This is a genomic window from Accumulibacter sp. (genome assembly GCF_023806625.1).
In the GTDB taxonomy this organism is placed as follows: Bacteria; Pseudomonadota; Gammaproteobacteria; order Burkholderiales; family Rhodocyclaceae; genus Accumulibacter.
Genome location: NZ_JAMTDX010000062.1, coordinates 1 through 56,625, shown reverse-complemented (window position 1 = coordinate 56,625; position 56,625 = coordinate 1). Strand labels below are relative to the sequence as shown.

Sequence of the window (56,625 nt, the reverse complement as noted above, 5' to 3'; positions counted from 1 at the left end):
CTGCCCAAGGACGACCAGGAAGACGTCGAGAGCCTTCTTCGCTACCCGCCCGACACGGCGGGCGGAATCATGACCACCGACGTCTTTTCGCTGCCCCTCGACACCCCCGTTGAAGAGGCAATCAAGGCGATCCGCACGCGCGACGAACAGGACACGGTCTTCTACCTCTACGTAACCGGTCTCGGAGGCCGCCTGGTTGGCGTCATCTCGCTTCGGCAATTGCTGCTCGCCCCCCCCGAGGCGAGGCTCGAGGAGCTGATGAACCCGCAGACGATCATGGTGACCACTGACACGAAACAGGAGACCGTCGCCCGTCTCGTCGACAAGCACAACCTGTTGGCACTTCCGGTCGTCGACGGCGAAAACGTCCTGGTCGGAGCGGTCACCGTCGATAACGTCCTCGACGTGATCCAGAGCGAAACGACCAAGGAAATGTTGCGCATGGCCGGCACGAGCGAATCCGAGATCCTCGCGCATTCGCCGTTCAGGATCGCTCGCATCCGGCTGCCGTGGCTGCTCGCAGCGTTTGGCGGAGGGCTTGCGGCAACCGGCGTGATCGAACACTTCGAAGGTATCCTCGCCAGGGTGCTCGCGCTGAGCGCCTTCCTGCCGGTGATCATGGGCATGGCCGGCAACGTCGGTGTCCAGTCTGCGACGGTGGCGGTGCGTGGTCTGGCCACCGGGGCTATCGACCTTCGCCATACCGGACGTTTCCTGTTCAAGGAGTTCAGGGTCGGGCTGATCCTCGGCGCGCTTTATGGAACGAGCCTCGGCCTGTTCGGCTATTTCGTCCACCACAGCCTCGCGCTGGGGCAGGTCGTCGGCTTCACGATTCTCGGCAACATGACTGGAGCGGCGATCCTCGCCGTCGTGCTGCCGATGATGTTCCACCGGATGAAGATCGACCCCGCGATCGCCACTGGACCCTTCGTGACGACGGCGATCGACGTGCTCGGAGTGCTCAACTATTTCGCCATCGCCACAGCGATTTACGGACTGGGCTGACGAGCGGCAGGCAGCCACGAGATCGACGCCGGCTCCTGCCGACCCGAGGATGCTGGGTGATCCGTGAAGTTTTGCAGATGTCTCAGGAGAGATGCATGGCCATGACCAGATTGGTTGCCCTCGCGCTGCTCGTCGGCTTGGCGGCCGACGCGGCCCTGGCGCAGTTCGGATCGACGACACGAACCGTCAGGCTCGTTTCGGCAGATTTTTCGCCTGTCGAAGGGAACAGCTACGACTTGAGTTGGCCCGGCCCGCCGCGGCGAGCATCGAGCGAAGCCGACAGGAGACATTTCACGCTCACGGCGAAGTTGTCGGAACCAGCTCCGGAAGAAATCTCCGTGGCCTTCCTCGTCCGGGAGAACAAGACCTGGGACTTCGATCCGATCATCAGTGCCGTCGTGGTCACCTTCGGCAAGGGCGAAACGGCAGCCCAGGCGCGCTTCTGGCTCGTGTGCAACAGGGAGGGCCGCATCCAGGGCAATCTGGGTCATGACTTCGATGGCTATGGAAACGTCTACCTGAAGGTGAACGCCTCGCTCACCGACCCCGCCGCGGAGATGTGGAAGTTCTCCGATTCGACCTCCAGAGTGCAGCACGCGCTGCAGTGCAAGTAGGCGATCCTTTCTGCGCTATAATTCAAACATGATCGACCGGTATCCCGTGCGTCGGGTGCCGCGCGCGGCGAGGCTGGAGGCACCTGCCGCCTGACGGCGGTGACCGGTGGAGCCAGCCGCATCGGGAGGCAATCCGTTTCCGGCTGGTGGTCTGATGACCGAAATGCTATCTGGCACTGCGGGCAAAGAGAAGAGCGCCCTACCTCATTCCGGGATCAGGAGCATCCTTCAGTGGCTGGAACTGCCTGCGGCGCCTCACCCGGCAGAGGAAGTCCCATCGCTCCGCTCGCACCTCAAGGCCCTGCACGACGTCGAGGCAAGCCCGCCGCAACGGGCGGACGCCTTCGGACGACTGTACGCGCGGAGCATGACGGTGATCTCCGACCTGGTCTCGGCGCTGGGCAATGACCTTGTCTTGCCAGTCCCCAGGAAGGAGCGGCGGCTCGTGCGCAGCGTCATCGACCTGCTGCAGATGCTTGCCGATGACACACGCACCCTGTCCGAGCTTCCTGAACAGCGATTCGGCACGTCTGCGTCGTCTGCTCTGGCACTCTGGCGGAGTGTCGATGCACTCACCCAGCAGCTGCTCATCGGCCACCTGATCGCTTCCCCTGCCCGGCCGGGAACGTGGCAACAGCTTCACCAGACCTACGCTGCCGCGCGTGGCCTGCAGCTCCAGAATGCGCTTCCTGTGGGCGCGAAACACAGTCTGCAGAACGTGTATCATTCGGCGGTTCTGCTCGGCTGTGCGCAGCCCGCATCGCTGACGCCGCGCGAGATTGTCTTCCTTTCCGAGTGTTTCGCGAGGCACGCCGACCAGATCGAAGCCCTCAGCAGAGTGACTGCCGCCGAGCCGGACACCTTCCTGATCGATCCGCAGCGCGACGTCCCGGCCATCCCGTCGCTGCGCAAGGGTATCGTGCCACTGGCTGCGCTCGACGGTTTCTCGTGTTACCGCCTGTGCATGCTGCTCAGGAGCCACATCGCCCAGCTCGAAGCAGGCGCCCTTCCGGCGGCGATCGATCTGCCCGATTTCGCCGGAACTCCCGGCGGGCTCGGAGTCCTGCGGCGTCTGGTCAGGCGCTGGGGGGAACCAGCCAAGCGCCGCTTTCAGCGCCGGAGGCAGGACCACCGGACGCTCCTGGCAACGGGAATCGAAGGGCTCTGGCAATTGAGCCGGAAAGGTGAGTCGACGAGCGTAGACCTGTCGACCTGGATGATCACCAACGCCAGCCCCGACGGTTATGCGGTGATGCATGTATCCGGCAACACCGGAGCGATCTCCGTGGGTGATGTCGTCACCATTCGTCCAGGGTCCAGCCCGGACTGGCAGATCTGCATGGTTCGCTGGGCAGCCTCGGAAAACCCCGAGCACCTCGAACTCGGACTGCAGCTGCTCGCGCCGAGAGCCGAGCCGGCGATTCTCGCACGCCGGGCAACAAACCAAGGAGCCGAGTATCTGCAGGTGCTGATCCTTCCAGCCATCCCCAAGCTGCGCGACCGCCAGTCGCTGGTCGTCGCCTCCGGGGCATTGCCAAGAGAAGAACGCCGGAAGCTGCTCCTGCTCACCGAGGGCCAGAACGTCGTCGTCCGCGAGGTCGACGCCAGCCAGGTAGACGAACAGACTGGCAGCGTCGAGATCCTCTCGATCGAGACGAGTGACGATCCGTTCTAGCCGAACCCGGAGCCGCCGGGCGAATCCCTGAACTCGGGCAGAGTCGCCGCAATCAGGGCCCCGATGAGCACGACGGCCCAGGACAGATAAAGCCACAACAGAAAGACCGGCAGCGTCGCGAGTGTGCCGTACACCGCCGCATAAGACGGAAACCTTGCCAGGTACAGCTCGAAACCCCATTGCAGGACGAGAAAACCGAGCGCCGCACACAGTCCCGCCACGCCGGCATCACGAGGCGCAACCCGGGTGTTCGGGAGAGCATGGTACAGGCCGCCGAGGAATGCGCCGGCAACCATCAGAGCGAGCGCCTTGAGCAACATTCGCCTGACCCAGGGCGGCTCGTCGAGCAGACCGAGCGAGGTGGTCACGGCATAGGAGCTGGCCAGGGCCACCCCGCCAATGACCAGTGGCCAGATGACGACCATCGCCGCGTAGAGGCGCAGGCGCCGCCACCATTTCCGCGGCTCGGTTACTCGCCAGACGTGGTTGAAGGCTCGCTCGATGGTCAACAGGAGCAGCACGACGGTGGCCACGAGGGCCACCGAACCGACCGCGGTGACTTTCACCGCCTGCCTGGAAAAGCGCAGCACGTGCTGGATGATCAGACCGGCATTGCGTTCGGGCAGGAAGCTTCGCGCCAGGAATATTTCGAGCTGCTCGACGAGGTTGGGAAAGAACGGCACGACGGCGACGATGCTCAACACCACCGCGACCAGCGGGACCAGCGAGAGCAGCGTCGTGAAGGCGAGACTGGCGCTGATCTGATCGAAGTTCTCCTCGACGAAGCGGCGTCCCAGACGTGCGACGAAACGACGAAACGGAAGGGACACGCCAGACATGATGTTCCTATAATAGACCGATGCCAGACATTCTCGTTCTCTACTACAGCCATCGGGGCTCGGTGCGCGCACTGGCCCAGCAACTCGCTCGCGGCGTCGAGTCCACCGGGAACGTCGCCGCACGTCTGCGCACGGTCCCCAGGGTTTCGTCAGTCTGCAGCGCGGTCGAACCGGACATCCCGGCCTCCGGCGCACCATACGTCGAGCCCGCTGACCTCACCGAATGCATCGGTCTGGCGCTCGGCAGTCCGACGCGCTTCGGCAACATGGCCGCGCCAATGAAGTACTTCTGGGACGGCACCGCTGCCCTCTGGTCGGCCGGAACGCTGGCCGGAAAGCCTGCCTGCGTCTTCACGTCCACCGCGAGTGCCCACGGCGGACAGGAAAGCACGCTCCTGTCGATGATGCTCCCGCTGATGCACCACGGCATGCTGCTGGTCGGTCTGCCCTACTCCGAAGCGGCGCTGGCAGCGACGCGCACCGGTGGTACGCCTTACGGCGCGAGCCACGTGGCCGGAGCGGAAGGCAACCCGACACTCAGTGACGACGAGCGACAACTCGCTTTTGCGCAGGGACGACGGCTGGCGACGATCGCCTTGAGACTCGCCGGGAACTAATCCACGCCGGAAAATGATTCGCGCACTCCATCTCACCGCCTGTGTCTCGCTGATCGCGCTGATCTTCCTCGGCCTGGCCTGGGAGCTGAGTGTGGCGCCGATCAGCCCCGGGGGATCCTGGCTGGCGATCAAGAGCCTGCCGCTTCTCGCCCCGCTGTTCGGCATCCTGCATGGCCGCCGCTATACCTGCCAGTGGGCTTCGATGCTGATTCTGGCCTATTTCTGTGAGGGCGTCGTGCGTGCGACGACCGATCAGGGGATGGCCCAGGCGCTCGCCGTCGTCGAGATCGCGCTATCACTGATCTTCTTCGCGGCCTGCCTGGCCTACGTCAGGCTGACGCGCCCGACGCAGCGCGCAGGTCCCCTCCCCCGCAGCTGAGGCCCTCGCCCCGGCGGCGTTCACACGTCGCCCTGAGGATCGAGCCGATCGGGGAACTGCAGCTTGTTCAGGGCATTGAGATAGGCCTTGGCGGAGGCGATGACGATGTCGGTATCTGCCCCGTTGCCGTTCACAATTCGCCCACCTCTGGCCAGGCGAACAGTCACCTCGCCCTGGGCATCGGTGCCCGTGGTGATCGCGTTGACCGAATAGAGCATGAGTTTGGCACCGCTGCCAGCAACCGACTCGATCGCCTTGAACGTCGCGTCCACCGGCCCGCTGCCGATTCCCGAAGCTTTGCGTTCGCAGCCCTCGACGATCAGCGTCACGTCGGCGGCCGGAAGTTCTCCCGTTTCGGAGCAGACACGCGAATAGGCCAGCTTGTAGTACTCGCCATCGGGCGTCTGGACCTCGTCGGACACCAGCGCCTGCAGATCCTCGTCGAAAATTTCGTGCTTCTTGTCAGCCAGTTCCTTGAAGCGCGCAAACGCGACGTTGAGCGCTTCCTCGCTGTCGAAGACGATCCCCAGGGCCGACAGCCTGGACTTGAACGCGTTTCGTCCGGAGTGCTTGCCGAGAACCAGCTTGTTCTGCGCCCAGCCGACGTCTTCGGCACGCATGATCTCGTAGGTTTCACGATGCTTGAGCACGCCATCCTGGTGGATTCCCGATTCGTGGGCGAAGGCGTTTGCCCCGACGACGGCCTTGTTCGGCTGAACCGGATAACCGGTAATCTGCGAGACGAGTTTGGACGCCGGGACGATCTGCGTCGTGTCGATCCGCGTGTCGACCGGAAACAGGTCGCTGCGCGTGCGCACGGCCATCACCACTTCCTCGAGCGAGGCATTGCCGGCACGCTCGCCGAGGCCGTTGATCGTGCATTCGACCTGGCGTGCACCGGCCAGGACCGCCGACAAGGAGTTTGCCACGGCCATCCCGAGATCGTTGTGACAATGGGTAGACCACACCACCCGATCAGCGCCGGGAACACGCTCGATCAGCGTGTGGATCAGCCCACCCCAGACGTGCGGAACGCTGTAGCCGACCGTATCCGGCACATTGATCGTCGTCGCTCCGGCGTCGATCACCGCCCCGAAAACCCGACACAGAAAGTCCACATCCGAGCGTACCGCGTCTTCCGCGGAAAACTCGACTTCATCGGTGTACTCGCGCGCCCAGAGCACGGCCCGCACGGCCGCATCGACGACCTGATCAGGCGTCATGCGCAGCTTCTTTTCCATGTGGATCGGGCTGGTCGCGATGAACGTATGGATTCGACCGCGCGCGGCCGGAGCGATCGCCTCTCCCGCCCGGCGGATGTCGTTTTCGTTGGAGCGGGCGAGCGAGCAGACGGTCGAGCCCCTGATCACCCGGGCAATCGACCTGATCGCCTCGAAGTCCCCGGGCGACGCCGCGGCGAAGCCCGCCTCGATCACGTCGACCTGCATCCGCTCGAGTTGACGGGCAACGCGCAGCTTTTCTTCCCGGGTCATCGATGCGCCCGGGCTCTGCTCGCCGTCGCGCAGGGTGGTGTCGAAAATGACCAGATGCTCTTTCATGTTCCGAATCTCCGGAAGTGAGGATGATCATGGGTGGCGCTCGCCCCTCCGCACAAGCCCTGCGGAGCTCAGCCGATCCGCTCCGATCGACCAACCCCATTGCCGGACCACGGGCGGCCGGCGACGCGAAGCGCTCAGACCGGCGGCGGCTGAGACGACGGAGGCTTGCGGCGAAAGCGGCTGACGAGAGCGAGAACGTAACCCGAAAAGCCGTACGCGACGAAGAGACCGAAGAGCGCGACCGGCGTATCGTAGGAAACGACGGCAAAGGCCAGCGCGATCGCCACGATTGAGATGAAAGGCACGCTGCGCCGCAGGTTGACGTCCTTGAAGCTGTAGAAGCGAATGGTCGACACCATCGAGATGCCGGCAAAAATCACGAGACCGCAGGCAAACCAGCGTACGTCGTCGGCAGCCACCTGCTTGTCGATCATCACCCAGAGAAAGCCGGTGACCAGCGCTGCCGCAGCCGGACTCGGTAGGCCCTGGAAGTAGCGCCTGTCGATCACCTCGAGCGTCGTGTTGAAACGCGCCAGACGCAGAGCCGCACCGACGCAATAGATGAACGCTGCGATCCAGCCGAGGCGTCCCATGTCCTCGAGCGCCCAGGCGTAGGTCACCAGCGCCGGAGCCACGCCGAAGGAGACCATGTCGGAAAGCGAGTCGAACTCGGCACCAAATGCGCTCTGCGTGCGGGTCATCCGCGCGACGCGGCCATCGAGGCCATCGAGGACCATCGCCACAAAGATCGCTTCGGCAGCCCGCTCGAAGCTGCCGGTCATCGCCTGGACGATGGCAAAGAACCCGCAGAACAGAGCGCCGGTCGTGAAGAGGTTTGGCAGCACGTAAATGCCTCGCCGCCGCAACTCGGGGTTGAACAGGGTCTTGCGAGGCTTGATTTCAGGCATTGCACGACTGGCGATCGACGCCCGGAGGATACGGTGGCAAAGCGGGATGCGCGGGAACCGGGGACAACCGGAAGAAAGTGCTCCCGGCGATCATCGGCCCTGGAAGGCAAGCCGGAGAGCAAGAAAGAGGGAGCGGCCTCCCCAACTGAGGCCATCCTCGCCGCGATCGAGCATCCCCGGCACGTCGACGGTCAGTTCCTGCTCTGATCGACGAGGCGGTTCTTCCTGATCCAGGGCATCATGTCCCGCAACTGGGCGCCCACCGTCTCGATCGGATGCTGCGCGATCAGCCTGCGACGTGCGGTCATCGCCGGATAGTTGGTCCTGCCCTCGAGGATGAACATCTTGGCATAGTCGCCGTTCTGTATGCGCTGCAGAGCGCTGCGCATCGCTGCCCGAGATTGCTCGTTGATGACTTGCGGGCCGGTCACGTACTCCCCGTATTCGGCATTGTTCGATATCGAGTAGTTCATGTTGGCGATGCCGCCTTCGTACATCAGGTCGACGATCAGCTTGAGTTCGTGCAGACACTCGAAATAGGCCATCTCGGGTGCGTAGCCTGCCTCGACGAGCGTCTCGAAACCCATCTTGACGAGTTCGACCGCCCCGCCGCAGAGGACTGTCTGTTCGCCGAAAAGGTCAGTCTCGGTTTCCTCGCGGAAGCTCGTCTCGATGACCCCACCCTTGGTCCCGCCGTTCGCCGCGGCGTAAGACAGCGCAAGGTCCCTGGCCTTTCCCGAACGATCCTGGTGTACGGCGATCAGCGAGGGGACGCCACCGCCTTTCAGGTATTCCGAGCGCACGGTGTGTCCCGGACCTTTCGGAGCGACCATGATCACGTCGAGATCGTCGCGGGGAACCACCTGGTTGTAATGGATGTTGAAACCGTGAGCAAAAGCCAGTGCGGCGCCCTTCTTCATGTTTGGCGCGACCTCGGCATGGTACACCTGCGGGATGCTCTCGTCGGGAAGCAACATCATGACCACGTCCGCGCCGCGCACGGCCCGGGCTACTTCCTCGACCTTGAGACCGGCGCTCTCGGCCTTGCCCCACGAAGCCCCCTCCCGGCGCAGACCGACGGTGACCTTGACCCCCGAATCGCTCAGATTCTGTGCGTGCGCGTGTCCCTGCGAACCGTAGCCGACGATCGTCACCTTCCTGCCCTTGATCAGGGACAGGTCGGCGTCCTTGTCGTAATACACTTTCATGCCATTTCCTCTCTTGCTGGTCGATCTGCCCGGAGGCCGTGAAATCAATCGGCTGTGCCACCCGTACGCGGCATCGCCTGACTGCGCGTGGCGTACAGGCCTGCTCGCAACGAGATCCTCACAACCGTTCAGACTTTCAGAATCCGCTCGCCACGACCGATGCCGCAGGTCCCCGTGCGCACGGTCTCGAGTATCAGGCCGGAATCGATCGCCTGGATGAACGAATCGAGTTTCGCTCCGCTCGCCGTCAGCTCGATGACGTAGGTCGACTCGGTCACGTCGATGATGTGTCCGCGAAAGATGTCCGCCAACCGTTTGAGCTCCTCGCGATCCTTGCCGGTCGCACGGACCTTGATCAGCATCAGCTCGCGCTCGATGTGTGCGGCCTCAGAGAGGTCGACGACCTTGATCACGTCGATCAGCTTGTTCAGCTGTTTGGTGATCTGCTCGATGACCGCATCGGTTCCCGAAGTGACGATCGTCAGGCGAGACAGCGACAGGTCCTCGGTCGGCGCGACGGTAAGCGTCTCGATGTTGTAGGCGCGCGCAGAGAACAGCCCGGCGACCCTCGACAGGGCCCCGGCCTCGTTCTCCAGAAGGATCGAAATGATGTGTCGCATTGGCTCTCCCTTACAGATCTTCGGTCAGGATCATGTCCGCCAGACCTTTCCCCGCGGCGACCATCGGGAAGACATTGGCCTTCTGATCGGTGATGAAATCGATGAATACGAGGTCGTCCCTGTGCTCGACGAAGGCCTTGCGCAATGCTCCCTCGACGTCCTCGGGGCGCTCGACACGAATGCCGACATGGCCGTAGGCCTCGGCCAGCTTGACGAAGTCGGGCAGCGAGTCCATGTACGACTCGGAGTAGCGGCTGCCGTAGAACATTTCCTGCCACTGGCGGACCATGCCGAGATAACGATTGTTCAGGTTGATGATCTTGATCGGCAGGCGGAACTGCTTGGCCGTGGACAGCTCCTGGATACACATCTGGATCGAGCCTTCGCCGGTGACGCAGACCACCTGCCGATCGGGATTCTGCAGCGCGGCACCCATCGCGTAAGGCAGCCCGACGCCCATCGTCCCGAGACCACCCGAATTCAGCCAGCGGCGAGGCTGCTCGAACTTGTAGTACTGGGCGGCCCACATCTGGTGCTGGCCGACGTCAGAGGTGACGATCGCCTGCCCGCCGGTCACCTCGTAGAGCTTCTCGATGACGTACTGCGGCATGATCACGCTCTTCCGGTGGCGGTACCTCAGGCACTGCTTGCCGCGCCACTCCTCGATCTGCTTCCACCAGTCGGCCAGCGCCTCTGGATCGGGGTGAGCATTGCCGGCGGCCAGCAGCCTGATCATCTCCTCGAGGACGTCGGGAACGTTGCCGACGATCGGCACATCGACGCGCACCCGCTTCGAGATCGAAGACGGATCGACATCGATATGGATGACCTTGCGCGGCAGCGAGGCGAAGTTGTCCGGGTTGCCGATCACGCGGTCATCGAAACGCGCGCCGACGGCCAGCAGCACGTCGCAGTGCTGCATCGCCAGGTTGGCCTCGACCGTGCCGTGCATCCCCGGCATGCCCAGGAACTGGCTGTCCGTGCCGGGGTAAGCACCCAGCCCCATCAACGTGTTGGTGATCGGGAAGCCGAGCCGGCGCGTCAGCCGGGTCAGCGGCTCCGCGCCATCGGAAAGGATCACCCCACCGCCCGAATAGATCATCGGCCGCTTGGCCTCGAGGAGCAGATGTACGGCCTTCTTGATCTGCCCCAGGTGGCCCTTGATCACCGGATTGTAGGAGCGCATCTGAATCGTCCCGGGATACTCGAAGCGGCACCTGGCGGCAGTGACATCCTTGGGAATGTCGACGACAACGGGCCCCGGACGACCGCTGCTGGCGATGTAGAACGCCTTCTTCAGGGTCACCGCCAGCTTGTGTACGTCGTTGACCAGGAAGTTGTGTTTGACGCAGGGCCGCGTGATGCCCACCGTGTCGCATTCCTGGAAGGCGTCCTGCCCGATGTAGTCATTGGGCACCTGGCCCGAGATGATGACCACCGGGACCGAGTCCATGTACGCCGTGGCGATGCCGGTCACCGCGTTGGTCGCGCCGGGGCCCGAGGTGACCAGCGCGACGCCCACCTTGTTCGATGAACGCGCCAGGCCGTCTGCCGCGTGCACCGCCGCCTGCTCGTGACGCACCAGCACGTGCTTGATCTGATCCTGCTTGAAGAGTGCGTCATAGATGTGAAGGACCGCACCGCCCGGATAGCCGAACACGTATTCGACCTTTTCTTCCTGCAGGCACCTGATTACAATCTCCGCACCGGTCATCATCGTCATCGCCGTCGCCCCAGCAAGCCAATTGCTCGAAAAAATCTGGCAACGTTAAAGCTTTGCCCGCGATTGGTCAAGGCGTTTACGGCAAACGGCAACGGCAGGGATAGCATCCGGCCCGACAACAGCAAGGATTTTTCGCTCTGGCCAGTCAACGCGAACTGTCAGACTTCCTCGCTTCCAGCGAGCGCCGAGCATTCAAGCAGGCGATGTTCGCGGTGCAGAACGAAGAGTCCGCGCTCGACATCGTCCAGGATGCGATGATGAAGCTCGCCGAGAAGTATGGCGACCATCCGCCGGCGGAACTGCCCCTGCTGTTTCAGCGCATCCTGCAGAACACGATCCGCGACTACTACCGCAGGAGCAAGGTCCGTTCGCTATGGACGACACTCCTCTCGGCGCTCTCGCCGAACGACGACGAAGATCACGACCCGCTGGAAACGATCAGCGGAGAGTCCGGCTCGTACAGCCCGCAAACGCCGGACGGCCAGTTCGAACAGTCGCAGATCCTGGCGATCATCGAAAAGGAGATCAAGCTTCTGCCGCCACGTCAACGCGAAGCCTTCCTGCTGCGTTATTGGGAAGACATGGACGTGGCCGAAACCGCCTCGGTGATGGGCTGCTCGGAAGGCAGTGTCAAGACCCACTGCTCGCGGGCCAATCACGCGCTGGCGACGGCCCTGAAGGCAAAAGGAATTACCTTATGAACGAGTTGCACTTCGTGCACAAGGTCAGGCAGCACCTGAACCGCGGACTTCATGACCTGCCCGAGGAAACGGTCGGCAAGCTTGAAAGAGCCCGGCAAAGGGCAGTCGCGCGCCGCAAGGTCGCCGTTCGCCAGTCGGTACTGGCTGCAGCAGGCAGCTTCGTCCAGCAGCACTTCGGTGAACAAACGCTCAAGCAGGCGCTGATGGCGTTGATCGTCGTTCTCGGGCTGGCAACCTACACGTACTGGTACGCGGATCAGAGCATCACCGAGCTCGAGATCATCGACAGCGCCCTGCTTTCGGACGATCTCCCGATTGCGGCGTTCACCGATCGCGGCTTCGATGCATGGCTGAAAAGCGCTGCCTCCCAGTAGCGGCGGGTGGTCTGGTCGCCGGCATCCTGATGGCGCTGTCGTGCCGGGCCGAGGTGCCCAGCGCGACGGCGCTCGCCACGCCGCCGCAACCGCAATGGACCGAACTGACCGTCGAGCAACGGGTGATCCTCGCCCCACTCAGCGACGAATGGGACGCGATGAACTACGGCCAGCAGAAGAAGTGGCTGGGCATCACCCGCCGCTTCGCGACGATGACCGCTGAGGAACAACGCAGGGTGCAGGTACAGATGCAGGAGTGGGGAAAGCTGACCCCCGAGCAGCGGCGTCTGGCACGCGAGAACTTCATCGGCACGAGCAAACTCCCGACCGAGAAGAAACAGGAGCTGCGCCAGAAGTGGGAGGAATACTCGAACCTCCCCGAGGAAGAAAAGGAGCGGCTGAAGCAGCAGGCGGAGAGCAGGCCGGTTCCAAGGCCGGGACGCGCTCCGTCGCCAACCACGACGGCAGCGGGCGTGATCGTTCCGGCTCCGGCGGCAGTGCCCTCACCTGCGCCCTCGGCAACGCCTGCGGCGACCAACGGCGTCGCTGCTCCGCCGACCGAGAGCATCTCCCCGGCGGCACCGGCACGCCCGGCAGTGGCCACGCCGACTGGTGAGGCAGAACACCGCCACTGATGCCCCGGCCAGGCGCATCGGGCAAGTGGCCAGGCATTCCGCGTCGGCTGGCGAGCATGGCCTACGAGTGTCTGCTGCTGCTGGCCGTCGCCGCCGTCCTTGTGGTCGTCCCGCACATCCTTCTCGGCGCCTTTGCGCACCGTCTGGCGTCGCCGATCGTCGTCCGGGCGCACTGCTTTCTCGTGCTGCTGGTCTATTTCGTATGGTTCTGGAGCAACGGACGGCGAACGCTGGCGATGAAGACCTGGCGGATGCGCTTGCTGACCCGTGACGGAGGTCCGGTCCGTCCGGCTCAGGCTCTGCTGCGCTATCTGCTCTGCTGGCCGAGCCTTCTGATCGGTGGAGCAGGCATTCTCTGGGGGTTCTTCGATCGCGATCGACAGTTCCTGCATGACCGGCTGGCCGGAACGATGCTGGTCAGCGAATGAACAACCGGCCGGCGACTGATGACGACATCCAGGAACCTCCCCACGCGCGTCGCTGGCCTTCCGGACAGGCCAGTGCCCTGCCCTGGAGGAACCCGGTCAGCGCCTCTCGGTCCACCAGATCAAGGTCGTCGCGGCGAACAGGAAAAGCAGCGAAGGGGTGATCACGCTGAACAGCGGCGACCAGTTGTTGATTGCGCCGAGATTCGAGAACAGACCGTTGAGCGTGTGGAAAAGCACGCCGATCATCACCCCGGTGAAGATCTTGAGGCCCACCGCCGCAGCTCGGTAATGCGCACCGCCAAAAGGCAGCGCGAGGGCCGCCATGACGAACGCGGAGAGCGGATAGACGACCTTCTTCCAGAAGGCGATATCGTAGCGGTTGGTTTTCTGACGGTTGTCGGCAAGGTGCTTCGTGTAGGCCGAGAGGTGGCGCAGGGACATGCGGTCGGGCGATACGGTGAGCACCGAAAGGATGTCCGGGTTGAGCGCCGAATGCCACGACATCTCGCTGATCCGCTCGACCTCGGCCCGCGTATCGTGCACGACGGTGCGCACGACGTCGCTGAGGCGCCACTTGTCGGACCCCATGTATTCTCCGCTGGCCGCTTCGGTGATCGAGCTGAGTCTCGCTTCGCGGTCGAACTCGTAGATCCGGATGCCGCTCAGGCGCGTGTTCGAAGCGACCAGCCGGACATTGATGAAGTTCTGCTCGTCGCGAACCCAAAGCCCTGAAGCCAGGTGCATCTCGCGCACCACCCCGCTCCTTTCCCTGACTCGCAGTCGATTGGCCGCCTGTTCCGCAGGTGGCGCGACGAACTCGCCGATCAGGAAGGTCGCCACGGCGAAAACCGCAGCAACACGAAAGAGCACGCCGAGGAAGGTCCCGATCGACAGGCCGGATGCCCTCAGCACGGTCAGCTCCGAGTGGCGGGACAGCGTAGACAAACCGTAGAGCGTTCCAATCAGCACCGCCAGCGGCATCAGCTCGTAGGCCCGCCCGGGGACGCGCAGAGCGACGACCCCGAAGGCATGCTGCAGCTTATAGCCGCCCTGCCCGATGCTCTTGACCTCGGCGAGCAGGTCAAAGAACGCAAAGAGGCCGAGGAAGGCGAGCAGCACGAGGAGTGTGGCAGCAGCCACCTCGCGAGCGATGTGCAGTTGATAGACCTTCATCTGGATAGCCGCGTGAAGGACGACACGGCGATGCGGCGATAGAAGAGAATGGGCAGGAGGCAGAGCATCAGCAGGTGCACTCCGAGCACCGCGCCGGCAAACGAGAGCTTTCCACTCTCGACCCACTTCTGGTTGATGGTGATCAGATTGTTGTACACCAGGTAGACAAGGATCGCAAAGACCATGTTCGCCGAGCGTCCCGCGCGCGGATTGACGAAAGACAGCGGAATCGACAGCAAAGCCAGAACGATCGCCGACAGGGGAAGGCTCAGGCGATAGAGCAGCTCGGCGCGATGTAGCGGCAGATCGATCGCCAGAAGTTCAAAGAAGGGCATCGTCCGCGGGGTCAGTTCGATGCCGCGCGACTCCCGTGTCTCGATGCGCACGGCGTTCCGCTCATAATCGAGAATCCGCAGCTCCGCAGTCCCCGGAACGAACTCGTAGCGACGACCGTCGAGCAGCACGATGAACCGGTCGCCGTTGTCGGCGATCTCCTGGTGCCCAGTCGCCGCCATGGTCACCGAGTGCCGATCGCTGCGCGTGTCGCTGACGAAGACGTTGCGCACGTAGCTCGTGTCGTCGGCGACCGCTTCGACGAAGATCACCCGGTCTCCCGCCGCCGACTCCTGGAAAGTCCCTGGGGAAACCTGGCTGGCGTCCTTGCGAGCGCTCAACTTGTCGCGGTACTCGGCGCTCTGCGACAATGCCCACGGGGAGACGAAGAAGGCCAGCGCAGCAATCGTTGCGACCAGCGGCAACGAAAAGTTCATCACCGGCCGCACCCATGCGGTCAGAGGCACCCCGCACGAGAACCAGACGACCATTTCCGAATCGCGATAGGCCCGCGAGAGGCTCAGCAGGATGGCGACGAACAGCGAGATGGACAGAAGGTGCGGCACGTAGTTCAGCGCTGCGAAGCCGAGCAATGCCGCCACGGCCTCCGGCTGGACGTAGCCGCGAACTGCGTCGTTGAGCAGTCGAATCAGCTGCGTCGTGGTCATGATCGCAAAGAGCGCCGCGAACACTCCCGCTGCCGACTGCGAGAATTCGCGCCTGACCGCGCGCTGAAAGATCATGCTTTGACTTTGCGGAAATACTGAAGGGATAATCGACTTGTTGGATGAGACCCGTCGGTCCTGCGGAGGGATGAGTGGAATTTAGCATAAAAAGCGGTAGCCCGGAGAAGCAGCGGAGCGCCTGCGTGGTCGTCGGCGTGTTCGAGCCCAGGAAGCTCACGCTGGCCGCGGAACTGCTCGACAACGCTGCGCGCAGCCACCTTTCGGACATCATCCGCCGTGGCGACATGGAGGGCAAGGCGGGCTCGACGCTGCTGCTGCACAACGTCCCGGGAACACTCTGCGACCGCGTCCTGCTGGTCGGACTTGGCAAGGAGAAAGAGTTCGGCGACAAGGAATACGCCGATGCGATCCGCACCGCCGTCAGGACACTCAACGAAACCGGATCGTTCGACGGAACGGTGTTCCTGACCGAGAACGGAGTCAGGAAGCGCGGCACGGCGTGGCGCATCAGGCAGGCAGCGATCGTCGCCTGCGAAGCGGTGTATCGCTTCGACCAGTTCAAGAGCAAGAAGGACAAGGTCCGGAGACCGCTGCGCAAGCTGACGTTCGTCGTCGACCGGCGCAGCGAACTGGCAGGAGCCGACGACGCCTTGCGCCAGGGCCAGGCGATAGCCGAAGGCGTGGCCTTGGCCAAGAATCTCGCCAATCTCCCGGCGAACGTGTGCACGCCGACCTACTTGGCCGAGGCGGCGGCGACGCTCGCTGCCGAACACAAGCTCGAGTGTCAGGTCCTCGATCGCGAGGAGATGACGGCTCTGGGAATGCACTCGCTCCTTTCGGTAGCTGGCGGGTCTCGCCAGGATCCGAAGCTGATCGTTCTGCAGCATCGCGGCGGCAAGTCTGACGAGAAGCCCGTCGTCCTCATCGGCAAGGGGATCACCTTCGACAGTGGCGGGATCTCGCTCAAGCCGGCCGCAGACATGGACGAAATGAAGTACGACATGTGCGGCGCTGCCGGCGTGCTCGGGACGATCAAGTCGGCCGCAGTGCTCAGGCTGCCGATCAATCTCGTGGGCATCGTACCGACTGCGGAAAACATGCCCGGAGGCGCGGCGACGAGGCCTGGAGACATCGTCACCTCGATGTCCGGGCAGACCATCGAGATTCTCAACACCGACGCCGAGGGCCGACTGATCCTCTGCGATGCGCTGAGCTACGCAGCGCGCTTCGAGCCCGAGGTGGTCATCGATGTGGCCACGCTCACCGGTGCCTGCGTGGTCGCCCTCGGCCACGTGGCCACCGGCCTGTTCGCCAACAGCGATGCGCTGGCCCGCGAACTGATCCACGCCGGCGAGGAAGCACATGATCGCGCGTGGCAACTACCCATCTGGAACGACTACCAGGAGTTGCTGAAGAGCCCGTTCGCGGACATGGCCAACGTCGGTGGACGCTGGGCGGGCAGCATCACCGCTGCCTGTTTTCTGGCCCGTTTCGCCCGCAAGTACGTCTGGGCCCATCTCGACATCGCCGGCACGGCATGGAAGTCGGGCAACGACAAGGGTGCGACGGGGCGTCCGGTACCGCTGCTCATGCACTACCTGCTCAGACGTGCAGGACAGATCGCTTGACGCGCATCTTCTTTTACCACCACGCGGCAGACCGCATCACGGCCGCCGCCGGCCTGATCGCCAGGGCCGTCGTCCAGCGGAAAAGGCTTCTCGTGTACGCGCCGGACCCCGAACTGGCCGCGGGCCTCGACCGACAGTTGTGGGTTGACCCGCCGACAGGCTTCATTCCGCACGTTTTCGCCGACTCTCCGCTGGCCGGCGAAACGCCGGTAGTGATCGCCAGCCAGCTCGAATCGCTGCCCCACGATGAACGCCTGGTCAATCTCGCCTCCGACGTCCCCCCGGGCTTTTCCCGCTTCGCCAGCGTCGTCGAAGTCGTCGGGCGCAGTCACGAGGAGCGGTTCGCCGGCCGCCGGCGCGCGAAGTTCTATCTCGATCGGGGTTACGAGCTGAGCTACGTGGACATGTCGGAGACCGGATGATGGCCGACACGACTGACCTGCTCGCGCGCGCCGATTCGCTGATCAGGGCCGAACCCGGCCCAGCTCGCGATGACCGCCGCGGCACTTCGCTGCCGCTGCGCCGCCGGCGAACGTTCATTGCCTCGGCGGCCGCACCGGTCGGCGAACCCGAAGCGCTTGCGGCAGCCGAAGATCACGAGGATCTGCCGCTGCTGACCGAGGTGGTTCCACCTGACGCGACGACCGTCAGCCGCACTCGGCAGGCTGGCGAATTCGTACTGCGCACGAAGCTGGCGGCCAATCTCGCCGAAAGCGTCGGCCGACGGCTGCAGCAACAGCTGCCTGAGCTGGTCGATGCCGCGCTACGCGCCGCCGCCGACCAGCTGAGTCGCGGCATCGGAGAAGCAATGCAATCGGCAGTCGCCGATTTTCTCGATCAGCGAGGCCAGCTCAACCTGCCACTCGATCCACCAGGCGATGGGCGCGCCGCCGTCCAGGCCCCGGCGCTTCGGGCGGAGGATCGGTCCGATCCAGTATAATTCGCGCCTCCCCGACTCGTCAGTGCTCGCCGATGGAACTCGCGAAGAGTTTTGAACCCGCAGACCTCGAACGTCGCTGGTACCCGGAATGGGAAGCCAGAGGCTACTTCGCCGCCGGCCTCGACCGCGAGAAGACACGCTCCTTCTGCATCCTGCTTCCGCCACCGAACGTGACCGGGACCCTGCACATGGGCCACGGGTTCAACCAGGCGATCATGGACGCCCTCACCCGCTACCACCGGATGCGTGGCGACAACACGCTCTGGCAACCAGGAACCGACCACGCCGGAATCGCCACCCAGATCGTCGTCGAGCGTCAACTCGATGCCCAGGGCGTGTCGCGTCACGACCTCGGCCGCGAGCGCTTCCTCGAGAAAGTCTGGGAATGGAAGGAGTTCTCGGGCAGCACGATCACCCAGCAGATGCGCCGGCTGGGTGCTTCACCCGACTGGAGCCGGGAACGCTTCACGATGGACGCCGGCCTGTCGCGAACGGTGACCGAGACCTTCGTCAGGCTCTATCGGGAAGGACTGATCTACCGTGGCCAGCGTCTGGTCAACTGGGACCCGGTGCTGCAGACCGCCGTCTCGGACCTCGAAGTCGTTCAGGAAGAAGAACAGGGTTGGCTTTGGCACATCCGCTATCCACTCGCCGACGGCAGCGGGCACCTGACGGTTGCGACGACGCGCCCCGAAACGATGCTCGGCGACACGGCGGTGATGGTCCATCCGGACGACGAGCGCTATCGCCATCTGCTCGGCAAGTACGTCAGACTACCGCTCTGCGACCGGGAAATACCGATCATCGCTGACGCCTACGTCGATCTCGAGTTCGGAACCGGTTGTGTCAAGGTGACACCGGCGCACGATTTCAACGACTATGCCGTGGGCCAGCGGCACAGGCTGCCGATGGTCCCGATCCTGACCCTCGATGCCCGGATCAGCGGAAACGCCCCGGCACGATACCAGGGTTTGGATCGTTTCACGGCGCGCGAGCGTGTCGTCGCCGACCTCGAGCAACTTGGTCTGCTCGAGCGCGTGGACGCGCACCCGCTGAAGGTGCCCCGTGGCGACCGGACGGGTAGCGTCATCGAGCCGATGCTCACCGACCAGTGGTTCGTGGCAATGACCCGTGCCGGGCCCGACGGAACGAGCATCGCCGAAAAGGCCCTGGCCTGCGTCGCCTCGGGCGAAATCCGCTTCTTCCCGGAGAACTGGGTCAACACGTACAATCAGTGGCTGAACAACATCCAGGACTGGTGCATCTCGAGGCAGCTCTGGTGGGGCCATCAGATCCCGGCATGGTACGGACGGGACGGGGAAATCTTCGTTGCCCACGACGAGGCCGAAGCCCGCGAGCTCGCTGCAGCCCAAGGCTACGACGGCGCGCTGCGGCGAGACCCCGATGTCCTCGACACGTGGTACTCGTCGGCACTCTGGCCGTTCTCGACGCTCGACTGGACCCCCCACTGGCCCGCCGAGAGCAACCCTGCGCTCGATCTCTATCTGCCATCGACCGTGCTGGTCACCGGCTTCGACATCATCTTCTTCTGGGTCGCGCGGATGGTCATGATGACCCGGCACATCACCGGACGAGTCCCGTTCCGGCATGTGTACGTGCACGGCCTGATTCGCGATGCCGAAGGTCAGAAGATGAGCAAGTCGAAGGGCAACGTGCTCGATCCAATCGACCTCGTCGACGGCATCGGGATCGAAGCGCTCGTCGAAAAGCGCACCAGCGGGTTGATGAACCCCCGGCAGGCCGAATCGATCGAGAAGCGGACACGCACGGAGTTCCCGAACGGAATCCCGGCATTTGGTGCCGATGCCCTGCGCTTCACCTTTCTTTCTCTGGCCAGTCCAGGCCGCGACATCAAGTTCGACCTCGCCCGCTGCGAGGGCTATCGCAACTTCTGCAACAAGATGTGGAACGCGACCCGTTTCGTGCTGATGCACACGACCGGACACGACCTCGGTCTCGCAGGCTGCGCAAGCGACGCTTCACGTCCGGATGGCGGGCTGTCCTTTGCCGATCGCTGGATCGTCAGCCAGTTGCAGCGCACCGAGGCGGCAGTCGCCCAGCACTTTGCGGAATACCGCTTCGACCTTCTCGCGCGCGCGATCTACGAGTTTGTCTGGGACGAGTTCTGCGACTGGTATGTCGAACTGGCCAAGGTCCAGCTCCAGCAGGGCTCCCCCGACGAAGTGCGCGCGACGCGCCGGAATCTGGCTCGCGTGCTCGAGGCGGTTCTCCGCCTGGCCCATCCGCTGATGCCGTTCATTACCGAGGAGCTCTGGCAGTTCGTGGCGCCGATCGCCGGCCGCAAGACCCACTCCTCGGTCATGCTCGCGGCGTATCCTCTGGCCCGGGCCGAACGGCTCGACCCGACCAGTGAAGCGACGGTCCAGCAACTGAAGAACCTGGCCTACGCCTGCCGCAACCTGCGCGGCGAAATGAACCTCTCGCCGGCACAACGGTTACCCCTGCTGGCCTGCGGCGACGGCGAAATGCTCCGGGATTTTTCGCCGTACCTCAAAGCGCTCTGCCGGCTGTCGGAGCTGCGTATCGTGGACGCGCTGCCCGAGAAAGCCAGCGCCCCGACGGCGATCGTTGCAGAGACGAGACTGATGCTCGAAGTGACCGTCGACGTCGACGTCGAGAGCAAACGCCTCGACCGCGAGATTGCCCGGCTGGCCGCGGAAATTGGCCGTTCGAGGGCCAAGCTGGCCAACGAGCAGTTCATTGTCCGTGCACCGGCAACTGTCGTCGAACAGGAGAGAAAGCGTCTCGGCGAGTTCGTCGCCATGCTCGAAAAGCTCGAGCCGCAGCGCCGGGGCCTCGACTCCGGCCGTCCGCCGCCGGTCACCGACTGAACGGTGAGCCGGCGGCCGGGCAAGCCTCGTCCCGGGCAAGAAGCGCCTGGCCGATGCCGTGACGGCGCCCTGCCGGACAGCCGGATCGTTGAACCGGACAGCGCGACGTCGGGCCACGCCAATTGACACGAGTTTTAGACTTGCCATAAGATGCGCAGCTTTCCGTTACATGGCAAACAAGGACGGCGCTTGATGAAGACTTTCTCGGCCAGACCGCACGAGGTGACTCGCGAATGGCTTGTGGTTGATGCCACCGACAAGGTGCTCGGTCGGCTGGCGGTAGAAATCGCTCGCCGCCTTCGCGGCAAGCACAAGCCCGAATTCACTCCGCACGTCGACACTGGCGACTACATCGTCGTGACCAACGTCGACAAGTTGCGGGTCACCGGCAGAAAGCCTGAAGACAAGAAGTACTACCGGCACTCGGGATACCCGGGTGGCCTCCATGAGACGACCTTCAGCAAGATGCAGCAGCGATTCCCCGGGCGGGTCCTCGAACTGGCGGTGAAGGGCATGCTTCCCAAGGGACCACTTGGCTACGCGATGATCAAGAAGATGAAATGTTACGCGGGTGCCAGCCATCCGCATGCTGCCCAGCAGCCCAGAGTTCTCGAAATCTAGAAGGGCGTGATGATGGCTGAAGATTACTTTTATGGCACCGGCCGGCGCAAGAGCGCCGTCGCCCGCGTCTTCATGAAGCGTGGCTCGGGCCGGTTCGTGGTCAACGGTCGGACGATCGATGATTTCTTCTCGCGCGTCACCGGACGGATGATCGTTCGTCAGCCGCTCCAGTTGCTCGACCAGATGAACAGTTTCGACGTCATGGTCAATGTTTCTGGCGGCGGCGAGTCCGGCCAGGCGGGGGCCGTCCGTCACGGCCTGACGCGAGCGCTGATCGCCTACGACAGTTCGCTCAAGCCGGCGCTGTCCAGGGCCGGTTTCGTCACTCGCGACGCTCGCGAAGTCGAGCGGAAGAAGGTGGGCTTCCACAAGGCACGCCGCCGCAAGCAGTTCTCGAAGCGCTAGTCGCGGTCGACGCGCTTCCTGCCCCGGCTTTCGTCGCCGGGGCAGGAGTTCTCTGGTGCCCGCGCGGCCAGGTCACTCGGCATCAGTCGGCCGCGTGCCTGCTGCTCAAGCGCAGATCAGACCTCCCCCAAGACAGACCCGGCTCTCGTAAACGACGACCGACTGCCCGGGGGTCACCGCCCATTGCGGCTCGGCGAACCTGAGCACGCAAGTCTCGGCGTCGACACTCTCCAGTTCGCACGGGGCGTCCGCCTGCCGGTAGCGCGTCTTCGCCGTATACACCCAGTGCGTGTGCGGCGGCCGGCCGGCGACCCACGACAGATCCCGGGCGGTAAGCTCGTCGGCGAGCAGGGCCGGGTGCTCGTGTCCCTGGACGACGTAGAGGATGTTGCGCGCGACGTCCTTGCGCGCGACGAACCAGGCGTCGTGGTCGCCGTGTTCACCCGGCCTGCCCCCTTTCACTCCGCCAATGTGCAGCCCCTTGCGCTGACCGAGCGTGTGGTAGGCCACCCCGTCGTGCTCACCAAGCAGCCGTCCGTCGTCGAGACTGCGGATCTCTCCCTTGCGCGGTGGCAGATAGCGCATCAGGAAGTCCTTGAACGGTCGCTCACCGATGAAACAGATGCCTGTCGAGTCCCTTTTCAAGGCAACGTGCAGGCCGGCGGCCTCGGCGATCCGCCGAACGTCGCGCTTGTACAGTTCGGCGAGCGGGAAGATCGTTCTCGCCAGTTGCTCCTGATTGAGGCGATGGAGGAAATAGCTCTGATCCTTGGTCCCGTCCTCGGCCTTGAGCAGCTGCCACTCATCCTCGAAGAAGCGCACGCCCGCGTAATGACCGGTGGCGATTCGCTCGGCGCCAAGACGCAAGGCGTGATCGAGAAAGGCGCGGAACTTGATCTCCGAGTTGCAGAACACGTCCGGGTTGGGGGTGCGACCGGCTTGGTATTCGCGCAGAAACTGCGCGAATACCCTGTCCCGATATTCGCCGGCGAAGTTGACCACTTCGACTTCGATACCCAGCTTGTCGCCGACGCTGAGCACGTCGAGCAGATCCTGCCGCGACGAGCAGTACTCGTCGCTGTCGTCGTCCTCCCAGTTCTTCATGAACAGGCCGACGACATCCCAGCCCTGCTCCCTGAGCAGCAGCGCGGCAACCGCCGAATCGACACCGCCAGACAAGCCGACGACGATCCGTTCTCCCTTGCTCATCCTGAGTCCCCTGCTAATTCGCGCCCGCCGGATCGCCTCGCTGGCCACCGGCTGCGACGCTGAAGGCCTGGTAATCTTCCGGATCCACCCCGTCGAGCCAGTCGCCGAGGGCCATCACGACTGCGGGCTGACCGTTGTCGCGGAACCAGCTGTCGACGACGAAACGCGCCGGGCCGGCCGAAGTCGGCTCGCCGTCGTCCGCCACACGGTCGGGACCCGCGCCGGCGAGTTCCTCGACTTGCGCCGAAAGATGAACCGCAAACAGGTAACGCACGCGCTGCACTGGATCGAGCACGCGATGGAAGCGCAGCCAGCCACGCCCTTCGAGCATCCTGAGCAGCCGCGTCGTCGTCGTCGAGTGATCGATGCAGTCCATCCGCCCGACGACCCCCTGGTCGGCGACGTTGCCGCCACGATCCGCCGCGATCGGCGTCTGCGTGCCAGCCCAGGCGAGCAGACTCCCGATGGCCAGCGACAGCGCCGCCCGCTCCTCCTCGGCACTGCCTGCCGCGCCGAGCAGGCGCTGCACCTCGGCGAGCTGTTTGCCATCGTAGATCACGTCGTCTTCGCTCAGGCAGCCGTAGTTGTAGCACACGCGCACCGTGTCGGCAGCGGCCGGGGGCACCGCGACGAGCAGCGCGAGAACGATCACCCAGCCCATGTGCAATGGTGAAGGAGATCGAGAGGGTAGCGCCGGCCTGCCAGCCAGTCTTCGATGCACGACAGGACCAGGGGACTCCGATGCTGCGCCTCGCGGCGGCGAACCTCGTCGAGGGTCAGCCAGTGCACGGCGCGGATGCCCTCGTCGAGCCGCCGCTGCGCATCGTGGGCGCTGATCAGCCCGCCGAAAGCGAAACGCAGATAGGTCACCTCACGCCGTTCGTTGCGGCAGTTGTAGATTCCGATCAGGTACTCCGGTCGCAGGACATAGCCCGTCTCCTCGAGCGTCTCGCGAATCACGGCGTGCACCAGCGACTCGCCACATTCGAGATGACCTGCCGGCTGGTTGTAGCAGACACCGAACTCGGTATCCTCCTCGACGAGCAGAAAGCGGCCTTCACGCTCGAGCACCGAGGCGACCGTCACATTGGGTTTCCAGACCATCCGAAGCAGCCCAGGAGTCGTGAATGCGCCATTTTACCGCCAAGCAGGGGGTGAATTCGGCTAGAATCTGCGCTTCAGTTTTTCCAGCAAGACGGGAGAAGACGATGTCCATGGCGGATCGTGACGGCTTCATCTGGTACGACGGCAAGCTGGTGCCATGGCGGGAGGCGACGACCCACGTCCTGACCCACACCCTGCACTACGGAATGGGCGTCTTCGAAGGCGTCCGGGCGTACAAGGCGGCAAACGGCACAGCCATCTTTCGCCTCGCTGAACACACCGACCGGCTGTTCAACTCGGCGTACATCTTCCAGATGAAGATGCCGTACGACCGGGAAACGCTGATCGAGGCGCAAAAGGAAGTCGTCCGCGCCAACGGACTCGAGGCCTGCTACATCCGGCCGATCGTCTTCTACGGCTCGGAAGCGATGGGTATCGCCGCCACCTCGATCAGTACACATGTGGCGATCGCCGCCTGGCCATGGGGCGCGTATCTCGGCGCGGAAGGCATGGAAAAGGGCATCCGGGTCCGCACGTCGTCGTTCACCCGGCATCACGTCAACATCAACATGTGTCGCTCGAAGTCCGTGGGCACGTACACCAACTCGATCCTCGCCCATCAGGAAGTCGCGCATGACGGTTACGATGAAGCGCTGTTGCTCGACGTAGACGGCTACGTTGCCGAAGGCGCCGGAGAAAACATTTTCATGGTCAAGAGGGACAAGCTGTATACGCCTGATCTGACCTCGTGCCTCGAAGGCATCACCCGCTCGTCGGTGCTCGAACTTGCCGAAGAGTTGGGCATCCCGGTCATCGAGAAGCGAATCACCCGCGACGAAGTCTACTGCGCCGACGAGGCCTTCTTCACCGGCACGGCCGCCGAGGTCACGCCGATCCGCGAACTCGACAACCGACAGATCGGCACGGGCCGGCGCGGGCCGGTGACGACACGAATCCAGAGTCTCTTTTTCGATTGTGTGAATGGCCGCGTGCCAGCGCATGCAGACTGGCTGGCCTACGTCTGAACCCCGTTTGCGAGATTGCCAATCATGTCCCAGAACACCCAGCAGAAGCCCATCGAGGTGACCGCTCAGGATCTGCCGCTGCACTGCCCGACGAAGGATTCGCCTCTTTGGGCGAGGCACCCTCGTGTCTTCCTGGACATCACGCACACCGGAGAAGTCGTCTGCCCCTATTGCAGTGCGCGGTATGTGCTCAAGGGCGAACCACCTCGAGGGCATCACTGACCGGCGGCTTTGCCGCCGCGTCCGGCCGTCCCGCGCGTGGCGAGAACGGCTGAACGGCGGCCGGCGGTGAAGCTGCGGCCCGCGAAATGCCGGTCGCCGAACGGGCCCAGGGTGCCGTGATGATCGCCGTCTTCGCCACCCCCGACGACGTCGAAGCCGCCTTCTATGAGGCCATCGCGCGCGCCGACCTGGCGGCACTGATGAGCGTCTGGGCCGACGACGAAGAAATCGTCTGCATTCATCCGACTGGCCAGCGTCTGGCCGGCGCCGAGGCCATCCGCGAAAGCTGGCGCAGCATCTTCACCAATAATCCACGGCTCAGGGTGCGCATCTCCCGCGGGATCCGCTGGCATGGCATGCTGATCGCTGTGCACAACGTCGTCGAAACGCTCTACGTCGGCGACGAGCGCCGGGGGCACGGGCCGATGCTGGCGACCAACGTCTTTCAGCGGGGGGCGAGGGGCTGGCGCCTGCTCATCCATCATTCCTCGACGGCGCTCGATCGCGAGATTGGCGACGGCGAACAGAGCAGCGAGCGCGGGGCCAGCCCGCGGATCCTCCATTGATCGCCTACGAAGCGCCGACCTGGCTTCCCGGTGGGCACGCGCAGACCATCTACCCGCTGCTGATCAGGCCGGCCCCCCTGCCCTATCACCGCGAGCGCTGGGCAACGCCCGACGGCGACTTCATCGACGTGGACTGGGCGGCGCCGCCGCAGAGCGTACGCGCCGGCCCCGGTCGGCCTCTGCTCGTGCTGTTCCACGGACTCGAGGGCAGTTCGGCGAGTCACTACGCGGTGAGCCTGATGCGCGCTCTGGCGGCGATCGGCTGGACCGGCGCGGTGGTTCACTTCCGCGGCTGCTCGGGAGAGTTGAACCGTCTTCCGCGGGCCTACCATTCGGGGGACAGCGAGGAGATCGACTGGGTTCTCCGGCGGTTGCAGGCGCGCTTCAGTAACCGTTCCCGCTATGCCGTCGGTGTCTCCCTCGGCGGAAACGTGCTGCTCAAGTGGCTCGGGGAGCGCGGAACGGCGGCCAGCGACGTGCTCCAGGCCGCGGCGGCGATCAGCGCCCCGCTCGACCTCGCGGCGTCCGGGCATCACCTGGGACGGAACTTCAACCGCTTGTACACCGCTTACTTCCTGCGCACCCTCAAGCGCAGCGCGCGCGATCGGCTGCGCCGCTTTCCCGGCCTTTTCGATGAGCAGCGAATGGCCGCGGCGAGAACCCTTTACGAGTTCGACGATGCGGTCACTGCGCCGCTGCACGGCTTCGCGGGTGTCGACGACTACTGGCGCCGGGCATCGAGCAAGCCGTGGCTGGCTGGAATCCGGCTGCCAACGCTGATTCTCAACGCCACGAACGATCCCTTCCTGCCCGCAAGCGCACTGCCCTCGCCGCACGACACGGCGCGCGCGGTCAGGCTCGAATTCCCGAGCCACGGCGGGCACGTCGGCTTTGTCGTCGGCAGGCCGCCTGGTTCGATCGCCTGGCTCCCGCAGCGTATCCTGCATTTCCTTCAGCACGAGGTCTGAAATGGCAACATCCCTTCCCGCCGAGATCTTCAAGGCCTATGACATCCGCGGGGTCGTCGGCAAGACCCTGACACCCGGGATCGTCCGGCTGATCGGCCAGGCCCTCGGTTCGCTCGCCGCAGAACGAGGCCAGGAGGCGGTCGCTGTGGGTCGCGACGGTCGACTTTCGGGCCCCGAACTCGCCGCCGCCCTGAGCGATGGCATCCGGGCTGCCGGGGTCGACACGATCGACGTTGGCTGCGTCCCGACCCCGGTCGTCTACTTCGCCGCCCACCACCTCGGCTGCCAGAACTGCGTGGCCGTCACCGGCAGTCACAACCCACCCGAGTACAATGGGCTGAAAATGGTCGTCGCTGGCGAAACACTCGCCGGTGGAGCGATCGTCGGCCTGCGCGAGCGCGTCGCGACCGGTGAGCTGCACCGGGGCCAGGGCCGGGCAACCAGCGCCGACGTCCGTCAGGCGTATCTCGAGAGGGTGGCCAACGACGTCAAACTGGCGCGCCCGATGAAGATCGTCGTCGACTGCGGCAATGGCGTGGCGGGTGAAATGGCCCCGGAGCTCTTTCGCCGTCTCGGCTGCGAGTTGGTCGAGCTGTTCTGTGAGGTCGACGGCCGCTTCCCGAACCATCACCCCGATCCGTCGCGGCCCGAGAACCTGCGCGATGTGGTGGACGCTCTGCAGACCGGTGACGCCGAACTCGGCCTCGCCTTCGACGGTGACGGCGACCGACTTGGCGTCGTCACTCGTGACGGCGAGATCATCTACCCTGACCGCCAGCTGATGCTCTTCGCCGCCGACGTGCTCGCGCGCTGTCCGGGCCAGGCGATCATCTACGACGTCAAGTGCTCGCGCCTGCTCGCACCGTGGATTCGCCAGCACGGCGGCAAGCCGCTGATGTGGAAGACCGGACACGCGCTGGTCAAAGCCAAGCTGCGCGAAACCGGAGCCCCGCTGGCCGGGGAAATGAGTGGCCACGTTTTTTTCAGCGAGCGCTGGTACGGCTTCGACGACGGACTCTACGCCGGCGCGCGCCTGCTCGAAATCGTCTCCCGCGAGGCCGACGCCAACCGCGTCCTGAAGGCCCTGCCCGACAGCCATTCGACCCCGGAACTGAACATCGCCATGGGCGAGGGCGAGCCGTTCTCGCTGATCGACGAACTGGCGCGCCACGCGACCTTTGACGGAGCCCGTGAAGTGATCACCACCGACGGTCTGCGCGTCGAGTACGCCGACGGTTTTGGCCTGGCCCGACCGTCGAACACTACACCGGTCGTGGTGCTGAGATTCGAGGCCGACAGCGACGAGGCGCTGGCGCGCATCCAGGCAGACTTCCGGCGGGTCATCCTGGCTGCCCGTCCAGCTCTGACGCTGCCCTTCTGAACTGCGCACCGCCAGCCAAGACGAATCGGCCTTCGGCACCGCCTGGATGAGATGACGGAACCGATCAGCAGCGCGTTGCTCTTCCGCGATCCGATCCTCGACCGGAAGCAGGAGATTGCCGGATACCACCTCTCGCTGCGCAGCGACGACGCCACCGGCAAGCTTCGCCCCCGGCATGAACTCAGCGCCGCGCTGATTGGCGCCTATTCCGAACTGGGACTGCAGAGCGCGCTTGGCAAGGCGGTGGCGTTCATCGGCATCGACGCCGATTTGCTGCGGGACGACCTCGTCGAGTTCCTGCCGATCAACGCCGTGGTCCTCGAACTGCTCCTCGATGGCCCACCCGACCCAGCCACGCTGGCCCGCTGCCGCAGTCTCCGGGAGCGTGGCCACCAACTGGCGCTGACCGACTATCGAGGAATCGAAGAACGCAGCCGGCCGCTGCTGCCGCTGGTCGGGGTGGTCAAGATCGATGCGACCGCTGCCCGCCCCGGCGAACTCGCCGACTTGGCCGGATCGCTACGCAATCTCCCGATCCGGCTGCTCGCCGAGGGAGTCGACACCCGCGAGCAGATGGAGCACTGCCGCAGCGTCGGCTTCGAGCTTTTCCAGGGGAGATACTTCGCGCACCCCGAGATCATCAGTGGGCGGAGGCTTTCTGCTTCCCAGGCTACGCTGATCCGTCTGATCAATCTGGTCGGGCGCGACGCCGACAGTGCGCGGATAGAAGACGCTTTCAAGCACGAGCCGGCGCTGACCCTGAATCTGCTGCGCATCGTGAACTCGGTCGGCTACCGCGGCGGCCGCCTCGGCCAGCCCATCACCTCGCTACGCCATGCGATCACGCTTTTCGGCAGACGCCCCCTGCAGCGCTGGTTGTCGCTGCTGCTGCTGGCGCCAGCTGGAGCCACCGATCCGGCTCGCGCACCGCTGCTTCAGGTTGCCGCCCTGCGTGGCCGGATGATGGAGCTGCTCGTCCAGTCAGGGCTATCCCGCAGTCCGGACCGGGCACCGGATCTCGCCTTTCTCACCGGCATCCTGTCGATGATGCCGGCCGCCCTCGGCCTGCCGATCGACGAAATCCTCGACCAGATCGCGGTCGACAGCGAAGTGCGCAACGCGCTCTGTGAACATCGAGGACTGCTCGGCAGCGTGCTCGCGCTGCTCGAGTGCTTCGACAGCGACGACGCGCCGTGCTGCGACCGGATGCTGTCCCAGCTACCCGGACATCCGGACCGCCACACGCTGAATACCTGTCTCAGCGCCGCTCTGCGCTGGCTCAACGCAGGCGGCGAGTGATTGGCTGCTGGCACGAGTGGTCATGCTCGAGCACAGGGGCCCGGGCAGACCAGACGATCAGACCTGCGCGCCGGCCCTTGCCAAAGAATCTTGCCGCCGGCCTGATCGACGACGAGCACTGCAGGCGCGGAAGCGTTGCCGTAGAATGCCGCCAGAAGACCGGAGAGAGCCATCGGGCCGTTGCCCACCGGTCACCCTGATTTCTCAACAGGCGGCTATGGCCAACGATCGCCCCGGCAACAGGCCCGCGTTTCTCGAGCAACTCTCCCGGCTGCTGATTCGCGAGCCCGAGGATCGCGAGCAACTGATGAGGCTGCTCCATTCGGCGCAGCAACGCAACCTGCTCGACGCCAACGCACTGCGCATCTTCGAGGGCGCGCTGGCGATTTCGACAATGACCGTCCGCGAGGTCATGGTACCCCGCCCAATGATGGAGGTCGTCGACCTCGGCGATTCGCTCGCGCGGGTGATCGAACGGGCCAATGCGACCGCGCACTCGCGTTTCCCGGTGATCGACGGCAACCCGGACAACGTCGTCGGCGTCCTGCTGGTCAAGGATTTGCTGCGCGTCGACAACCCGGCTGCCTTCAGCCTTCGCGACTGGGTGCGGCCGGCGGTGTTCATTCCCGAGTTCAAGCGCCTCGACGTCCTGCTGCGCGAGTTCCGCTTCGCGCGCAACCACATGGCCATCGTCATCGACGAATACGCCGGCATCGCCGGCCTGATCACCATCGAGGACGTCCTCGAACAGATCGTCGGCGAGATCGACGACGAGTACGACTTCGACGAGGACGAACCGGACATCCAGTCCGACCCGAGCGGCCAGTATCGCGTCAAGGCGCAGACCGCGATCGCCGACTTCAACGATGCCTTCGGAACCCGCTTCAGTGACGAGAAATGCCTCACCGTCGGCGGTCTGCTGCTCAATCGTCTGGGCCGCGTCCCGCAATTCGACGAGATCACGGAGATCGAGGGGCTGAGCTTCCGCGTCCTGCGCGCCGACAGCCGGCGGATCTATACGCTGGTCGTCTCCCGGCCGTCCACGAAAGAACGCGCTGGCTAGGTCCTTCCCCTGGCGCTGGGTCGCCTCGCTGCTGCTCGGCGCCGCGAGTGTCGCGGCCTTCGCGCCGGTCGGCTGGTTTCCGGTCAGCTGGCTGAGCCTCGGCGGTCTGTTTGCCCTGCTCTGCTCAGAGGTCGACGGCCTGCGGCGACCACGCCACGGAGCACTGCTCGCCCTGGCCTATGGCCTGGGCCTGTTCCTTTCCGGCGTTTCCTGGGTTTATGTCAGCCTCAGCGTATTTGGCGGAATGCCCGTCGCGCTGGCTGGCCTGGCAACGGTCCTCTTCTGCGCGGTGCTCGCCGGCTTTCCGGCGCTTGCCGGCGCCCTCTTCGTACACCTCGCCACTTGCGGGTGGCTCGCCCGCGCACTCCTCTTCGCGGCCGTCTGGGTGCTCACCGAGTGGCTGCGCGGCTGGACGTTTACCGGCTTTCCGTGGCTCGCGGCCGGCTACTCCCAGACCCCACCGAGCCCGCTCGCCGGTTACGCGCCGATCTTCGGTGTCTACGGTGTCTCGCTGTTCTGTGCTCTGTTCGGCGCACTCGGCCACGAGATCGGCCGGCGCTGGCTGTCGACGACCGCGTGTCCAGCCAGACGCTGGCTGCGCTGGTGCCCGCTGCTTCCGATCCTCTGTGCCGCCGCCATTCTACTCGCCGGCGCGATGCTCCACGACCTGCGCTGGACCGAAGCGAGCGGCAGATCGATCCGCGTCGCACTGCTCCAGGGCAACGTTGCCCAGGACATCAAGTGGCGCCCGGAGTACTTCGCCGAATCGCTGCGCACCTACTACCGCCTGGCCCTGGAGAACCCGGCACAATTGACGGTCATGCCGGAAACCGCCCTGCCGGCTTTCCTCGACCAGGTGCCGGTTGCCTACCTCGAGGCCTTGCGCGAACTCGCGCTGCGTGAGCACGGAGACATCCTGCTGGGCATCGCGATCGCCGAAGGTCGGCAGTACTTCAATGCCGCCGTGAGCATCGGCGCGTCCCCGGCGCAGCGCTACCGCAAGGTTCACCTGGTCCCCTTCGGCGAGTTCGTCCCGCCGGGTTTCGCACGGATCATGGCCCTGGCGAACATCCCCATGTCCGACTTCAGCGCTGGCTCTGACGGCCAGCGCCCGCTGCAGATCGCTGAACAGCGCGTGGCGGTGAACATCTGCTACGAGGACGCCTTCGGTGAGGAGCTGATCGGCGCACTGCCCGAAGCGACGCTATTAGTCAATCTGTCGAACGTCGCCTGGTTCGGCGACTCCCTGGCGCCAACACAGCATCTGCAGATCGCCCGGATGCGCGCGCTCGAGACTGGCCGGATGATGCTCCGGGCGACGAATACGGGAATGACCGCGATCATCGACGTGGACGGACGGGTACGCTCGGCATTGCCGCCGTTCTCGCGTGGTGCGCTGACCGGCGAGGTCAGCGGATACGCCGGAGCGACGCCCTTCGTTGCCTGGGGCAACTGGCCGGTGATCGGCTGTGCGCTGCTGATCGTCTGCGTGTGCACCGTCGCCCGGCAGCGCCGATGGGTAGCCAAGGGATCACGGGTCAGTCATGTCGGTCGCGAAACCAAGTAGAATCACGGCTCCTGGTTCAACCCCGATACCCTTTCATGCCAACCTTTCAGGAAGTCATTCTGCGGCTCGAAAACTTCTGGGACAGGCAGGGATGCGCCCTGCTCCAGCCATACGACATCGAAGTCGGCGCAGGGACCTTTCATACCGCGACATTCCTGCGCGCCATCGGACCGGAGCCGTGGCAGGCCGCCTACGTTCAGCCGTCGCGTCGGCCCAAGGACGGTCGCTACGGCGAAAACCCGAACCGCCTGCAGCACTATTACCAGTACCAGGTGGTCCTCAAGCCGTCGCCGGCGAATATCCAGGATCTCTATCTCGACTCGCTGCGCGCGCTGGGCATCGACACGTCCGAGCACGACATCCGCTTCGTCGAGGACGACTGGGAAAGCCCGACGCTCGGCGCCTGGGGGCTTGGCTGGGAGGTGTGGCTCGACGGCATGGAGGTGACCCAGTTCACGTACTTTCAGGAGGTCGGGTCACTGCCCTGCCGACCCGTTCTCGGCGAGATCACCTATGGCGTCGAGCGGCTGGCGATGTACCTGCAGGGCGTCGAGAACGTCTTCGATCTGGTCTGGGCGCAGGGCCCCGGCTACCGCGTGACTTACGGAGACGTCTATCATCAGAACGAGGTCGAACAGTCGAAGTACAACTTCGAGCTGGCCAGCGTCGACCTCCTCTTCCGTCACTTCGGCGAGTACGAAGCCGAAGCGCGGCGCCTGATTTCCGCCGGTCTGGCGCTGCCGGGTTACGAGATGGTCATGAAGTGCTCGCACACCTTCAATCTCCTCGACGCGCGCGGGGCGATTTCCGTCGCCGAACGGGCGGCCTACATCGGCCGGGTACGTGCACTGGCCCGCGAGGTCGCCCAGGCGTACCTCGACTCCCGCCAGGCGCTCGGCTTTCCGATGTGCCGTCCGGCGATCACGAGTGGGGGGTGCTGAGTGAGCAAGGAACCGGTTCTGGTCGAGCTGCGCACCGAGGAATTGCCGCCGAAGTCGCTCCGTTCGCTCTCGGAAGCCTTTGCCGACGCGATTCTCGTCGCGCTTCGGGCGCAGCATTTCGCGACCACGGACAGCGTCTGCACCGCGTACGCAACGCCGCGGCGGCTGGCCGTGCTGATCAGCGAAGTCGCCGCGCGACAGCCTGACCGCATCGTCGAGCGCAAGGGGCCAGCGGTGAGCAGCGGCCTCGATGCCGATGGCAAACCCGCACGCGCACTCGAAGGGTTCATGCGCGCCGCCGGTGCGAGCTTCGACGAACTCGAACGGACGAACGACGGCAAGGGCGAGTACTTCGTCGTCCGTCGTGCCCACGCCGGAGAGAACCTCGAAGCTCACCTCGCCGAAATCGTTGCCCAGGCGGTGCGCCGGCTGCCCATCCCGAAGCTGATGCGCTGGGGGGATTCCGAGCACCAGTTCGTGCGCCCGGTTCATGGATTGATCCTGCTTCACGGCAGCCGGGTTATCGCGGGCGAGGTACTCGGCCTGAGCAGCGGTCGCACGACGCTCGGTCACCGCTTCCTGTCGACCGGGAAGATCGTCATCGACCGCCCCGAGGCCTACGCGACGAGGCTCGCCGAGGCCAGAGTCATCGCTTCTTTCGCCGAACGCCGGGCGTCGATCGCTACGCAACTCGAAGCCGCCGCTCGACGGATCGATGCCCGGCTCATCCCTGAAGAAGCGCTGCTCGACGAAGTCACCGCACTCGTCGAGTGGCCGGTGGTCCATGTCGGCGAGTTCGAGCGCGAGTATCTCGAGGTTCCCCAGGAATGCCTGGTCCTGACCATGCAGCAGAATCAGAAATATTTCCCGCTGTTCGACGACCAGGGCAAGCTGCTCAACAGGTTCCTGATCGTCTCCAACATGGCCGTCGCCAACCCGACGAACATCGTCAGCGGCAATGAGCGGGTGGTTCGCCCGCGTCTCTCGGATGCGCGATTCTTCTTCGACCAGGACCGGAAGACCGGCTTCGCCAGCCGGGTCATCGAGCTGGGCTCGGTCGTCCATCACCACCGACTGGGTTCGCTGGGCGATCGCGCGCAGCGGATGGGCCGGATCGCGCGGAACATCGCCGAGTACCTCGGCGCCGACGGCAACCTCGCCGAGCGGGCGGCGCTGTTCGCCAAGATCGACCTGCTGACCGACATGGTCGGCGAGTTCCCCGAGCTGCAGGGGATCATGGGCCGCTATTACCTGCTCCACGAAGGCGGCATGCCGGTCGTCGCCGAGGCCATCGAACAGCACTACCGGCCGCGCTTTGCCGGCGACCTGCTGCCGCAAGGCAACATCGCCTGCGCCGCTGCTCTCGCCGACAAGCTCGACCTGCTCGTCGGCTTCTTCGGCATCGGGCAGGTACCGACCGGAGATCGCGACCCCTTCGGCCTGCGCCGTGCCGCGCTCGGCGTGCTGCGCATCCTGATGGAGACACCGCTGCCACTCGACCTCGGCCAATTGATCGACACCACTAGACAGGCGCTGCAGCGCCAGGGAATGGCCCTGGAAACGGACGAGGAGCCGCTGCTCGCTTTCATCTACGAACGTCTGCGCGGCCTGCTCCGGGAGGCCGGACACCCCGCCGACGTGGTCGAGGCCGTGCTGGCCAACCGGCCGAGGCGCATCGACCTGATCCCCGCCAGGCTGTCTGCGGTCACCGACTTCCTCACCCTGCCCGAAGCGCAGGCGCTGGCGGCGGCCAACAAGCGGATCGGCAACATCCTCAGGAAGGCCGAAGCAGTTCCCGCCGAGCCGGACATTGCCCTGCTCGAAGAGGACGCGGAAAAGGCGCTCTTCGAACGTGTCCTGCTGATGACGCCGCTCGTCCGCTCGCACGTGCACAACGAGGACTACGCCGATGCCCTGAAGGTTCTCGCTTCGGTGCGCAGCGAGGTGGACCGCTTCTTCGACGAGGTGATGGTCAACGTCGACGAACCTCTGTTGCGCGCCAATCGCCTCGGCCTACTGAAGGGTCTCTACGAGCAGCTCAACGCGGTCGCCGACATCTCGAAGCTGGCCGTATGAAGCTCGTCATTCTCGACCGCGACGGGGTCATCAACTACGACTCGAGCCAGTTCATCAAGTCGCCCGCCGAATGGCGACCGATCCCGGGCAGCCTCGAAGCGATCGCCCGGCTCAATCAGGCCGGCTATCGCGTCGTCGTGGCCACCAACCAGTCGGGACTCGCGCGCGGCCTGTTCGACATGGACACGCTCAACGCGATCCACGACAAGATGCACCGGGCCGTCCATGCGGCCGGGGGGCGCATCGATGCCATCTTCTATTGCCCGCACTCGGCGGAAATGGGCTGTCGCTGCCGCAAGCCGCAGACCGGGATGTTCGAAAGGATCGCCGGCTGCTTCAACATCGATCTGCCCGGGACACCGTCGGTCGGCGACTCGCTGCGCGACCTGCAGGCGGCCGCCGCGGTCAAGGCGCTGCCGTTGCTCGTGATGACCGGAAAGGGAACGAAGACGCAGGCCGACGGCGGGCTCCCCGAAGGCACGCTGATCTTTCCCGACCTCGCTGCAGCCACCGACTTCATCATTGGTTCGTGATGGCGGCTCTGCGCACCCTGATCTTCATGCCGCCGGCCGTGTTGCTGACCATGCTCTACGGGCTGCTGATCTCGCTCGCCGTGATCCTTCCGATCTCCGTACGCTACTGGCTGCTCGCCGTCTGGCGCTACTGCATCCTCGGCCTCTGCAAGGTTGTCGTTGGCCTGGACTACCGCGTACTCGGGCGAGAGAACATTCCCGCCGAGCCGTCGATCGTCATGTCGAAGCACCAGTCGGCGTGGGAAACCGTCGGCCTGCAGGCGATCTTCCCGCCGCTCGTCTTCGTGCTCAAGAAGGAGCTGATCAGCGTGCCGTTCTTCGGCTGGGCGTTGGCCGCGCTGAAGATGATCGCCATCGATCGTGCGGCCGCCAAGGACGCGTTGAAGCAGGTCTTCGACCAGGGCGCCGAGCGTCTCGCGGCCGGCTACTGGGTGATCATCTTCCCCGAGGGGACGCGTGTCGAGCCGGGTCAGACGTCGCGCTACAAGCCCGGTGGCGCGCACCTCGCCAAACGCACCGGAGCCAAGGTCGTTCCGGTCGCGCTCGACGCCGGCGAGTTCTGGCGGAAGAGCACGTTCGCGATCTCGCCGGGAGTGATCACGGTGAGCATCGGACCACCGATCGACCCGGCCGGCAAGTCCGCGGCGAAGATCAACGCACTCGTCGCCGCATGGATCGACACCGAGATGCAGCGCCTGTCGCCACACCGCTACCCGTCGCGTGCCGATGCCGTTGCCGCCTGAAGCGGTGCGCTCCGCGGCACTACCGCCCGCAGAGATCGCCCGGAGCATCGACCTCGGGGGCCGGAGGGTGCCTTACCTCCTGCGTCGCGCTCCCCGACGGACGATCGGGCTGACCATCGATCACCGCGGTCTGCGCGTCGGCGCTCCGCATCGCGTGACGCTACGCGAAATCGAGTCGCTGATCGCCCGCCACGCCGAGTGGATTAACCGGAAGCTCGACGAGTGGCAGGCGCGCCGCCCACCCGAGCGACTGCAGCTGACCGACGGCCTGTGTCTGCCGGTGCTCGGCAAGCCGGTCACCATCCGCCTCAGACCGGGGAGCAACCGCTGTCTCTGGGACCTGGAGTCGGAGAACCCGACACTGAGCCTCTGCCTGCGCACGCCGGACGACGGCCCGCGCCTGCTCGAACGGACACTGCGCGAGCACGCCCACGCGCTGTTCATTGACCGGCTGGCCCACTACGCGCGGCAAACCGGTGTCGATCCGCCGCGCCTGGCGCTGTCGGCTGCCCGCAAGCGCTGGGGCAGCTGCCACGCGCACAACGGGATCCGCCTGAACTGGCGACTGATCCACTTCCCGCTGCCGGTGATCGACTACGTGGTCGTCCACGAAGTCGCACACCTGCGGGAAATGAACCATAGCCCGCGTTTCTGGTCGATCGTCGCAGAGTTGTACCCCGACTACCCTGTTGCGCGCGCGGCCCTGAAGCAGCACGAAGCGCACTGCCCCCACTGGTAAGGAGAAGAGATGAGGATCCTGCACACGATGATCCGCGTCGGCGACCTCGATCGCTCGCTGGCGTTCTACACGGAAGTCCTCGGCATGCGCCTGCTGCGCCGTCAGGACTACCCGGCAGGGCGTTTTACGCTGGCTTTCGTCGGTTATGGGCCGGAATCCGAGGGCGCCGTACTCGAGCTGACGCACAACTGGGACACCGCCTCCTACGAACTCGGCAGCGGCTTCGGCCACGTGGCCATCGAAGTACCCGATGCCTACGCTGCCTGCGAGCAGATCCGGCAGCGCGGCGGCAGGGTCGTCCGCGAAGCTGGACCGATGAAGCACGGAACGACGGTGATCGCCTTCGTCGAAGATCCCGATGGCTACCGGATCGAGTTGATCCAGCGCAAGAGCTGACCTTCTCCAGCGTCTCTCTCTGCGGCGCGAAAGTCAGTGCCCGTCAGCCACCCCATCGAGCCCGCCGTATCGTGATCATGACCCTTCGACGCTTCGTTTCCCCTTTCCGACGCCTCGCCTCAGCGGTGTCGGTCGGACTGCTCTGCGCGGCTGGCGTCACCGCCGCTGCTGCCGGCGACCTGGCGATCGCGCTGAATTCGGCCGACGGGACGCTGAGCCTGATCGACACCGAGACCTATTCGGTCACCGGCAAGGTCAGCGTCTGCAAGGAGCCACACCACCTGATGCCGACTCCCGACGACAAGTCGCTGATCGTCGCCTGCGCCGCGTCGAACCAGCTGGTCTTCTTCGACCCGCGGACGGGCAAGGAACAGAAGCGCGTGCGCAACATCTCGGATCCCTACCAGCTCGGCTACTCGCCCGACCTGAAGTGGTTCGTCGCCACCTCGCTGCGCCTCGACCGGGTCGATCTCTACGATCCGAACGATTTCCGGCTCGTCGCTCGCCTGCCCGCGCCGAAGACACCCTCGCACCTCGCCTTCGACGACAACAGCCAGTTCGTCTTCGTCACCCTCCAGGATTCGAACCAGATCATGGCGATCGACCTCGCGACGCAGAAGGTCGCCTGGGTGATGCCGGTCGCGGCGACGCCGGCAGGCATCGTGATGTCGCCCGACAACCGCTATCTGCTGGTCGCCTGCATGGGCGAGGGTGTCGTCGAAGTGATCGACTGGCGCGCACGGCAGAGCGTCAGGAAGATCGCCACTGGTACGGCGGCGCACAATCTGCAGCCGAAAGGCGACAAGCGCCATTTCTACGTTTCGAACCGCACCGTCGATGGCAGCATCTCGCTGCTCGACACGCGGACCCTGTCGGTCGTCGAGAAGTACGAAGTTCCCGGAGGGCCCGACGACATGATCGTGCGCGCCGACGGCAAGGAGCTCTGGGCGACCGCACGCTTCGCGCGCAATGTCCAGGTCGTCGACCTGGTCGGCAAGAAGCTCAAGCTCTCGATCCCGGTTGGCAGCTCGCCGCACGGCGTCTTCTTCCTCAACCACGCCGGCCTGCGATGAAACGCGAGGTGGTCCGCTTTGTTGCCGCCGCGATCCTCGCCAGCGGCACGGTCGAGGTCGGTGCGACCGCGGCTGCTCCGCCGGCCTGCAAGGGAACGCTGTATCTGACATTCGACACCGGCAACATGCGCCACGCCGATCTGATCGCTGCGACGCTCGCCAGACATGAGGTCAAGGCGACCTTCTTCCTCGCCCAGGAGAAGACCAGCCGCGGCGATCATGCGCTCGACCCGGCCTGGGCGCCCTACTGGCAGGCGCGCGTCGTTGAGGGCCACGCCTTCGGCAGCCACACCTGGCGCCACGGCAGCTTCCGGGAGGACGTCGGCGACCGGGTGCGCTACCGACTGCTCGACGGACGCAGCGAGATGCTCGATGCGCGTGCGATCTGTGGGGAGCTCAAGGAGCCCGACAGCCGTTTCCGCGAGCTCACCGGGCGCGGCCTCGACCCGCTCTGGCGGGCACCGGGAGGCCGGACGACGGCGAACACTCTGGCCGCTGCACAGGCCTGCGGCTACCGCCACGTCGGCTGGGCAGCGGCCGGTTTCCTCGGTGACGAGCTGCCTTCCGAGGCCTACCCGAACGCCCTGCTCGTACAGCGCGCGCTCGACCGTCTCAGGGATGGCGACATCGTCATGGCTCACCTGGGCATCTGGTCACGCAAGGATCCCTTCGCCCCGATGATCGATCCGCTGATCAGCGGCCTCAAGGCCAGGGGCTTCTGCTTCGCGACGCTCGCCAGCCGCCAATGATCGAAGCACTCGTCGAGGCCTTCGTCGGCGTTCAGGCCTGGCTGCTCGACCGGATTGTCCAGCCCCCGCTGCTCGCGCTGGGACTCGCCAGCCACGTCGAGATGGCTTTCGACGCGATCGAGTTCTTCCTTGCCGGCGTGCTGCAGATCAGCGTCGCCTTCCTGCTGCTGCGCCCGCTCGAGGCGCTGCGCCCGATCGAGGTCTGGCCGGATCGAAGGGCCGTGCGCGTCGACGTGCTGTACTCGCTGCTCGACCGTCTCGGGATCATCCCGCTCTTCGTCTTCGCACTGCTCGCGCCGCTCTTCCTGACCATCGACGGCTGGCTGCGCTTCCACGACATCATTCCCCCGCAACTCGAGGACCTCTTTCCGGGCCTCGAGACCCGGCCCCTGGCAAGTTTCCTCGTCTATCTCGTCGTTCTCGACTTCGCCGAATACTGGCGCCACCGCCTGTCGCACACCTTCGGCTGGTGGTGGGCCCTGCATGCGATTCACCATACGCAACGTCAGATGACCCTGTGGACCGACAGCCGCAACCATCTGCTCGACGACCTGATCGGCGGCGCCTGGTTCGCCGTCGTCGCGCTGATCGTCGGCGTTCCCCCCGGACACTTCGTCGGACTGTTGATCGCCGTGAAGACCGTCGAGAACCTCGCGCACGTCAACGCGCGTCTGTCGTTCGGACGCTTCGGCGAACTCCTCCTGGTCAGTCCGCGCTACCACCGCTGGCACCATGCGCTCGAACTCCCGCCAGGCGACGCCTATCGCTCGGGCTGCAACTTCGCGGTTCTCTTCCCCGTCTGGGACCAGCTCTTCAAGACCCAGTATCGCGGACACGAATTGCCTGCCTCCGGGCTGACCCACGGCCCCCTCCCCGAGTCCGCGGCACGGAGCGGCTTCTGGCGGCAGCAGTGCGAAGGAATCCAGGCCATGGTCGCCGCGCTCGCCGCGCGCCGGACTGCGCCGACCGGGGCCACCGAAGATCATGCTTGACGACGCCCGCTCATTCGCCCTCGCCGCCCACGGTGAACAGAAGTACGGCGACCGACCGTATGCCTGGCACCTCGAGGCGGTCGTCGATCTGCTTGCGCCGTACGGTGTCGAAGCCCAGATACTTGGCTACCTGCACGACGTCGTCGAAGACACGCCGGTGACCGAGCACGAGATCCGCGAGCGCTTCGGCCCGCTGGTCGCCGAATGCGTCGGCCTGCTCACCGACCCGCCGGGAACGACCCGCGCCGAGCGCAAGGCCGGGACATACGCGCGGCTGGCCGGCGTCGACGGGCCACACGAACTCGCGCTGGTCGCCAAGGCTGCCGACCGACTGGCCAACGTGCGCTGCTGCGTCGCCGACCAGCGGCAGGGTCTTTGGGAAACCTACCGCCGGGAACACTCGGCCTTCCGGCAGGCAGCGTGGCGTCCCGGGCTCTGCGACCCGCTCTGGGAGGAACTCGACGCCCTGCTGATCGCCTTGCCGCCGAGCAACGGCCGATGAGCTGCAACCCGCGACCCGCGTGCCGGCCTGTCGCAGAGTCGGCGCGCAACTCCACCGCCAGCGCGATCGCCAGCCGATCCCCCCGACGACCACCGATGCCCGAAACGAAGCCTTCGATGCCCTTCAGCCCGCACGGCCTCGCCGCACTCGCTGTCGTACTCGCGCTCGCCGGCTGTTTCCCCGAACCCGAGAAGGTCGGCGATCTGGCCAAGACTTCGATGCAGCAGAACCTGCAACGCGACCCGCGGTTCAGGGCCGCAGGGGCCGAAGTACTCGCCGTACGGGTGATCAGCGGCAGCGACAAGCGCTTCGAGGCGCTGGCCAGCATTGCCTGCGCCGGAAAGACCCACGAGGTGCCGGTAACCATCGTCGTCGATGGACTGAATCTCGAGTGGTTTGCCGGCGCGGATGCCTTCGCCTTCCTGCCCTCCGGGCAACCGTCGCTTCCCGAACGCATTCCGCGCTAATCGGCTCGCTGCTCGGCGTGGCCCAGCCGTGGCCGTCGGCGGGATTCTTCGCCGGCCCTGGAGTACAATAGCGCCCCTTCAGCAACGCAATGATTTTTCCGAGGTTTCTTCGTGCTCGTCGCCAACAACATCACCATGCAGTTCGGGGCCAGGCCCCTCTTCGAGAACGTCTCGGTCAAGTTCGGCGAAGGCTATCGCTATGGACTGATCGGCGCCAATGGCGCCGGCAAGTCGACGTTCATGAAGATCCTCGCCGGTCAGCTCGAGCCGACGGCAGGCAACGTCGCCAAGGATCCGCAGGAACGGATGGCCTATCTGCGCCAGGACCAGTTTGCCTTCGAGGAACATCGGGTCATCGACGTCGTGATGATGGGCCACGAAGAGATGTGGGCCTGCCTCTGCGAAAAGGACGCGATCTACGCCAACCCGGAGGCCACCGAGGACGACTACCTGCACGCCGCCGAACTCGAGGGGCGCTTCGCCGAGTACGGCGGCTACACTGCCGAGGCCCGCGCCGGCGAGCTGCTGCTCGGCGTCGGCATCCCCGCCAGGCAGCATTACGGACCGATGCGCGACGTCGCACCGGGCTGGAAACTGCGCGTCCTGTTGATCCAGGCGCTGTTTGCCGACCCCGAGATCCTGCTCCTCGACGAGCCGACCAACAACCTGGACATCTCGACGATCCGCTGGCTCGAAAACGTGATCAACGAGCGCAACAGCACGATGGTCATCATTTCGCACGACCGGCATTTCCTCAATCAGGTGTGCACGCACATGGCCGACCTCGATTACGGCAGGATCACGGTCTATCCGGGGAACTACGACGACTTCATGGAAGCCGCCGCGCAGGCGCGTGAACGGCAGCAGAGCGCGAACGCCCGAGCCAGGGAGCGGATCGCCGAACTGCAGGGTTTCGTGCGCCGCTTCTCGGCCAACGCCTCGAAGGCCAGACAGGCGACTTCGCGCCTCAAGCTGATCGAGAAGCTCAAACCCGAGGACGTCAAGCCCTCGTCGCGCCAGTATCCCTGGATTCGCTTCGAATTCGACGACAAGGACAGGCTGCATCGGCAAGCCGTCGAGGTCGAGAACCTTCGCTTCGCCTATCCCGGAAGCGCCCGCCCGATCTTCGACAAGCTCGATCTGGCGCTGAACGGCGGCGACCGGCTGGCGATCATCGGTGAGAACGGCGTCGGCAAGACGACGCTGCTCAGGCTGCTGATCGGTGAACTCCAGCCCCAGCGCGGCAGCATCAAGTGGGCCGAGAAGGCGCGGCCCGGCTATTACGCCCAGGACCATGCGCGCGACTTCGAAAGCGACGCGAGTCTGACCGAGTGGATCGCCGGCTACGCCCGGGCCAACGCGGCCGAAGGCGAGGACCTCGAGACGCTGATCCGCGGCACGCTCGGGCGGCTGCTCTTCTCGGGTAACGAGGTGCGCAAGCCCGTACGCGTCGTCTCGGGCGGCGAGCAGGGGCGGATGATCTTCGGCAAGCTGATGCTCATGAAGCCGAATGTCCTGGTCATGGACGAACCGACCAACCACCTGGACATGGAATCGATCGAGTCACTGAACACGGCCCTCGAGAAATACCGGGGAACGCTGATCTTCGTCTCGCATGACCGGGAGTTCGTCTCATCGCTGGCCACGCGGATCATCGAGATCCGTGTGGACGGCAAGGTCATCGGCTACCCGGGAAACTACGAGGACTACCTGGCCAGCCAGGGCATTTCCTGAACGCCGGCAGCAGCCGGGACGAGGACCGGGCGCGCAGGCCCACCCACCTGCCCGGCAGCCCGCGCGACGCTCGTCAATTGCCGGAGGCTGCGGGCGGCCGCCCGCTCTCGCCGGCCACCGGCTTACCCTCGGCCGCTCGCTTCGCTTCTCGCCTGGCCTGCTCGTTCGCCCGCTTCTCGATCCGGGCCTGCCTCTTGGCCTGCTCGGCCGCTGCGCGCTGCCGCCCCTCCTCGGCCTGCCTGGCCTTGTCGGCGAGTTTTCGCTCGCGCTCGGCCGCCCTGGCCTGCTGCTCGGCGCGGTAGCGCTTGGCGCTCTCCTCCTGCTCGGCTTCGCGCTTTTGATGGTCGACCAGCCGCTGGGCGTCCTCCGCCTCGGCTTCCTGCCGCTTCGCCTCGCGCTCGAAATGACGAGCCGGTTCGTCGATCCGGCGGGCCTCGGCGATCGTTGCCGTGTAGCGCTTCCGGGCCGCCGCCAGGCAGTCGGTGACCAGAAACTTCCGGTAGCACTCGTTCTGCTCGGCCTTGTAGCGGGTCTCCGCCTCGGCACGCAGCGCGTCGGCACGCGCACGCTGCGCATGCGCCTCGTCGAGAGTCGCCGGCACCGGCACTGCCGATTCGCCGGTCTCGGCCTGAACCAGCCACGACGACGTGGCCAGCAACAACGGCAAGAACCACCTGCCAGGATGCATCCCTTCTCTCCTTCCGCGTCTGCCGATCTTGGTGCCTTCCGGCCCGCGCAGCCGGGCCGATCCGGTCAACGAACCAGCCCGGAGGTCGACTGACCGCCAGTACACGCGATCGCGACCACGCGCCAGCCGCTCTCAGTGCACATCGTCACCGCGATCGCGCAGCCGGGCGATCAGGCGCAAGGTCTCGTCGAGACCGATGCCCAACGCGCTCGCCGGAATGCCGACCGGATAGCCCGCGTGCCTGAGGTTCTCGGCCATCAGCTGCCGCTGATCGGCGCTGAACTGCTCGTACAGCGCCGGCTGATCGTTGAGCGCGATGCCCAGGAAACGCTGGTTCTTGAACGAGTAGACCTGCACGTCGGAGATGTCGGCCCACTTCAGCAGGCCGGCACAGACCGACGATGCGTTGTCGAACAGACCGGTCTCGTCGATGATCAGGCTCGGCATTCGCCGGACCAGGCGGGACGTCGCCCGCGCAAAGCAGAGGACGAAGAAGATCACCGCGACGTAGCCGCCGAAAAGGCGGGAAGTCTGCGAGACTTCCGGGTCGAGAATCAGGAACCCACCGATGCCCGCGAGGACGAGGCTCCCGACGGCCATGACTGCGAAGCGCCGTGGATCCGGGTAGATCGTCACCTGCTCCATCGGTACTCCCGAGTGGCTTTGGCGGACCGACGAAGCCGCCCACCGACCGCTCGCACGAGCTTCGCCGAAGATCCCGGCTGCCCAGGCTGCCTTCCCTCGGTGCGACTGGCGCTCATGCACAACGCAGGCCGCACGCTCGGGTCAGCCAGATGGCCATGAAGGGCATCAGCAGGCCGAGAGCGACGGTGATGATCAGCAGCCAGCCGAGCTGGTCATAGTTCGCCGGCGTCGTGAGCTGCGCAGTCAGCGGATCACGGACCTCACGGCTGACCTCGAACAGCTGATTCAGGTACTTTGTCGCCAGTTGTGAGGCCGACAGCGCGAGGTTGCTGAACGAACTCATCACGGCGAAGTAGGTGGCCTTGAGTCTGGCCGGTGCCGAATTGGCGATCCAGGCGAGCATCGGCACCATCGCGATCTGCGAGAGCGGCGAGTCGAAAGCCGTGTCGGCCACGGCGATGAAACGCGCATCGACGAACCCTCCGGTATGTGCCGCCGTCCATTCGTGCAGTCCGTAATACATGCCGACGACCGGTAGCGCGAGCACGGTTCCGACGACCGTCACGAAACCGACGGTGTAGGCAATCGAGCGTTCCCCGATCAGGCGCCTGAAGGCGAGCAGTCCGAACAGTGCCAGCACGCTGCCGATCAACGAGAGGCGAGCCATGAACCCGGCGTCGAAGCCCAGCGCATCGATCATCCACCATGTCTGACCCATCCCGGGATCGGGCGTCGCCCTGAAAACGAAGACGATGATCGACGTGCCGAGCAGCGTCCGCCTCGCCTCGGCATCGAGCGCGCGCATCAGCTTGGCCATCAGCAACACGATCACCGCAAACGAGCCGACGAAGATCAACTCCTGCCCGAACGGCGAGCGCGACAGACCGACGACGAGGCCGATCGCGACGAACAGCGTGCTGCCTCCGAGAATCCACCAGTCAGGACTCGCCGCACCTCCAGGAGGCTGCCGGAGAGCCCGCAGCCGTGCTTCATCGAAACCGTGGGCACGCAGACGCAGTCCCTCCCGCCAGCGAAGGATACGGGCCAGGACGACTCCGACGATCGAGATCAGCGGGATGGTCATCGCGAGCAGATAGACGTTCGCGTAAAGGGCCCCCTTGGCCGGCTGGGCCAGGGGACCGGCGCCCTCGAAGATGAGCACGTTGAGCAGCGCAACACCCAGACCGCCGATGATGTCTGCCATCCGGCCAAGCGCCTGCAGCGTCGTGTTCATCAGGCGCTGTGCCTCTGCCGAAAACGGCTGCCCGGTCGTATCGACCCTGGGCACCGCCTCGACGGTCATGGCGTCAGCCACCACGTCCTGCAGCGCGTAGCCGACCGGACCAATCAGCGACGAAACGACGAACCAGGTCCTCGGTTCCATCACCGCTCCCATGCGGGCCGGTTCGACGATCAGGCCGAACATGATCAGCATGCTCGCCGCGATGACCGCAGCACCAACCCAGACGAGCAGCGCCTTGAAGCGCCAGATCAGGTCGACGAGATGACCGAGCGGCATCTTGAGCGCCCACGGTATGCCGACCCAGAACGCCAGGCCTGCGAGAAAGGCTGGCGAGACGTCCAGATACTCCTTGACGTAGAAGGTGCCGACGATCTCGGTCAATTCCGACGCGCCCGCCGCCAGGTAGATCATCAGCGGCGGCAGGTAAGACCAGCGGAGTTCCCGTCCGAGCTCGAGCACATGGGTCTTGAACCAGCGATCGACGACAGCGAGCAAAGCCTGACTCCATTGGACGCCGAGGATTGGCCTGCCCGGCCAACCCGGGCTCCTCCCGAACGCCCGAAACTGCTTCAACATCGAGCGCTGGCCGGCAAGAGAGGCAGCGCTATTGTGCATCAATCGCACACTTTCGGGGACGCTACGGCGACTCGCGCACGCCAGGCTCATCCGGTCAAATTGCCTAAGCTCCTGGCTTCCTTTATGCTTCGTGCCTCCCACTCGCCGCTGAGCCAGAGGCATGGCCGTTTCGACCAAGACCCCCGAAGAAATAGAGAAGATGCGTCTCGCCGGGCGACTGACCGCCGAAGTGCTCGACTACATCACACCTCACGTCGTGCCGGGGGTCACCACCGCCGACCTCGACCGCCTCTGCCATGACTACATCGTCAACGAGCAGGGCTGCATACCGGCACCGCTGAACTATGCCCCGCCGGGCTACAAGCCCTATCCGAAGGCGATCTGCACGTCGGTCAATCACCAGGTCTGCCATGGTGTCCCCGGCGAAAGGCAACTGAAGAACGGCGACATCGTCAACCTGGACGTGACGGTGATCAGCGACGGCTACCACGGGGACAGCAGCCGCATGTTCCACGTCGGCGAAACGTCGGTGCAGGCCAGGCGTCTCTGTGAGATCACCTTCGAGTGCCTGTGGCTGGGCATTGCGCAGGTCAAAGCCGGAGCCCACCTCGGCGACATCGGCCACGCGATCCAGAGACATGCCGAGAAGGCAGGGTATTCGGTGGTCCGCGAGTTCTGCGGTCACGGCATCGGCGCCAGGTTCCACGAAGAGCCTCAGGTCCTGCATTATGGCCGGCCGCACACCGGACTCCGCCTCGAGCCGGGCATGGTGTTCACCATCGAACCGATGATCAACGCCGGCCGGGCTGCGGTGCGCAGCCTGGCTGACGGCTGGACGATCGTCACCAAGGATCACAGCCTGTCGGCACAGTGGGAGCACACGGTTCTGGTCACGCCAACCGGGTACGAGGTTCTCACGCTCTCTGCGGGCACCCGTGCGAAGCCCGAGTGGGTCGAAGCACCGCGATGACGCTGGTCGCCAGCGAGTGGCAGCCGGCGATCGCCGACTGCCGTTGCCACCTCCGGGCTGGCCAGGCGACGCTCCGCGAACGCTACCTGGCCGACGGCGACGCCCGCCGCCTGCTCGAGCAACGCTGCGAACTGGTCGACGACGTTCTGAGGAAGTTCTGGCAACTTCTCGATCTGCCGGCGTCGCTGGCTCTGGTCGCCGTCGGCGGTTACGGCCGCGGTGAGCTCTACCCCGCGTCAGACGTCGACATCCTGCTGCTTCTGCCCGATCCGCCCGACGGCGAGCTGACCCGACGACTCGAGCAGGCGGTGACCGCTTGCTATGACCTCGGGTTGGAGATCGCCCCGAGCGTGCGGACGATCGCCGAGTGCGTGCATGCGGCCCGAGACGACCTGACGATCCAGACCGCGCTGCTCGAGGCGCGCCTGCTGGCTGGCAACCTGGCCGCGTTTCGCGAAGTCTGCGCGCAGATCCGGGCCGCTCTCGATCCGGTGGTCTTCTTCGAAGCCAAGAAGATGGAGCAGGAGGAGCGCCACCGCCGCTACCAGGATTCACCGTACAGTCTCGAACCGAACTGCAAGGAGGCACCCGGCGGACTACGCGACCTGCAGACGATCGTCTGGATCGCCCGGGCAGCCGGCTACGGCAAGTCCTGGGAGGACCTCGCGCAACACGGCTTCATCACCCACGAAGAGGAAGAACAGCTGCAGCGCAGCGCCAATTTTCTGCAGCGCGTGCGGACCCGCCTGCACATCCACGTCGGACGACGTGAAGACCGTCTGCTCTTCGACTATCAGGCCGCGCTCGCCGAGCAGCTCGGTTTTCTTCCGACCCCGGCGCGCCGGGCCAGCGAAAGGCTGATGCAGGAGTACTACCGGACAGCGAAGAAGGTCACCCAGCTCAACACCATCCTGCTGCAGAACCTTGGCGCGGCGATCTCGCCGCCACCGGACCAGGCACCGCAACCGATCAACGGGCGCTTCCAGAACACGCACGACCTGCTCGACGTGATCGACGAGAATCTGTTCCAGAACGATCCCGGTAAGATCCTCGAAGCCTTCCTGCTGATGCAGCAGCATGCCGAGCTCGTCGGGATGAGCGCACGCACACTGCGCGCCCTGTGGCACGCACGGACGCTGATCGACGAGGATTTCCGGCGCGATCCGGACAACCGCCGTCGCTTCCTCGAGATCCTCCAGCAACCGCGGGGCGTTCTGCACGAGATGCGACGCATGAACCAGTACGGTCTCCTCGGTCGCTACCTGCCGAACTTCGGGAAGATCGTCGGCCAGATGCAGCACGACCTGTTCCACGTGTATACGGTCGACCAGCATTCGCTGCAGGTCTTGCGCAATCTGCGCCGCTTCCTCGCCGACGAATTCACTCACGAGTATCCATTGTGCAGCGAGCTGATCCGTGACTTCCCGCGCTGCTGGGTGCTCTACGTCGCTGCGCTGTTCCACGACATCGCCAAGGGACGAGGCGGCAACCACTCCGAACTCGGGGCCACCGACGCGGCGGCGTTCTGCGCCGAGCACGGACTCGACGAACAGGACAGCAAGCTGATCGTCTGGCTCGTCCGCCACCACCTGCTGATGTCGACGGTGGCCCAGAAGCAGGACATCGCCGATCCGGAGGTCGTCGCGGGCTTCGCGGCGGTCGTCCGGGAAGAGCGGCAACTCGTCGCGCTCTATCTTTTCACCGTCGCCGACATCCGCGGCACCAGCCCGAAAGTCTGGAACAGCTGGAAAGGACAGCTTCTCGAAGAACTCTTCCGCAGCACGTGCCGAAGTCTCCTTGCCGGCGGCCAGCCGCCGTTCCGTCAGGGACTGATCGAAGAACGCCAGCAGGAAGCGCTGCGCCTGCTGCGTTTCTTCGCCTTGCCCGACGCCGTCCATCAACGCCTCTGGAAACAGCTCGATACGGTGTATTTCCTGCGCCATTCGGCCGAGGAGATCGCTTGGCACACCCGGGCGCTGCACTACCGGACACGCGTCGAGCAACCGGTCGTCAAGGCGCGGGTCAGACCACAGGGAGAGGGGCTCGAAGTAATGATCTACACGCGCGACCAGCGTGATCTCTTCGCCCGCCTGGTCGGCTTTTTCAGTCGTGCGGGTTATTCGATCCTCGAGGCGAAGATCCACACCACCCGACACGGCTACGCGCTCGACAGCTTCGTGCTGCTCGACCTGAGCGATCGCGACAATGACCGGGCGATGATCAGCTACATCGAGCACGAACTGACTGCCCGCCTCGCGCGCCAAAGCCCGCCGGAAGCGCCCGGCACCGGCCGTCTCTCACGCCAGGTCAGGCACTTCCCGATTCAGCCCCAGGTGACCATCGAAGCTGACGAGAAGGGAGCGCACCACGTCCTCTCGGTGACTGCCGCCGACCGGCCGGGTCTTCTGTATACAATCGCCATGACTTTGGCCGCACATGGTGCTAATCTACATACTGCAAAGATTAGCACGCTCGGTGAGCGGGTCGAGGATACCTTCCTGATCAGCGGGGCTACCCTCGGCGACACGGCCAGCCGGATCAGGCTCGAGACCGAATTGCTCGAACGCCTCAGGATCTGAGGTTTTCGAGTGTTGTCGGTTGCCCGCCAACTACGGCGAACGCGTGGGCGGGGCCACCGAGCAAGCAAATCGCGACGGATCGGCGGGTGTCGGATTTTTTTACACTTGCCGGAAGGCAAATCCTTCGCAGTGCAGACAGCCCGAAAAAAGCCGATGATTTAGCGCTTTATTTTTCTGGACAAGTGCGCTGGTATAGAAGTTGCTAATTTCTCCAGCAGGAGTGACTCAGGGTTCGGATTCGTCGAACGGCCGGGTAACGAAGCTTTCACCCTGGCCATCCGTGACGGAGTTCGCAGCTTCGCCCCTGCATCAAGAGTATAGTCTTCGCAAACCGGCTCGCCGACGCAACGGAGCCATGGGCAGGAAGTCATTCGGACGTTCGGATTTGTTTGGAGTAATGTCGATGAGCATGTTGGACAGCAGGAACCAGGAGCAGGGAGCCAGCGCGCTGACGGCAGCGGCTCGCGAGGGCAACGGCGTGGAACAGTCTTCGGGTGCTGACCAACGTCGTCGGCGAATGGTCCGGGGGGCAGCGGCATTGGCGCCACTCGTGCTGACGCTGCGCAGCGGCGCGCTGGCTGCCGCATCCTGTACGGGCGTCAAGGTCGGCTCGGCGACGGTGAATTCCAATGCCACGCCTCCCGCAGGCAAGATCAATGCCAGTAACATTGCCCAGGGCGATGTATGCGTGATCCAACCGCTCGACGCCTGCCCCAATGTTTCGGGCAAGGCGGTGACGACCAAGATCGGCGTGGCCAACTACGAGCCGGCGGTGCACGTCCAGCAGGGAGACTACTGGCAGTGCGGCAAGTCCGGCGCCTACCAAGGGCGGACAGTGGCCATCCTGAGCTCGAATTCGCTGAATTCGATGGGCGTCGGCTGACCTGAGGCCGGCTGCTCAGTCCTTGAATGCGACCGGCTGGCGCACCGGCCGGTCACCTTCCGGCGCTGTGCGAATGTAGGTGGATGGGGAACTGCCAGCCCGATCGTGAAGCGTTCGTCCTCGCCGAAGCGGCCCGCTCGTTGATCTGGCAGGCATGGGACGAGGTGTACATCATCTATCAGGCTTCATCGGCCGAAACGCACGTTTTCAACGAAACTACCGCGCTGATCCTGAGGTCGCTCGAGCAGGGTCCGTTACTCGCCGAAGGGACCAGGAACCGGGTCGAAGCGGCGCTGGGCCTGGACCCCGGAGAGCTGGTCGAAGAAGACTTTGCCTTTGCGCTGGCGCGACTCGAGGAACTCGGCCTGATCGACCGCCTTGACCCAGTCTCCCCGGTCGATGATCGTCGGTGACCTCGGCCGGGGAGAGTTCGACAAGCGGCTCGCCGGTCCTGGTCTGCGAGTTCGCTTTGGCCCCTTCAACATCCGTATCGGCTCACCCCTCGACGCGTTTGCAGGTGTTGCCCACCAGCTCTACGCGCCCTACCCGCTCGTCGAAGAGAACGCGCTGATCGACTTCCACGTGCGCATCGCCAGCCCTCGCGGCCTGCGCCGCTGGGTCCGCCGGCAGGCGTGTTTCTCGCTCGACGGTCAATCGCCGTTTGCTCCCTACACGATCGAGCATGCCTTTCCGGCCGTCGAGTGGGGAATCAACTGGTGCATCGCGACCCGCGCACATCACCTGCTGATGCTCCATTCGGCGGTCGTCGAGCGCGATGGTCTGGCGATGCTCTTCCCGGCGTCGCCCGGCGACGGCAAGTCGACGCTGTGCACGGCGCTGGTCCACTCGGGCTGGCGACTGCTTTCCGACGAGTTCGGGCTCATCCGGCCAGAGGATGGCCTGCTGCTGCCGTTGCCGCGGCTGATCCCGCTGAAGAACGAGTCGATCGAGGTCATTCGCCGCTTTCGGCCAGAAGCATTGATCGGTCCGGCTTTCTACAATACGCGGAAGGGCACGGTCGCGCATGTCAGGCCGCCGGTCGACAGCGTCCAGCGCGCAGCAGAGACGGCACGACCCCGCTGGTTCGTCTTCCCGCGCTGGATCGCGCACTCCCCGCTCGATCTCCAGCCGATGTCGAAGAGCCAGGCCTTCCTGATGGTCGCCAGCAACGCGTTCAACTACGAAGTCCTCGACGAGACCGCCTACCGCCTCGTCGCGCAGATGGTCGCGCAGAGCGACTGCTACTCGCTCTGCTACTCCGACCTCGACGAGGCACTCGCGGCGCTCGATGAACTGAGCCGGAGCTCGCGTGACGAGTAGCGGCACGGCCAACCGGCAGGCCAACCGCCTGCTCATCGAGGCTATCCGCTCGCCCGACGTGCTCACCGCGCTGCGGCCCGACGAATGGGAACTGCTCGTCCGCGTCGCCCGCCGCGCCCGGCTGCTCGGGCGCATCGATTCGGAAGTCCGACTCGCCGGGGTCGACGAATGCGTACCGCCGTCTGCCGCTGCCCATCTGAGAGCGGCGCGAAACGTCATCGCGCATCGCAAGACGTTGGTCAGCTGGGAGGTCGATCGTCTGCTCTGGGCGCTCAGGGGCGTCGACCAGCCGCTGATCCTGCTCAAGGGGACGGCGTATCTTCTGGCCGGACTCCCACCCGAGCGCGGCCGCATTTTCGCCGACGTCGATCTGCTGGTCCCCGAAGACGGCCTCGGCGAGATCGAGGAGCGACTCGTCGCCAGGGGCTGGTCGAGGATTCAGATCGACCCTTACGACGACCGCTATTATCGCGTCTGGATGCACGAGATTCCGCCGCTTCGTCATTACGAACGGGGCACCGAGATCGATCTGCACCATCGCCTGCTGCCGCGCACCAGCCGGCTCAACTCTGACCCAGCCCCGCTGTTCGCGGCTGCCCAACCGCTCGCGAACCCGCGGCTCCGTGTGCTCGCCCCGCCGGACATGGTTCTCCACGCGCTGGTCCACCTGTTTCTCGAGGGTGATCCCGACGAAGGTCTGCGTCTGCGCGATCTCGTCGATGTCCATGATCTGCTGACCCACTTCTCCGGGCAACCCGGCTTCTGGGATCAACTCGTGCGCAAGGCGGGTGATCTGGGCTTTGCCCGCCCATTGTTCTACGGCCTGCGCGCGGCAGAGCGCCTGTTCGCGACCCCGGTTCCTCGGGAAGTTCTCGGCGGGCTTCGCCGAGTGTCGCCGCCATGGCCGCTGCGCGCGCCGATGGAGAAGCTGATCGACCTCGCACTGCTTCCCGGCCACCCCGACCATCCGCTGACGCGGGCCGGCCTGGCGCGCTGGCTGATCTACGTCCGCGCGCACTGGCTGCGCATGCCGCCCTTGCTGCTCGCGCGACACCTGTCGCGCAAGACCTGGCTGCGCTTTCGCGGAGCCCGGAAGCGGATCGACCTGGCGCAGCTCGACCTCAAGCAGCAGTAGACGCCGGCCCGGCCGACCCGGCGAACCTGCACGACGGCCTGCGCAGTCGTCTGCGAACTCACCCGGGTCATGCCGAAAAGCCTGGCCAGCGCCTTCCAGCGGGCGATATACTGTAATCTTGTACAGTTATTTTGTGTCGACGTGCTTCCCGCTTACGCCGAACTGCACTGCTGCTCGAATTTCTCGTTCCTGCGCGGCGCCTCACACCCCGAGGAACTGGTCGAACGCGCCCATGTGCTCGGCTATAGCGCGCTGGCGATCACCGATGAAGCGTCACTCGCGGGAATCGTCCGCGCGCACAAGGCGGCCAGCGCGATCGGCCTGAAGCTGATCGTCGGCGCCGAATTCCGCGTCGGCGCCGGCCGCAAAGAAAGCGCCCGGCTGGTCCTCCTGGCCCGGAACCGTTCCGGATATGGCAACCTCTCGGCGTTGATCACGCTGGCTCGGCGGCGCTCGCCGAAAGGCGAGTACCGGCTGTGGCGCAGCGACTTCGAAAACCCCGGCTCATTCCCGTCGGGCAGCGGCGCCCTCCCCGACTGCCTGGCGCTGTGGATACCAGACGGCGGAGCGACTCCCGACGACGTGCATTGGCTCGCCGAACGCTTTCCAGGGCGTGCCTGGCTGGCGGTCGAACTGCACTGTGGTCCCGACGACGCCACGCGTCTGGCCACGCTGCGCGAACTCGCCCGGGCGAGCCATCTGCCGGCCGTCGCCGCCGGCGATGTGCACATGCACCTGCGCGCCCGTCGGCCGCTGCAGGACACACTCACCGCGATCCGCCTCAGGACGACCGTCTTTGCCGCCGGTCATGCTCTGTTCGCCAACGGCGAGCGTCATCTGCGCACCCGCCTGCGCCTGGGGCGCCTCTACCCTCCCGAGTTGCTCGCCGAAACCCTGCGCATCGCCGAGCGCTGCGACTTCTCGCTCGACGAGCTGCGCTACGAGTACCCCGACGAAATCGTCCCCGACGGACTGACTCCTTCGGCCTACCTGCGCGCCGAGGTCGACAGGGGCCTGCAGCGGCGCTACGCCGGAGCGGTGCCTGCCGGCGTGCGCGAGCGCGTCGAGCACGAACTCGCGCTGATCGCTGATCTCGCCTACGAGCCGTACTTCCTGACGGTTTACGACATCGTCAATTTTGCACGCAGCCGCAACATCCTCTGCCAGGGTCGCGGCTCGGCCGCGAATTCGGCCGTCTGCTACTGCCTGGGCATCACCGAGGTCGATCCGGCGCGCTCGAATCTGCTTTTCGAGCGTTTCATTTCGCGCGAACGCGGCGAACCGCCGGACATCGACGTCGATTTCGAACACGAACGGCGGGAAGAAGTCATCCAGTACCTCTACCGCCGCTACGGCCGCGAGCGCGCCGCGCTGGCCGCCGCAGTGGTCACTTACCGGACGCGCGGCGCGCTGCGCGACGTCGGCCGGGCGCTCGCTTTCGGCAACTCGCAGATCGCTGCGCTGACCGCCTCACTCGCCTGGTGGGACAGGCGCGAGCAACTCCCCGACCGGCTGCGTGCGGTCGGCCTCGATCCGGACGCGCCACGGGTCGCCAGGTGGCTGGCGCTGGCCGACGAACTGCGCGGCTTCCCGCGCCACCTCTCGCAGCACGTCGGCGGCTTCGTCATCTCGCGCGGCCCGCTGGCCCGCCTCGTTCCACTCGAGAACGCGGCGATGCCCGAACGCACGGTGATCCAGTGGGACAAGGACGACCTCGACGCACTCGGCCTGCTCAAGGTCGACATCCTCGCCCTGGGCATGCTCTCGGCGATCCATCGCGCGCTCGACCTGATCGGCCGCCGGATCGACGAGGTTCCCGCCGAAGACCCGGCGGTCTATGAGATGATCCGCGCCGCCGACACGGTCGGCGTCTTCCAGATCGAATCGCGCGCGCAGATGGCCATGCTGCCGCGCCTCCAGCCACGCCACTTCTACGATCTGGTGATCGAGGTGGCGATCGTCAGACCTGGCCCGATCCAGGGAGACATGGTCCATCCCTACCTGCGCCGCCGGCATGGCCGCGAAGCGATCGAAGCGATGCGTCCGGAAGTGGCCGCGGTTCTCGGGCGCACCTGCGGCGTGCCAATCTTTCAGGAGCAGGTCATGCAGCTTGCCGTCGCAGCGGCCGGCTTCACTCCCGGCGAGGCCGACCAGTTGCGCCGGGCGATGGCCGCCTGGCGGCGCAAGGGTGGCCTCGAACCCTTCGAGGAAAAGCTGATCTCCGGCATGCGCCAGCGCGGGTACGACGAAGCTTTCGCGCAGCGCATCTTCGCGCAGATTCGCGGCTTCGGCGAATACGGCTTCCCCGAATCGCACGCCGCATCGTTCGCCCTGCTCGTCTATGTCTCGGCCTGGCTCAAGCGCCATCACCCGGCGGCGTTTCTCTGCGCACTGCTGAACAGCCAGCCGATGGGTTTCTATTCGCCGTCGCAACTCGTCCAGGACGCTCGCCGGCATGGCGTCGAGGTCCGCCCGGCGAGCGCCTGCCGCAGTGCCCGGGAAGCCCGGCTCGAAGATACCTCCCCACCCGCTGCCGGCCCGGCCGTCCGCCTCGGCCTGTCGGCCATCGGCGGACTCTCCGAGGCAGCCGCCACGCGACTCGTCGCCGCCCGCGCCGAGCGCGCCTTCGTCAGCATCGCCGACCTCGCTGCCCGGGCACGGATCGCCCGCCACGACCTCGATCGGCTCGCCGCTGCCGGGGCGCTGGCCGACCTGGCCGGTCATCGCCGCCAGGCCGTGTGGATCGCTGCCGGAATTGCCGTGCAGGCCGATCTGCTGAGCGACAGCGTTCCGCCCGAAGCGGCTGTCGAATTCGACGCGCCCGGCGAGGCCGAAGAGCTGATCGCCGACTATGCGACGACCGGCCTGACGCTCGGCCGCCACCCGCTGAGTCTGCTGCGTCGCCGGCTCGCCGCGCAGCGTTTCCTGTCGGCCAGCGAACTCAACGGGGCCGCCGACCGCCAGATCGCCCGGGCGGCCGGAATCGTCACCTGCCGCCAGCGGCCGGGGACGAGCAGCGGTATCGTCTTCGTCACCCTCGAGGACGAAACCGGACTGGCCAACGTCGTCGTCCACTCGCGGCTCGTCGAGAAACAGCGCCGGGAGCTGCTCGGCGCGCGCCTGCTCGGTGTCTTCGGGCAGGTCCAGCGCGAAGGAACGGTCGTCCATCTCGTCGCCGGGCGCCTCGTCGATCTCTCGGCGCTGCTTGGACGACTGCCGACGAGCAGCCGCGATTTCTGCTAGCCCGAACTTTGCCCACTGTGCCGACGTAGTGGGCTGAATTGGCTGGAGAA

Annotated in this window: 56 protein-coding genes (1 of these 56 only partly in view); 42 read left to right on the top strand and 14 right to left on the bottom strand. The window is 65.3% G+C overall.

What is annotated here, in order from left to right; translation table 11 throughout:
* The 3 genes from mgtE to NFW05_RS11375 form a co-directional block, all read left to right on the top strand.
* On the top strand, nt 1–1,005 hold the 3' portion of the coding sequence (gene mgtE / locus NFW05_RS11385) for a magnesium transporter (RefSeq protein ID WP_295306596.1). 390 nt of this gene lie to the left of the window's left edge; 1,005 of the gene's 1,395 nt are visible here — the last part of the coding sequence; its start codon lies off the left edge, out of view; its stop codon occupies nt 1,003–1,005.
* Nucleotides 1,006–1,100: 95 nt separating this feature from the next.
* The gene (locus tag NFW05_RS11380) at nt 1,101–1,619 is read left to right on the top strand and encodes a hypothetical protein (RefSeq protein WP_295306593.1); all 519 of its coding nucleotides are present in this window, start codon (nt 1,101–1,103) and stop codon (nt 1,617–1,619) included.
* A 154-nt stretch (nt 1,620–1,773) separates the two neighbouring features.
* Nucleotides 1,774–3,294, top strand: coding sequence for a hypothetical protein (locus NFW05_RS11375; RefSeq protein WP_295306590.1), 1,521 nt, complete (start codon nt 1,774–1,776; stop codon nt 3,292–3,294).
* On the opposite strand, the gene NFW05_RS11370 is transcribed toward NFW05_RS11375, so the two are convergent.
* On the bottom strand, nt 3,291–4,133 hold the full coding sequence (locus NFW05_RS11370) for a YihY family inner membrane protein (protein ID WP_295306587.1): 843 nt from the start codon (nt 4,131–4,133) through the stop codon (nt 3,291–3,293). The two genes, NFW05_RS11375 and NFW05_RS11370, sit on opposite strands and share 4 nt — an antisense overlap.
* Nucleotides 4,134–4,153: 20 nt before the next feature.
* Here NFW05_RS11370 and wrbA point away from each other — a divergent pair, with 20 nt between their 5' ends.
* On the top strand, nt 4,154–4,750 hold the full coding sequence (wrbA, locus tag NFW05_RS11365) for an NAD(P)H:quinone oxidoreductase (RefSeq protein WP_295306584.1): 597 nt from the start codon (nt 4,154–4,156) through the stop codon (nt 4,748–4,750).
* 13 nt (nt 4,751–4,763) lie between these two features.
* Complete coding sequence (locus NFW05_RS11360) at nt 4,764–5,129, top strand: DUF2069 domain-containing protein (protein ID WP_295306581.1); 366 nt, start codon at nt 4,764–4,766, stop codon at nt 5,127–5,129.
* A 20-nt stretch (nt 5,130–5,149) separates the two neighbouring features.
* Here the strand turns inward: NFW05_RS11360 and NFW05_RS11355 are convergent, their stop codons facing one another.
* The 5 genes from NFW05_RS11355 to ilvB form a co-directional block, all read right to left on the bottom strand.
* Nucleotides 5,150–6,688 carry a 2-isopropylmalate synthase gene (locus NFW05_RS11355; RefSeq protein WP_295306577.1) on the bottom strand — a complete coding sequence of 513 codons (1,539 nt, stop codon included), beginning with the start codon at nt 6,686–6,688 and terminating at the stop codon, nt 5,150–5,152.
* A gap of 134 nt (nt 6,689–6,822) precedes the next feature.
* Complete coding sequence (gene pssA / locus NFW05_RS11350) at nt 6,823–7,596, bottom strand: CDP-diacylglycerol--serine O-phosphatidyltransferase (protein WP_295306574.1); 774 nt, start codon at nt 7,594–7,596, stop codon at nt 6,823–6,825.
* A gap of 191 nt (nt 7,597–7,787) precedes the next feature.
* Nucleotides 7,788–8,804 (bottom strand): ketol-acid reductoisomerase, encoded by a 1,017-nt coding sequence (gene ilvC / locus NFW05_RS11345; protein ID WP_295306571.1) that lies wholly within the window; start codon nt 8,802–8,804, stop codon nt 7,788–7,790.
* 128 nt (nt 8,805–8,932) lie between these two features.
* A complete protein-coding gene (gene ilvN, locus NFW05_RS11340) occupies nt 8,933–9,424 on the bottom strand; it encodes an acetolactate synthase small subunit (protein ID WP_295306568.1) in 492 nt (163 codons plus the stop codon).
* A gap of 10 nt (nt 9,425–9,434) precedes the next feature.
* A complete protein-coding gene (gene ilvB / locus NFW05_RS11335) occupies nt 9,435–11,147 on the bottom strand; it encodes a biosynthetic-type acetolactate synthase large subunit (protein ID WP_295306566.1) in 1,713 nt (570 codons plus the stop codon).
* Nucleotides 11,148–11,284: 137 nt separating this feature from the next.
* Here ilvB and NFW05_RS11330 point away from each other — a divergent pair, with 137 nt between their 5' ends.
* The 4 genes from NFW05_RS11330 to NFW05_RS11315 are packed head-to-tail and all read left to right on the top strand — an operon-like array spanning nt 11,285 to nt 13,285.
* Nucleotides 11,285–11,848 (top strand): RNA polymerase sigma factor, encoded by a 564-nt coding sequence (locus tag NFW05_RS11330; protein ID WP_295306785.1) that lies wholly within the window; start codon nt 11,285–11,287, stop codon nt 11,846–11,848.
* Nucleotides 11,845–12,222, top strand: a complete 378-nt coding sequence (locus tag NFW05_RS11325; protein ID WP_295306563.1) for a DUF3619 family protein — start codon at nt 11,845–11,847, stop codon at nt 12,220–12,222. Before NFW05_RS11330 ends, NFW05_RS11325 begins: the two co-directional genes overlap by 4 nt.
* Nucleotides 12,195–12,857, top strand: coding sequence for a DUF3106 domain-containing protein (locus NFW05_RS11320; RefSeq protein ID WP_295306560.1), 663 nt, complete (start codon nt 12,195–12,197; stop codon nt 12,855–12,857). The genes NFW05_RS11325 and NFW05_RS11320 overlap by 28 nt, the downstream gene beginning before the upstream one ends.
* On the top strand, nt 12,857–13,285 hold the full coding sequence (locus NFW05_RS11315) for an RDD family protein (RefSeq protein ID WP_295306556.1): 429 nt from the start codon (nt 12,857–12,859) through the stop codon (nt 13,283–13,285). The genes NFW05_RS11320 and NFW05_RS11315 overlap by 1 nt, the downstream gene beginning before the upstream one ends.
* 96 nt (nt 13,286–13,381) lie before the next feature.
* Here the strand turns inward: NFW05_RS11315 and lptG are convergent, their stop codons facing one another.
* Nucleotides 13,382–14,458, bottom strand: coding sequence for an LPS export ABC transporter permease LptG (gene lptG / locus NFW05_RS11310; RefSeq protein WP_295306553.1), 1,077 nt, complete (start codon nt 14,456–14,458; stop codon nt 13,382–13,384).
* A complete protein-coding gene (lptF, locus tag NFW05_RS11305) occupies nt 14,455–15,534 on the bottom strand; it encodes an LPS export ABC transporter permease LptF (RefSeq protein ID WP_295306550.1) in 1,080 nt (359 codons plus the stop codon). The genes lptG and lptF overlap by 4 nt, the downstream gene beginning before the upstream one ends.
* 74 nt (nt 15,535–15,608) lie before the next feature.
* Between lptF and NFW05_RS11300 the strand changes: the two genes are divergently transcribed.
* The 6 genes from NFW05_RS11300 to rpsI all read left to right on the top strand — a co-directional run bounded on the left by NFW05_RS11300 (nt 15,609) and on the right by rpsI (nt 21,944).
* Complete coding sequence (locus NFW05_RS11300) at nt 15,609–17,105, top strand: leucyl aminopeptidase (protein ID WP_295306547.1); 1,497 nt, start codon at nt 15,609–15,611, stop codon at nt 17,103–17,105.
* The gene (locus tag NFW05_RS11295) at nt 17,102–17,527 is read left to right on the top strand and encodes a DNA polymerase III subunit chi (protein ID WP_295306544.1); all 426 of its coding nucleotides are present in this window, start codon (nt 17,102–17,104) and stop codon (nt 17,525–17,527) included. The genes NFW05_RS11300 and NFW05_RS11295 overlap by 4 nt, the downstream gene beginning before the upstream one ends.
* Nucleotides 17,524–18,045: a hypothetical protein gene (locus NFW05_RS11290; RefSeq protein ID WP_295306541.1), complete on the top strand. Its 522-nt coding sequence runs from the start codon at nt 17,524–17,526 to the stop codon at nt 18,043–18,045. Before NFW05_RS11295 ends, NFW05_RS11290 begins: the two co-directional genes overlap by 4 nt.
* A 32-nt stretch (nt 18,046–18,077) precedes the next feature.
* Nucleotides 18,078–20,918 carry a valine--tRNA ligase gene (locus tag NFW05_RS11285; protein WP_295306538.1) on the top strand — a complete coding sequence of 947 codons (2,841 nt, stop codon included), beginning with the start codon at nt 18,078–18,080 and terminating at the stop codon, nt 20,916–20,918.
* A gap of 192 nt (nt 20,919–21,110) precedes the next feature.
* Nucleotides 21,111–21,539, top strand: a complete 429-nt coding sequence (gene rplM / locus NFW05_RS11280; RefSeq protein WP_295306535.1) for a 50S ribosomal protein L13 — start codon at nt 21,111–21,113, stop codon at nt 21,537–21,539.
* A gap of 12 nt (nt 21,540–21,551) precedes the next feature.
* The gene (gene rpsI / locus NFW05_RS11275) at nt 21,552–21,944 is read left to right on the top strand and encodes a 30S ribosomal protein S9 (RefSeq protein ID WP_295306783.1); all 393 of its coding nucleotides are present in this window, start codon (nt 21,552–21,554) and stop codon (nt 21,942–21,944) included.
* Nucleotides 21,945–22,049: 105 nt separating this feature from the next.
* On the opposite strand, the gene mnmA is transcribed toward rpsI, so the two are convergent.
* Genes mnmA through NFW05_RS11260 form a run of 3 tightly spaced genes read right to left on the bottom strand, consistent with a single transcriptional unit; the run spans nt 22,050 to nt 24,257 of the window.
* Nucleotides 22,050–23,153 carry a tRNA 2-thiouridine(34) synthase MnmA gene (gene mnmA / locus NFW05_RS11270; protein ID WP_295306531.1) on the bottom strand — a complete coding sequence of 368 codons (1,104 nt, stop codon included), beginning with the start codon at nt 23,151–23,153 and terminating at the stop codon, nt 22,050–22,052.
* A gap of 13 nt (nt 23,154–23,166) precedes the next feature.
* A complete protein-coding gene (locus NFW05_RS11265) occupies nt 23,167–23,814 on the bottom strand; it encodes a hypothetical protein (RefSeq protein ID WP_295306528.1) in 648 nt (215 codons plus the stop codon).
* Complete coding sequence (locus NFW05_RS11260; protein ID WP_295306525.1) at nt 23,802–24,257, bottom strand: NUDIX hydrolase; 456 nt, start codon at nt 24,255–24,257, stop codon at nt 23,802–23,804. The genes NFW05_RS11265 and NFW05_RS11260 overlap by 13 nt, the downstream gene beginning before the upstream one ends.
* Before the next feature lie 104 nt (nt 24,258–24,361).
* Between NFW05_RS11260 and NFW05_RS11255 the strand changes: the two genes are divergently transcribed.
* The 20 genes from NFW05_RS11255 to NFW05_RS11160 all read left to right on the top strand — a co-directional run bounded on the left by NFW05_RS11255 (nt 24,362) and on the right by NFW05_RS11160 (nt 43,293).
* On the top strand, nt 24,362–25,282 hold the full coding sequence (locus tag NFW05_RS11255) for a branched-chain amino acid transaminase (RefSeq protein WP_295306522.1): 921 nt from the start codon (nt 24,362–24,364) through the stop codon (nt 25,280–25,282).
* Between the two features lie 24 nt (nt 25,283–25,306).
* Complete coding sequence (locus NFW05_RS11250) at nt 25,307–25,504, top strand: zinc-finger domain-containing protein (RefSeq protein ID WP_295306519.1); 198 nt, start codon at nt 25,307–25,309, stop codon at nt 25,502–25,504.
* Nucleotides 25,505–25,623: 119 nt separating this feature from the next.
* Nucleotides 25,624–26,070: a nuclear transport factor 2 family protein gene (locus NFW05_RS11245; protein ID WP_295306516.1), complete on the top strand. Its 447-nt coding sequence runs from the start codon at nt 25,624–25,626 to the stop codon at nt 26,068–26,070.
* Nucleotides 26,067–27,038 (top strand): hydrolase, encoded by a 972-nt coding sequence (locus NFW05_RS11240; RefSeq protein ID WP_295306513.1) that lies wholly within the window; start codon nt 26,067–26,069, stop codon nt 27,036–27,038. The genes NFW05_RS11245 and NFW05_RS11240 overlap by 4 nt, the downstream gene beginning before the upstream one ends.
* Before the next feature lies 1 nt (nt 27,039).
* A complete protein-coding gene (locus tag NFW05_RS11235; protein WP_295306510.1) occupies nt 27,040–28,419 on the top strand; it encodes a phosphomannomutase/phosphoglucomutase in 1,380 nt (459 codons plus the stop codon).
* 51 nt (nt 28,420–28,470) lie between these two features.
* Nucleotides 28,471–29,718 (top strand): EAL domain-containing protein, encoded by a 1,248-nt coding sequence (locus NFW05_RS11230; RefSeq protein WP_295306508.1) that lies wholly within the window; start codon nt 28,471–28,473, stop codon nt 29,716–29,718.
* Between the two features lie 217 nt (nt 29,719–29,935).
* Nucleotides 29,936–30,781, top strand: coding sequence for a transporter associated domain-containing protein (locus tag NFW05_RS11225; protein WP_295306505.1), 846 nt, complete (start codon nt 29,936–29,938; stop codon nt 30,779–30,781).
* A complete protein-coding gene (lnt, locus tag NFW05_RS11220) occupies nt 30,735–32,348 on the top strand; it encodes an apolipoprotein N-acyltransferase (RefSeq protein WP_311104710.1) in 1,614 nt (537 codons plus the stop codon). Before NFW05_RS11225 ends, lnt begins: the two co-directional genes overlap by 47 nt.
* A gap of 35 nt (nt 32,349–32,383) precedes the next feature.
* Nucleotides 32,384–33,289: a glycine--tRNA ligase subunit alpha gene (gene glyQ, locus NFW05_RS11215; RefSeq protein ID WP_295306501.1), complete on the top strand. Its 906-nt coding sequence runs from the start codon at nt 32,384–32,386 to the stop codon at nt 33,287–33,289.
* On the top strand, nt 33,290–35,365 hold the full coding sequence (gene glyS / locus NFW05_RS11210) for a glycine--tRNA ligase subunit beta (protein WP_295306498.1): 2,076 nt from the start codon (nt 33,290–33,292) through the stop codon (nt 35,363–35,365).
* Nucleotides 35,362–35,898, top strand: coding sequence for a D-glycero-beta-D-manno-heptose 1,7-bisphosphate 7-phosphatase (gmhB, locus tag NFW05_RS11205; protein WP_295306495.1), 537 nt, complete (start codon nt 35,362–35,364; stop codon nt 35,896–35,898). Before glyS ends, gmhB begins: the two co-directional genes overlap by 4 nt.
* On the top strand, nt 35,898–36,641 hold the full coding sequence (locus NFW05_RS11200; protein WP_295306492.1) for a lysophospholipid acyltransferase family protein: 744 nt from the start codon (nt 35,898–35,900) through the stop codon (nt 36,639–36,641). Before gmhB ends, NFW05_RS11200 begins: the two co-directional genes overlap by 1 nt.
* Nucleotides 36,625–37,380 (top strand): SprT family zinc-dependent metalloprotease, encoded by a 756-nt coding sequence (locus NFW05_RS11195; protein WP_295306490.1) that lies wholly within the window; start codon nt 36,625–36,627, stop codon nt 37,378–37,380. The genes NFW05_RS11200 and NFW05_RS11195 overlap by 17 nt, the downstream gene beginning before the upstream one ends.
* Before the next feature lie 9 nt (nt 37,381–37,389).
* Nucleotides 37,390–37,776 carry a lactoylglutathione lyase gene (gloA, locus tag NFW05_RS11190; protein ID WP_295306487.1) on the top strand — a complete coding sequence of 129 codons (387 nt, stop codon included), beginning with the start codon at nt 37,390–37,392 and terminating at the stop codon, nt 37,774–37,776.
* 77 nt (nt 37,777–37,853) lie between these two features.
* The gene (locus NFW05_RS11185) at nt 37,854–38,849 is read left to right on the top strand and encodes a YncE family protein (RefSeq protein WP_295306777.1); all 996 of its coding nucleotides are present in this window, start codon (nt 37,854–37,856) and stop codon (nt 38,847–38,849) included.
* Nucleotides 38,846–39,598, top strand: coding sequence for a polysaccharide deacetylase family protein (locus NFW05_RS11180; RefSeq protein WP_295306484.1), 753 nt, complete (start codon nt 38,846–38,848; stop codon nt 39,596–39,598). Before NFW05_RS11185 ends, NFW05_RS11180 begins: the two co-directional genes overlap by 4 nt.
* On the top strand, nt 39,595–40,590 hold the full coding sequence (locus tag NFW05_RS11175; protein WP_295306481.1) for a sterol desaturase family protein: 996 nt from the start codon (nt 39,595–39,597) through the stop codon (nt 40,588–40,590). The genes NFW05_RS11180 and NFW05_RS11175 overlap by 4 nt, the downstream gene beginning before the upstream one ends.
* Nucleotides 40,583–41,092, top strand: coding sequence for an HD domain-containing protein (locus NFW05_RS11170; protein WP_295306478.1), 510 nt, complete (start codon nt 40,583–40,585; stop codon nt 41,090–41,092). The genes NFW05_RS11175 and NFW05_RS11170 overlap by 8 nt, the downstream gene beginning before the upstream one ends.
* 116 nt (nt 41,093–41,208) lie before the next feature.
* The gene (locus NFW05_RS11165; RefSeq protein WP_295306474.1) at nt 41,209–41,559 is read left to right on the top strand and encodes a hypothetical protein; all 351 of its coding nucleotides are present in this window, start codon (nt 41,209–41,211) and stop codon (nt 41,557–41,559) included.
* 111 nt (nt 41,560–41,670) lie between these two features.
* Nucleotides 41,671–43,293, top strand: coding sequence for an ABC-F family ATPase (locus tag NFW05_RS11160; protein WP_295306471.1), 1,623 nt, complete (start codon nt 41,671–41,673; stop codon nt 43,291–43,293).
* A 73-nt stretch (nt 43,294–43,366) separates the two neighbouring features.
* Here the strand turns inward: NFW05_RS11160 and NFW05_RS11155 are convergent, their stop codons facing one another.
* The 3 genes from NFW05_RS11155 to NFW05_RS11145 all read right to left on the bottom strand — a co-directional run bounded on the left by NFW05_RS11155 (nt 43,367) and on the right by NFW05_RS11145 (nt 46,445).
* Nucleotides 43,367–43,981, bottom strand: coding sequence for a hypothetical protein (locus NFW05_RS11155; protein ID WP_295306468.1), 615 nt, complete (start codon nt 43,979–43,981; stop codon nt 43,367–43,369).
* A gap of 132 nt (nt 43,982–44,113) precedes the next feature.
* Nucleotides 44,114–44,626, bottom strand: coding sequence for an STM3941 family protein (locus tag NFW05_RS11150; protein ID WP_295306465.1), 513 nt, complete (start codon nt 44,624–44,626; stop codon nt 44,114–44,116).
* Nucleotides 44,627–44,738: 112 nt separating this feature from the next.
* On the bottom strand, nt 44,739–46,445 hold the full coding sequence (locus NFW05_RS11145) for a hypothetical protein (protein ID WP_295306462.1): 1,707 nt from the start codon (nt 46,443–46,445) through the stop codon (nt 44,739–44,741).
* A 160-nt stretch (nt 46,446–46,605) separates the two neighbouring features.
* Here NFW05_RS11145 and map point away from each other — a divergent pair, with 160 nt between their 5' ends.
* From map to NFW05_RS11110, 7 genes are all read left to right on the top strand, one after another.
* Complete coding sequence (gene map / locus NFW05_RS11140; protein ID WP_295306459.1) at nt 46,606–47,415, top strand: type I methionyl aminopeptidase; 810 nt, start codon at nt 46,606–46,608, stop codon at nt 47,413–47,415.
* Nucleotides 47,412–49,994: a [protein-PII] uridylyltransferase gene (locus tag NFW05_RS11135; protein WP_295306456.1), complete on the top strand. Its 2,583-nt coding sequence runs from the start codon at nt 47,412–47,414 to the stop codon at nt 49,992–49,994. The genes map and NFW05_RS11135 overlap by 4 nt, the downstream gene beginning before the upstream one ends.
* A 403-nt stretch (nt 49,995–50,397) precedes the next feature.
* Nucleotides 50,398–50,877, top strand: a complete 480-nt coding sequence (locus NFW05_RS11130; protein ID WP_295306453.1) for a hypothetical protein — start codon at nt 50,398–50,400, stop codon at nt 50,875–50,877.
* Nucleotides 50,878–50,960: 83 nt separating this feature from the next.
* Nucleotides 50,961–51,290 carry an HPr-rel-A system PqqD family peptide chaperone gene (locus tag NFW05_RS11125; RefSeq protein WP_295306450.1) on the top strand — a complete coding sequence of 110 codons (330 nt, stop codon included), beginning with the start codon at nt 50,961–50,963 and terminating at the stop codon, nt 51,288–51,290.
* Nucleotides 51,256–52,197, top strand: a complete 942-nt coding sequence (locus NFW05_RS11120) for an HprK-related kinase A (protein ID WP_311104709.1) — start codon at nt 51,256–51,258, stop codon at nt 52,195–52,197. The genes NFW05_RS11125 and NFW05_RS11120 overlap by 35 nt, the downstream gene beginning before the upstream one ends.
* On the top strand, nt 52,187–53,332 hold the full coding sequence (locus NFW05_RS11115) for a nucleotidyltransferase family protein (protein ID WP_295306447.1): 1,146 nt from the start codon (nt 52,187–52,189) through the stop codon (nt 53,330–53,332). The genes NFW05_RS11120 and NFW05_RS11115 overlap by 11 nt, the downstream gene beginning before the upstream one ends.
* Nucleotides 53,333–53,473: 141 nt before the next feature.
* Nucleotides 53,474–56,575, top strand: coding sequence for an error-prone DNA polymerase (locus NFW05_RS11110; protein ID WP_295306445.1), 3,102 nt, complete (start codon nt 53,474–53,476; stop codon nt 56,573–56,575).
* Nucleotides 56,576–56,625: the final 50 nt, after the last annotated feature.

Coding starts and splice junctions, on each gene's coding strand:
- mnmA (WP_295306531.1), bottom strand. CDS start 23,153: ATGAGCAAGGGAGAACGGATCGTCGTCGGCTTGTCTGGCGGTGTCGAT.
- lptF (WP_295306550.1), bottom strand. CDS start 15,534: ATGATCTTTCAGCGCGCGGTCAGGCGCGAATTCTCGCAGTCGGCAGCG.
- NFW05_RS11320 (WP_295306560.1), top strand. CDS start 12,195: ATGGCTGAAAAGCGCTGCCTCCCAGTAGCGGCGGGTGGTCTGGTCGCC.
- NFW05_RS11375 (WP_295306590.1), top strand. CDS start 1,774: ATGACCGAAATGCTATCTGGCACTGCGGGCAAAGAGAAGAGCGCCCTA.
- NFW05_RS11180 (WP_295306484.1), top strand. CDS start 38,846: ATGAAACGCGAGGTGGTCCGCTTTGTTGCCGCCGCGATCCTCGCCAGC.
- NFW05_RS11130 (WP_295306453.1), top strand. CDS start 50,398: ATGAGCATGTTGGACAGCAGGAACCAGGAGCAGGGAGCCAGCGCGCTG.
- glyQ (WP_295306501.1), top strand. CDS start 32,384: ATGCCAACCTTTCAGGAAGTCATTCTGCGGCTCGAAAACTTCTGGGAC.
- NFW05_RS11370 (WP_295306587.1), bottom strand. CDS start 4,133: ATGTCTGGCGTGTCCCTTCCGTTTCGTCGTTTCGTCGCACGTCTGGGA.
- rpsI (WP_295306783.1), top strand. CDS start 21,552: ATGGCTGAAGATTACTTTTATGGCACCGGCCGGCGCAAGAGCGCCGTC.
- NFW05_RS11250 (WP_295306519.1), top strand. CDS start 25,307: ATGTCCCAGAACACCCAGCAGAAGCCCATCGAGGTGACCGCTCAGGAT.
- NFW05_RS11380 (WP_295306593.1), top strand. CDS start 1,101: ATGGCCATGACCAGATTGGTTGCCCTCGCGCTGCTCGTCGGCTTGGCG.
- NFW05_RS11285 (WP_295306538.1), top strand. CDS start 18,078: ATGGAACTCGCGAAGAGTTTTGAACCCGCAGACCTCGAACGTCGCTGG.
- NFW05_RS11135 (WP_295306456.1), top strand. CDS start 47,412: ATGACGCTGGTCGCCAGCGAGTGGCAGCCGGCGATCGCCGACTGCCGT.
- NFW05_RS11245 (WP_295306516.1), top strand. CDS start 25,624: ATGATCGCCGTCTTCGCCACCCCCGACGACGTCGAAGCCGCCTTCTAT.
- ilvC (WP_295306571.1), bottom strand. CDS start 8,804: ATGAAAGTGTATTACGACAAGGACGCCGACCTGTCCCTGATCAAGGGC.
- NFW05_RS11235 (WP_295306510.1), top strand. CDS start 27,040: ATGGCAACATCCCTTCCCGCCGAGATCTTCAAGGCCTATGACATCCGC.
- NFW05_RS11200 (WP_295306492.1), top strand. CDS start 35,898: ATGGCGGCTCTGCGCACCCTGATCTTCATGCCGCCGGCCGTGTTGCTG.
- gloA (WP_295306487.1), top strand. CDS start 37,390: ATGAGGATCCTGCACACGATGATCCGCGTCGGCGACCTCGATCGCTCG.
- NFW05_RS11185 (WP_295306777.1), top strand. CDS start 37,854: ATGACCCTTCGACGCTTCGTTTCCCCTTTCCGACGCCTCGCCTCAGCG.
- map (WP_295306459.1), top strand. CDS start 46,606: ATGGCCGTTTCGACCAAGACCCCCGAAGAAATAGAGAAGATGCGTCTC.
- NFW05_RS11355 (WP_295306577.1), bottom strand. CDS start 6,688: ATGAAAGAGCATCTGGTCATTTTCGACACCACCCTGCGCGACGGCGAG.
- NFW05_RS11125 (WP_295306450.1), top strand. CDS start 50,961: ATGGGGAACTGCCAGCCCGATCGTGAAGCGTTCGTCCTCGCCGAAGCG.
- NFW05_RS11195 (WP_295306490.1), top strand. CDS start 36,625: ATGCCGTTGCCGCCTGAAGCGGTGCGCTCCGCGGCACTACCGCCCGCA.
- ilvB (WP_295306566.1), bottom strand. CDS start 11,147: ATGACGATGATGACCGGTGCGGAGATTGTAATCAGGTGCCTGCAGGAA.
- lptG (WP_295306553.1), bottom strand. CDS start 14,458: ATGAAGGTCTATCAACTGCACATCGCTCGCGAGGTGGCTGCTGCCACA.
- gmhB (WP_295306495.1), top strand. CDS start 35,362: ATGAAGCTCGTCATTCTCGACCGCGACGGGGTCATCAACTACGACTCG.
- NFW05_RS11170 (WP_295306478.1), top strand. CDS start 40,583: ATGCTTGACGACGCCCGCTCATTCGCCCTCGCCGCCCACGGTGAACAG.
- NFW05_RS11230 (WP_295306508.1), top strand. CDS start 28,471: ATGACGGAACCGATCAGCAGCGCGTTGCTCTTCCGCGATCCGATCCTC.
- NFW05_RS11155 (WP_295306468.1), bottom strand. CDS start 43,981: ATGCATCCTGGCAGGTGGTTCTTGCCGTTGTTGCTGGCCACGTCGTCG.
- NFW05_RS11290 (WP_295306541.1), top strand. CDS start 17,524: ATGATGGCCGACACGACTGACCTGCTCGCGCGCGCCGATTCGCTGATC.
- NFW05_RS11260 (WP_295306525.1), bottom strand. CDS start 24,257: ATGGTCTGGAAACCCAATGTGACGGTCGCCTCGGTGCTCGAGCGTGAA.
- pssA (WP_295306574.1), bottom strand. CDS start 7,596: ATGCCTGAAATCAAGCCTCGCAAGACCCTGTTCAACCCCGAGTTGCGG.
- wrbA (WP_295306584.1), top strand. CDS start 4,154: ATGCCAGACATTCTCGTTCTCTACTACAGCCATCGGGGCTCGGTGCGC.
- NFW05_RS11165 (WP_295306474.1), top strand. CDS start 41,209: ATGCCCTTCAGCCCGCACGGCCTCGCCGCACTCGCTGTCGTACTCGCG.
- NFW05_RS11225 (WP_295306505.1), top strand. CDS start 29,936: ATGGCCAACGATCGCCCCGGCAACAGGCCCGCGTTTCTCGAGCAACTC.
- ilvN (WP_295306568.1), bottom strand. CDS start 9,424: ATGCGACACATCATTTCGATCCTTCTGGAGAACGAGGCCGGGGCCCTG.
- rplM (WP_295306535.1), top strand. CDS start 21,111: ATGAAGACTTTCTCGGCCAGACCGCACGAGGTGACTCGCGAATGGCTT.
- NFW05_RS11175 (WP_295306481.1), top strand. CDS start 39,595: ATGATCGAAGCACTCGTCGAGGCCTTCGTCGGCGTTCAGGCCTGGCTG.
- NFW05_RS11150 (WP_295306465.1), bottom strand. CDS start 44,626: ATGGAGCAGGTGACGATCTACCCGGATCCACGGCGCTTCGCAGTCATG.
- NFW05_RS11360 (WP_295306581.1), top strand. CDS start 4,764: ATGATTCGCGCACTCCATCTCACCGCCTGTGTCTCGCTGATCGCGCTG.
- NFW05_RS11325 (WP_295306563.1), top strand. CDS start 11,845: ATGAACGAGTTGCACTTCGTGCACAAGGTCAGGCAGCACCTGAACCGC.
- NFW05_RS11265 (WP_295306528.1), bottom strand. CDS start 23,814: ATGGGCTGGGTGATCGTTCTCGCGCTGCTCGTCGCGGTGCCCCCGGCC.
- NFW05_RS11145 (WP_295306462.1), bottom strand. CDS start 46,445: ATGTTGAAGCAGTTTCGGGCGTTCGGGAGGAGCCCGGGTTGGCCGGGC.
- NFW05_RS11255 (WP_295306522.1), top strand. CDS start 24,362: ATGTCCATGGCGGATCGTGACGGCTTCATCTGGTACGACGGCAAGCTG.
- NFW05_RS11315 (WP_295306556.1), top strand. CDS start 12,857: ATGCCCCGGCCAGGCGCATCGGGCAAGTGGCCAGGCATTCCGCGTCGG.